At 29.7% G+C, this 57,671-nt stretch carries 46 protein-coding genes, 3 tRNA genes, 1 other RNA gene and 1 pseudogene (1 of these 51 running past the window's edge); 38 read left to right on the top strand and 13 right to left on the bottom strand.

Going from position 1 to position 57,671, the window contains the following annotated elements:
* Positions 1-510: 510 nt before the first annotated feature.
* The 3 genes from rsmI to GN161_RS01460 all read left to right on the top strand — a co-directional run bounded on the left by rsmI (position 511) and on the right by GN161_RS01460 (position 3,003).
* Complete coding sequence (rsmI, locus tag GN161_RS01470) at positions 511-1,413, top strand: 16S rRNA (cytidine(1402)-2'-O)-methyltransferase (protein WP_159715532.1); 903 nt, start codon at positions 511-513, stop codon at positions 1,411-1,413.
* Positions 1,414-1,434: 21 nt separating this feature from the next.
* An RNA gene (gene rnpB, locus GN161_RS01465) (RNase P RNA component class A) lies at positions 1,435-1,849 on the top strand.
* 596 nt (positions 1,850-2,445) lie between these two features.
* Positions 2,446-3,003 carry a DedA family protein gene (locus GN161_RS01460; protein WP_159714902.1) on the top strand — a complete coding sequence of 186 codons (558 nt, stop codon included), beginning with the start codon at positions 2,446-2,448 and terminating at the stop codon, positions 3,001-3,003.
* A 146-nt stretch (positions 3,004-3,149) separates the two neighbouring features.
* Here GN161_RS01460 and GN161_RS01455 read toward each other — a convergent pair.
* The 4 genes from GN161_RS01455 to rpsU all read right to left on the bottom strand — a co-directional run bounded on the left by GN161_RS01455 (position 3,150) and on the right by rpsU (position 7,652).
* A tRNA-Ile gene (locus GN161_RS01455) sits at positions 3,150-3,224 on the bottom strand.
* Between the two features lie 292 nt (positions 3,225-3,516).
* Positions 3,517-5,355, bottom strand: a complete 1,839-nt coding sequence (gene rpoD, locus GN161_RS01450) for an RNA polymerase sigma factor RpoD (protein ID WP_159714901.1) — start codon at positions 5,353-5,355, stop codon at positions 3,517-3,519.
* 174 nt (positions 5,356-5,529) lie between these two features.
* Entirely contained in the window at positions 5,530-7,275 is a 1,746-nt protein-coding gene (gene dnaG, locus GN161_RS01445) for a DNA primase (protein ID WP_159715531.1), read from the bottom strand.
* A 161-nt stretch (positions 7,276-7,436) separates the two neighbouring features.
* Positions 7,437-7,652: a 30S ribosomal protein S21 gene (gene rpsU, locus GN161_RS01440; protein ID WP_159714900.1), complete on the bottom strand. Its 216-nt coding sequence runs from the start codon at positions 7,650-7,652 to the stop codon at positions 7,437-7,439.
* A gap of 149 nt (positions 7,653-7,801) precedes the next feature.
* On the opposite strand from rpsU, the gene tsaD reads away from it, so the two are divergent.
* Positions 7,802-8,818, top strand: a complete 1,017-nt coding sequence (gene tsaD / locus GN161_RS01435) for a tRNA (adenosine(37)-N6)-threonylcarbamoyltransferase complex transferase subunit TsaD (RefSeq protein ID WP_159715530.1) — start codon at positions 7,802-7,804, stop codon at positions 8,816-8,818.
* A gap of 36 nt (positions 8,819-8,854) precedes the next feature.
* Here tsaD and plsY read toward each other — a convergent pair whose 3' ends face one another.
* Entirely contained in the window at positions 8,855-9,442 is a 588-nt protein-coding gene (gene plsY / locus GN161_RS01430) for a glycerol-3-phosphate 1-O-acyltransferase PlsY (protein WP_159714899.1), read from the bottom strand.
* Positions 9,443-9,559: 117 nt separating this feature from the next.
* Between plsY and GN161_RS01425 the strand changes: the two genes are divergently transcribed.
* Together GN161_RS01425 and GN161_RS01420 are read left to right on the top strand one after the other, a co-directional pair.
* A complete protein-coding gene (locus tag GN161_RS01425) occupies positions 9,560-9,946 on the top strand; it encodes a dihydroneopterin aldolase (RefSeq protein ID WP_236840119.1) in 387 nt (128 codons plus the stop codon).
* A 167-nt stretch (positions 9,947-10,113) separates the two neighbouring features.
* The gene (locus tag GN161_RS01420) at positions 10,114-10,947 is read left to right on the top strand and encodes an undecaprenyl-diphosphate phosphatase (protein ID WP_159714898.1); all 834 of its coding nucleotides are present in this window, start codon (positions 10,114-10,116) and stop codon (positions 10,945-10,947) included.
* 280 nt (positions 10,948-11,227) lie between these two features.
* Here the strand turns inward: GN161_RS01420 and GN161_RS01415 are convergent, their stop codons facing one another.
* On the bottom strand, positions 11,228-12,454 hold the full coding sequence (locus GN161_RS01415; RefSeq protein ID WP_159714897.1) for a tRNA CCA-pyrophosphorylase: 1,227 nt from the start codon (positions 12,452-12,454) through the stop codon (positions 11,228-11,230).
* A gap of 445 nt (positions 12,455-12,899) precedes the next feature.
* Between GN161_RS01415 and hldE the strand changes: the two genes are divergently transcribed.
* The 3 genes from hldE to GN161_RS01400 all read left to right on the top strand — a co-directional run bounded on the left by hldE (position 12,900) and on the right by GN161_RS01400 (position 16,968).
* A complete protein-coding gene (gene hldE, locus GN161_RS01410) occupies positions 12,900-14,333 on the top strand; it encodes a bifunctional D-glycero-beta-D-manno-heptose-7-phosphate kinase/D-glycero-beta-D-manno-heptose 1-phosphate adenylyltransferase HldE (RefSeq protein WP_159714896.1) in 1,434 nt (477 codons plus the stop codon).
* Positions 14,334-15,209: 876 nt separating this feature from the next.
* Complete coding sequence (ribB, locus tag GN161_RS01405; RefSeq protein ID WP_159714895.1) at positions 15,210-15,854, top strand: 3,4-dihydroxy-2-butanone-4-phosphate synthase; 645 nt, start codon at positions 15,210-15,212, stop codon at positions 15,852-15,854.
* 346 nt (positions 15,855-16,200) lie between these two features.
* Entirely contained in the window at positions 16,201-16,968 is a 768-nt protein-coding gene (locus tag GN161_RS01400; protein ID WP_159714894.1) for a 1-acylglycerol-3-phosphate O-acyltransferase, read from the top strand.
* A gap of 186 nt (positions 16,969-17,154) precedes the next feature.
* Here the strand turns inward: GN161_RS01400 and metC are convergent, their stop codons facing one another.
* The 3 genes from metC to cutA form a co-directional block, all read right to left on the bottom strand.
* Positions 17,155-18,357, bottom strand: coding sequence for a cystathionine beta-lyase (metC, locus tag GN161_RS01395; protein ID WP_159714892.1), 1,203 nt, complete (start codon positions 18,355-18,357; stop codon positions 17,155-17,157).
* 1,328 nt (positions 18,358-19,685) lie between these two features.
* Positions 19,686-19,758 (bottom strand) — tRNA-Phe (locus tag GN161_RS01390).
* Between the two features lie 387 nt (positions 19,759-20,145).
* Entirely contained in the window at positions 20,146-20,424 is a 279-nt protein-coding gene (cutA, locus tag GN161_RS01385) for a divalent-cation tolerance protein CutA (RefSeq protein ID WP_236840118.1), read from the bottom strand.
* 450 nt (positions 20,425-20,874) lie between these two features.
* Here cutA and GN161_RS01380 point away from each other — a divergent pair, with 450 nt between their 5' ends.
* The 3 genes from GN161_RS01380 (at position 20,875) to efp (ending at position 23,577) form a co-directional block, all read left to right on the top strand.
* On the top strand, positions 20,875-21,168 hold the full coding sequence (locus GN161_RS01380) for a co-chaperone GroES (RefSeq protein ID WP_011282622.1): 294 nt from the start codon (positions 20,875-20,877) through the stop codon (positions 21,166-21,168).
* Positions 21,169-21,216: 48 nt separating this feature from the next.
* Positions 21,217-22,854 carry a chaperonin GroEL gene (gene groL, locus GN161_RS01375; protein ID WP_159714888.1) on the top strand — a complete coding sequence of 546 codons (1,638 nt, stop codon included), beginning with the start codon at positions 21,217-21,219 and terminating at the stop codon, positions 22,852-22,854.
* Positions 22,855-23,007: 153 nt separating this feature from the next.
* Positions 23,008-23,577, top strand: coding sequence for an elongation factor P (gene efp, locus GN161_RS01370; protein WP_159714886.1), 570 nt, complete (start codon positions 23,008-23,010; stop codon positions 23,575-23,577).
* 13 nt (positions 23,578-23,590) lie between these two features.
* On the opposite strand, the gene mscM is transcribed toward efp, so the two are convergent.
* Positions 23,591-26,989: a miniconductance mechanosensitive channel MscM gene (mscM, locus tag GN161_RS01365; RefSeq protein WP_159714884.1), complete on the bottom strand. Its 3,399-nt coding sequence runs from the start codon at positions 26,987-26,989 to the stop codon at positions 23,591-23,593.
* A 55-nt stretch (positions 26,990-27,044) separates the two neighbouring features.
* Positions 27,045-27,947 carry an archaetidylserine decarboxylase gene (gene asd / locus GN161_RS01360; protein WP_159714882.1) on the bottom strand — a complete coding sequence of 301 codons (903 nt, stop codon included), beginning with the start codon at positions 27,945-27,947 and terminating at the stop codon, positions 27,045-27,047.
* 715 nt (positions 27,948-28,662) lie between these two features.
* Here asd and orn point away from each other — a divergent pair.
* From orn to tamB, 18 genes and pseudogenes are all read left to right on the top strand, one after another.
* Complete coding sequence (gene orn / locus GN161_RS01355) at positions 28,663-29,202, top strand: oligoribonuclease (RefSeq protein ID WP_159714880.1); 540 nt, start codon at positions 28,663-28,665, stop codon at positions 29,200-29,202.
* A 165-nt stretch (positions 29,203-29,367) separates the two neighbouring features.
* Positions 29,368-29,443: transfer RNA gene (locus GN161_RS01350), tRNA-Gly, on the top strand.
* Between the two features lie 599 nt (positions 29,444-30,042).
* The gene (gene tsaE, locus GN161_RS01345; protein ID WP_420021885.1) at positions 30,043-30,513 is read left to right on the top strand and encodes a tRNA (adenosine(37)-N6)-threonylcarbamoyltransferase complex ATPase subunit type 1 TsaE; all 471 of its coding nucleotides are present in this window, start codon (positions 30,043-30,045) and stop codon (positions 30,511-30,513) included.
* Between the two features lie 26 nt (positions 30,514-30,539).
* The gene (locus GN161_RS01340; protein ID WP_236840117.1) at positions 30,540-31,787 is read left to right on the top strand and encodes an N-acetylmuramoyl-L-alanine amidase; all 1,248 of its coding nucleotides are present in this window, start codon (positions 30,540-30,542) and stop codon (positions 31,785-31,787) included.
* A gap of 198 nt (positions 31,788-31,985) precedes the next feature.
* Positions 31,986-32,969 carry a tRNA (adenosine(37)-N6)-dimethylallyltransferase MiaA gene (gene miaA / locus GN161_RS01335; RefSeq protein WP_159714866.1) on the top strand — a complete coding sequence of 328 codons (984 nt, stop codon included), beginning with the start codon at positions 31,986-31,988 and terminating at the stop codon, positions 32,967-32,969.
* Positions 32,970-33,084: 115 nt separating this feature from the next.
* Positions 33,085-33,274, top strand: a pseudogene (locus tag GN161_RS01330) (RNA chaperone Hfq).
* Positions 33,275-33,420: 146 nt separating this feature from the next.
* Positions 33,421-34,707: a ribosome rescue GTPase HflX gene (gene hflX / locus GN161_RS01325; protein ID WP_159715528.1), complete on the top strand. Its 1,287-nt coding sequence runs from the start codon at positions 33,421-33,423 to the stop codon at positions 34,705-34,707.
* A 56-nt stretch (positions 34,708-34,763) separates the two neighbouring features.
* Positions 34,764-36,065: an FtsH protease activity modulator HflK gene (gene hflK / locus GN161_RS01320; protein ID WP_159714864.1), complete on the top strand. Its 1,302-nt coding sequence runs from the start codon at positions 34,764-34,766 to the stop codon at positions 36,063-36,065.
* On the top strand, positions 36,066-37,091 hold the full coding sequence (hflC, locus tag GN161_RS01315; RefSeq protein WP_159714862.1) for a protease modulator HflC: 1,026 nt from the start codon (positions 36,066-36,068) through the stop codon (positions 37,089-37,091).
* 147 nt (positions 37,092-37,238) lie between these two features.
* Complete coding sequence (locus GN161_RS01310; protein ID WP_159714860.1) at positions 37,239-38,537, top strand: adenylosuccinate synthase; 1,299 nt, start codon at positions 37,239-37,241, stop codon at positions 38,535-38,537.
* 196 nt (positions 38,538-38,733) lie between these two features.
* Positions 38,734-39,477 (top strand): 23S rRNA (guanosine(2251)-2'-O)-methyltransferase RlmB, encoded by a 744-nt coding sequence (gene rlmB / locus GN161_RS01305; protein WP_159714858.1) that lies wholly within the window; start codon positions 38,734-38,736, stop codon positions 39,475-39,477.
* Between the two features lie 183 nt (positions 39,478-39,660).
* Entirely contained in the window at positions 39,661-40,023 is a 363-nt protein-coding gene (gene rpsF / locus GN161_RS01300) for a 30S ribosomal protein S6 (RefSeq protein WP_159714856.1), read from the top strand.
* A gap of 227 nt (positions 40,024-40,250) precedes the next feature.
* Positions 40,251-40,478 carry a 30S ribosomal protein S18 gene (gene rpsR / locus GN161_RS01295; RefSeq protein ID WP_159714854.1) on the top strand — a complete coding sequence of 76 codons (228 nt, stop codon included), beginning with the start codon at positions 40,251-40,253 and terminating at the stop codon, positions 40,476-40,478.
* Between the two features lie 49 nt (positions 40,479-40,527).
* Positions 40,528-40,998: a 50S ribosomal protein L9 gene (rplI, locus tag GN161_RS01290; protein ID WP_159714852.1), complete on the top strand. Its 471-nt coding sequence runs from the start codon at positions 40,528-40,530 to the stop codon at positions 40,996-40,998.
* A 276-nt stretch (positions 40,999-41,274) separates the two neighbouring features.
* On the top strand, positions 41,275-42,033 hold the full coding sequence (cysQ, locus tag GN161_RS01285; protein WP_159715526.1) for a 3'(2'),5'-bisphosphate nucleotidase CysQ: 759 nt from the start codon (positions 41,275-41,277) through the stop codon (positions 42,031-42,033).
* Positions 42,034-42,478: 445 nt separating this feature from the next.
* Entirely contained in the window at positions 42,479-43,237 is a 759-nt protein-coding gene (locus GN161_RS03280) for an autotransporter assembly complex protein TamA (protein WP_236840115.1), read from the top strand.
* Complete coding sequence (locus tag GN161_RS03275) at positions 43,216-44,220, top strand: autotransporter assembly complex protein TamA (RefSeq protein WP_236840114.1); 1,005 nt, start codon at positions 43,216-43,218, stop codon at positions 44,218-44,220. The genes GN161_RS03280 and GN161_RS03275 overlap by 22 nt, the downstream gene beginning before the upstream one ends.
* A gap of 44 nt (positions 44,221-44,264) precedes the next feature.
* Complete coding sequence (gene tamB / locus GN161_RS01275) at positions 44,265-48,056, top strand: autotransporter assembly complex protein TamB (protein ID WP_236840113.1); 3,792 nt, start codon at positions 44,265-44,267, stop codon at positions 48,054-48,056.
* 70 nt (positions 48,057-48,126) lie between these two features.
* On the opposite strand, the gene ppa is transcribed toward tamB, so the two are convergent.
* Both ppa and ispB read right to left on the bottom strand, forming a co-directional pair.
* Positions 48,127-48,660, bottom strand: coding sequence for an inorganic diphosphatase (gene ppa / locus GN161_RS01270; protein WP_159714848.1), 534 nt, complete (start codon positions 48,658-48,660; stop codon positions 48,127-48,129).
* Positions 48,661-48,898: 238 nt separating this feature from the next.
* Positions 48,899-49,870 carry an octaprenyl diphosphate synthase gene (gene ispB, locus GN161_RS01265; protein ID WP_159714846.1) on the bottom strand — a complete coding sequence of 324 codons (972 nt, stop codon included), beginning with the start codon at positions 49,868-49,870 and terminating at the stop codon, positions 48,899-48,901.
* 197 nt (positions 49,871-50,067) lie between these two features.
* On the opposite strand from ispB, the gene rplU reads away from it, so the two are divergent.
* From rplU to glmM, 8 genes are all read left to right on the top strand, one after another.
* Entirely contained in the window at positions 50,068-50,394 is a 327-nt protein-coding gene (rplU, locus tag GN161_RS01260) for a 50S ribosomal protein L21 (protein ID WP_159714845.1), read from the top strand.
* 16 nt (positions 50,395-50,410) lie between these two features.
* Positions 50,411-50,671 (top strand): 50S ribosomal protein L27, encoded by a 261-nt coding sequence (gene rpmA / locus GN161_RS01255; RefSeq protein WP_159714843.1) that lies wholly within the window; start codon positions 50,411-50,413, stop codon positions 50,669-50,671.
* Positions 50,672-51,227: 556 nt separating this feature from the next.
* A complete protein-coding gene (gene obgE / locus GN161_RS01250; protein WP_159714841.1) occupies positions 51,228-52,277 on the top strand; it encodes a GTPase ObgE in 1,050 nt (349 codons plus the stop codon).
* Between the two features lie 306 nt (positions 52,278-52,583).
* Entirely contained in the window at positions 52,584-53,060 is a 477-nt protein-coding gene (gene greA, locus GN161_RS01245) for a transcription elongation factor GreA (RefSeq protein ID WP_159714839.1), read from the top strand.
* Positions 53,061-53,443: 383 nt separating this feature from the next.
* Positions 53,444-54,070, top strand: coding sequence for a 23S rRNA (uridine(2552)-2'-O)-methyltransferase RlmE (gene rlmE / locus GN161_RS01240; RefSeq protein ID WP_159714837.1), 627 nt, complete (start codon positions 53,444-53,446; stop codon positions 54,068-54,070).
* Positions 54,071-54,140: 70 nt separating this feature from the next.
* Positions 54,141-56,069 (top strand): ATP-dependent zinc metalloprotease FtsH, encoded by a 1,929-nt coding sequence (ftsH, locus tag GN161_RS01235; protein WP_159714835.1) that lies wholly within the window; start codon positions 54,141-54,143, stop codon positions 56,067-56,069.
* 131 nt (positions 56,070-56,200) lie between these two features.
* Complete coding sequence (gene folP / locus GN161_RS01230; RefSeq protein ID WP_159714833.1) at positions 56,201-57,052, top strand: dihydropteroate synthase; 852 nt, start codon at positions 56,201-56,203, stop codon at positions 57,050-57,052.
* A gap of 1 nt (position 57,053) precedes the next feature.
* A protein-coding gene (gene glmM, locus GN161_RS01225) for a phosphoglucosamine mutase (RefSeq protein WP_159714831.1) crosses the window boundary here: on the top strand, positions 57,054-57,671 show its 5' end (the start). Its footprint extends 741 nt past the window's final position; only the first 618 of its 1,359 coding nucleotides appear in the window; the start codon lies at positions 57,054-57,056; its stop codon lies off the right edge, out of view.

Genomic DNA, 57,671 nt, shown 5'->3' with positions numbered 1-57,671 from the left:
ATGAATGTATGTGTTCAGAAGCCATAAAGATACAACATTAGTATTAATTTTTTATTATGGTTTTAATAAATAAGTTATTTTAAATAATTTATTTGAATATTATAACTTAGTAACAGTAACTATGTTTTAATTATATTTTATGCATATAAATATATATAGTATAACGTAATTATCAGGATATGCTTGAAAAGAATAGTATATCTACGAGATTGTTTTGAATGTTTAATTATATTTACTATTTTTTGAAGTGTAATATTATTGGGAGATTGTTTTAAAATAGATTATGTGATAAATAATAGTGTTTTAATAATTTAATGTCGTTTAATTTTAAAAATATATTTTTCGAGATACTTGTGAATTTAATTGTGATGATGTTATGAGTTATCATTAATGTTGATATTAAAATAATAGGTTGTGGGTTGAAATCTTTTTTAGATAAAAAATATAAAAATTTTTGATGATTTTTATTAAAATGGTGTTTGTTGATTTGAATGATAGTATGTAAAAATGATGTTATCTTCAGTAATTGATTGCGTATCTGTACCTGCATTGTATATAGTTCCGACTCCTATAGGAAATCTGCAGGATATTACGTATCGCGCGTTATCAGTCTTACGTCAAGTAGATTGTGTTGCTGCAGAGGATACACGTCGTACTCATATATTGCTAAATTTTTTTTCTATTCGTGTATCTTTGTGTGTATTAAATCAGCATAATGAATTTAAAAAAATACCAATATTAATATCAAAATTACAAGCAGGATTAAGTGTTGCTTTAGTATCTGATGCGGGTACTCCATTGATTAATGATCCAGGATATTTGTTGGTGAAATCTTGTCAGAAAGCAAGAATTAGAATTATTCCGTTACCTGGTCCATGTGCAGCAATCACTGCATTATGTGGATCTGGATTACCAACACATCGTTTTTGTTTTGAAGGATTTTTACCACATAAACGTAATTTACGAATAGGTCGTTTACAAGTTTTATTAGAAGAATCGCGTACATTAATTTTTTATGATGTAAAACATCGAATAATAGAGACTTTACAAGATATAGCTAGTGTTTTTGGGTTAGAACGTTATGTTGTATTAGCACGAGAATTAACTAAAGTATGGGAGTCTATTGATGGAGCACCTATTGGTCAATTGTTATCTTGGGTGCAAGAGGATAATTCTCGGATTCAAGGAGAGATAGTTTTGGTGGTCGCAGGACATTCTCTTAAAAGGAAGAAATTATCACCAAAAGTATTTAGTGTGATGAAGTTATTAGCATCCGAGTTATCTGTAAAAAGAGCTGCTACTTTGGTTGGATATATATATGGTGTTCGAAAGAATGTACTTTATAAAAAGTATTTGAGAGAAAAATCAAATAAGATTAAAGATCAGAGCCATTTGATTGATGACATGGTATGAAAAACAGTTATAATATGCTCGGGAGTTGGCTAGACAATCGCTGCTTCTTTATATTTATAGTGATTATCATATAATTGGTATAATATAAATGGAGGAGAGGAAAGTCCGGGCTCCATAGGACAGAGTGCCAGGTAATACCTGGGAGATATGAATCTACGACAAGTGCAACAGAAAGAAAACCGCCCATACATACTGGCATAATAAATTTACTCTTATGCCAGTATGTATGGGTAAGGGTGAAAAGGTGTGGTAAGAGCACACCATCCGAATTGGTAACAGTTCGTGTTATGTAAACTCCACTCGGAGCAAGGCTAAATAGAAGTTCAATAGTATGGTCCGTACTGAACTTGGGTAAGCTGCTAAAACTAATATGCGAATGTTAGTTTAGATGAATGATTGTCCAAGACAGAACCCGGCTTAACGGCTGACTCCTTATTGACAATAAATAGTTATTATGTAGTAGTGAGTTACTGTTTTTATACGAAAAATATTAATGTTGTATCAAAATAATATTTTTAGGTAATTAGTGTTGAAAACATGATATTAATCATAGTAGTAAAGACTGTATTTTTATAAAATTATGAGTTGCTTGAAAGATAGATATTTTGTGATGAATAATTGTTATTTATTTAGACAGATAGATATATATATCTATTTAAGTTGATATTTATACGTATTATTAGTAGTTTTAGTATATAGGCAGTAGTTTTTATATTTTTTAAAATAATAGTTAATATTGTTAGTAGTGTGCTGTTTTATGAAAACATATGTAATAGTATATATATTATATATATAAAATTAGAAATTTGATATCCCTATAAAATATTTATAAAATATTATAATCGTAGTAATTAATCCAAATATTATCAATTATAAAAATTGTAGCTGGATTACTTTGTACAAAGTTCTTTTTAAGATTACGCATTTCATATAAGTTTTTATTGATAAGTGATTTCATTATGTTAAATGTATTCGATAAATATAATTATTTAATTTGATATGTATTTTATACACTATGGAATTAATTAAATAATGAATATGTTAAAAGAACTATTCAACGTAGTATGGCAAAATAATTTTACATTAGGAAATAATATAAAATTTTTGTTAGCTATTTATTTTTTAATATTTCTCATTCTTTTTTTGGAGAATGCTGTTCTTATAGCTGTTTTTTTGCCTGGAGATAGTTTGTTGGTCATATTGGGAATTTTAATTGCAAAAGGTACTTTGAATTTTGTTATCACTATAGGGATATTAACAATAGCTGCAGGTTTGGGTAGTTGGATGAGTTATTTACAAGGTAAATTTCTAAAAAATAGTAAAATTTTAAAACGTTGGTTATCTTTTTTACCAAATAAATCATATCAAAAGGCAATTTATATAATCAACAGACATGGATTACCTACGGCTTTTTTTATTGGTCGGTTTATAGTGTTTGTAAGAACAGTATTACCTATTATTGCAGGAGTATCTGGATTAAATTCCGTTCGCTTTCAATTATTTAATTGGATCAGTTCATTTGTATGGGTGTTTGTGCTTGTTTTTTTAGGTTTCCTTTTGGAAAGGTTAGAAGTGCCGTTTGTATTATAGTATATAACAATAAGAATTCACAATAATAATAATGAAATAATCGGAAAGATATCAATTTTTTATTTATTTTAGTAAAAATGATGTTTTAAATTAATTGGGTTTATATGTGATTTATAGATATCTAACATAACGTATATATCTGTATATGGCCCCTGCTGGATTTGAACCAGCGACCAAGCGATTATGAGTCGCCTGCTCTAACCAATCTGAGCTAAGGGGCCTGATTGTATTTGTAAATAGTTTACTATATTATTTCATGTTATATACAAAATTTGTATATTTTATTAAATAAAATAATATGTATTGTACCTAATATTCATTAGGTTTATTATTGATTTATTATATATTTGTATTCATTAATGCGTCAGATAATTTAGTGTATAATACATACATATAGTGTGCAAAAATTATTGTTTTTGATGTTATGTATTGCACTCATATATTATAATATTATATATAGTCTCTTATACCACAATAATACGGTTATATTGTGATTTTTTGAGTTACGTTCATTTAGTCATCTAAAAAGCTTCGTAATATTTCAGATCGGCTGGGATGACGTAGTTTTCTTAAAGCTTTTGCTTCTATTTGACGAATGCGTTCGCGAGTTACATCAAATTGTTTACCTACTTCTTCTAGAGTATGATCAGTATTCATATCAATACCAAATCTCATACGTAGTACTTTGGCTTCTCTTGGAGTTAATCCGGAGAGTACATCATGAGTGGCAGTACGTAAATTATCTGAAGTTGCTGAATCTAGAGGTAAATCAAGATTAGTATCTTCTATAAAATCTCCAAGATGAGAATCTTCATCATCTCCTATAGGGGTTTCCATGGAAATAGGTTCTTTAGCAATTTTTAACACTTTTCTAATTTTGTCTTCTGGTATGAGCATACGTTCTGCTAGTTCCTCTGGTGTTGGTTCGTGTCCTATTTCTTGTAACATTTGTCGAGAAATGCGGTTGAGTTTATTAATAGTTTCTATCATGTGAACCGGAATGCGGATGGTACGTGCTTGGTCTGCTATCGATCTAGTAATTGCTTGACGAATCCACCAAGTAGCATAAGTGGAAAATTTATAACCACGACGATATTCAAATTTGTCTACAGCTTTCATCAAACCAATATTACCCTCTTGTATTAAATCTAAAAATTGTAGTCCTCTATTTGTGTATTTTTTAGCAATAGATATAACTAAACGAAGATTAGCTTCAACCATTTCTTTTTTAGCTCTTCGAGCTTTAGCTTCTCCAATAGACATGCGACGATTGATATCTTTTACTTGTTCTATTGTGAGTCCTGTTTCTTTTTCAATTTGATGTAGTTTTGATAAACTATTCTGCACGTCTTCATTAACTTTATGTAATTTTTCCGCCCATGATGTACGCATAGATAAAGCTGTATCAAACCAAATTTTATTGGTTTCATTACCTGCAAATAATTCTATGAAGTTTTTTTTAGGCATTTTACTATTTTCAACACATAATTTCATAATTAATCGTTCTTGTGTACGCACGCGTTCTATCATAGAGCGCATATTATTAACTAAGTAATCAAATTGTTTTGGAACTAATCTAAATTGTTTAAATACTTCAGAAAGCTTTAAAATTTCTTGTGATGCTTGAATATGATTGCGTCCATTATATTTGATTGTATTCCGTGTTACTTCATATTGGTTGCGTAGTTCTATGAATTTTTTACGAGCTATTTCTGGATCAATATGATTGTCATCATTATTTTCTTCTTCATCGTCATCAGGTATTGGTTCAGTAATGACTTCAGAAGTTATATGGGTTATGTTTGTATGTATTGATATATTTTCGTCCACATCAGGATCAACAAAACCTGTAATTAAGTCTGAAAGTCTTGTTTCACCAGTTTCTACTCGTTGATATTGTTCTAAAAGATAAGTAATTGCTTCTGGATATTCAGCAACTGAACATTGCACTTGATTTATTCCATCTTCAATTCTTTTAGCGATATCTATCTCACCTTCTCGTGTTAATAATTCCACAGTACCCATTTCTCGCATATACATTCGTACTGGATCTGTTGTTTTACCTAATTCTGATACATTAACACTAGTTAATGCTTGTACAGTTGCTTCCGTCACTTCTTCTTCATCATTAGTAGAATGTGTGTGTTCGATTAATAAGAAATCGTCGGAATTGGGAGCTTCTTCCATGACTTGAATACCCATATCATTCATCATTTGAATTATATTTTCTATTTGACTAGGATCTACAATATCTTCTGGTAAATGATCATTAACTTCAGAAAATGTTAAATATCCTTGTTCCTTCCCGAGTGTAACGAGTAACTTAAGTCGTGATTGTGGGTTATGTTCCATAAAAAGACTTCCACATTTTGAAGTAATATTTGTATTTAAAAGTATAATAGTGGTGTAATACCCCATCTATCGATGATATGTAAATAAAATTATTAAAAAATAATTTATTCAGGAGGTATTTTCATGATTGTTTTCATTAGTAATATTGAATCCAAAGAGTTTATAATTTTTATGTTAGTATTTCGATAATTTTTGGTTTAACAACCACAATTCTTGACGTTCTTGTTTTGTTAGACCAAATATACGATCGCGAGCAATAAGTTTTTCTTGACGTTGCTCAAGAGTTAAATTATATAATTTAGTTAACGCATCAATAAAAGTAGTTTCTATCATATCATTGGTAATTAAGTGGTTCCAATATGCTAGTGTTTCAAGTTTTGAAAAAAATTTATTCTCACGATAATGTTCTAATAATTGCGCAGCAGTCAATGTTGGATATTTTTTACATGTTTGTACTAAATCAATAAAAATTACGATATTGTCTTGTTTGCATTGTTCTAATCCTTGTATATTTGGTATTAATTTTGAAAGTTTTGGATATTGTATCAATAATCCTATTAATACGTGTGTTATGCTGTAATTTATATAATTTTTTTGTATTTTGTTAGTAGTAGATGCAATAGTTTTTTTTTTAAGTAACTGGTTTAATTTGTTGTCATCTAGAATTCCTATTTTGTTACCTAATTGTTGTAATAAACATAATTTTAGTGTTGGTCCTGGAATTTTGTGAATCATAGGTAAAATTAAGCTGCTTAATTTAACTCGACCCGCTAATGTTTGTAAATTTATTTTTTTTGATAATGTTTCAAATAAAAAATTTGATAAATCTTGTTTTTTTGTTAATTTTTTTAAAAATCTATCTTTCCCTATTTTACGTATTAATGTATCTGGGTCTTCCCCAGAAGGTAAGAACACGAAATATATATGACGATTGTCAGTAAGATATGGTAGAGCAGTGTTTAATGTACGCCAAGCAGCTTGTTTCCCAGCATAATCGCCATCAAAACAACAGACAATTTGATCAGTGATATTATACATTAATCGAATATGATTATCAGTAATAGAAGTGCCTAAAGAAGCTACTGAATAGTTGATTCCAAATTGTGTTAATGAAATAACATCTATGTAACCTTCTACTAAAAGTATACAAGAGAGATTTTTGCACTGGGTACGAGCTTCGTATAAGCCGTATAAGTGCTGACTTTTTTTAAAAATTTCGGTATCTGGTGAATTTAAATATTTAGGTGTCTTGTTGTATTCAATAACACGACCTCCGAATGCTATAATTCTGCCTATTGTATCTCGTATAGGAAACATCAGTCGGTTACGAAATCGATCATGTTTATATTTTGTGTTACTACTAATTAACATACCTGATTGATCAAGTAGTGTTTGATCGTATGGTGTAAGATTAAATTTTTGTATTATATTATTCCATTTTGATGGAGCAAATCCAATATTGAAGTCAGAAATAGATTTTTCATTTAATCCACGGTTCTGTAAATATTTATAAACATATAAATATTTTTTTTGTTTTAAGATATCTTTATAGTATGTGCATAGTTTATTCATTAATTGGTATAAATTATTTTTATTGTAATTGTTATCTTTATAAATATTTGAATCTCTCTTTATTGAGAAATCATGCATCATTGATAGTTCTTTGATGGTTTCAATGAATGTAAGTCGATCATAATTCATCAAAAAATCTATTACGTTGCCGTGTGATCCACAACTGAAACAATAGTAGAATTGTTTTTCGGTATTAACAGTAAATGATGGGTTTTTTTCGGCATGAAATGGGCAACAAGCCAAAAAATTTTTTCCTTGTTTTTTTAAAGAGATGCGTTGACTAATTAAATCTACAATATTAGTACGCGATATCAATTCATTAATTATTGTGTTTGGAATACGGGTAATTAGATTTCCTTAGTTTGTGTTATTGAGAGCAAATAACACTCAAAACTATTATTATTTGTGATTAAATTTTGTGCACCTAAATATATACGATGAGTTTTATCGATTACTAGAAATAGGTTGTATTATGCATTTTTTTGAATATAAAAGTATGCAAATATTGTTTAATATAATCGGATTCGTCTCAAATTTTCTCGGGCTAGTTTTTTTGTATGACGTTTAATTGCTGATGCTTTGGCTCTTTTACGTTCTGTGGTTGGTTTTTCATAAAATTCTCTGCGACGTACTTCAGATAAAATTCCTGATTTTTCACAAGATCTTTTAAAACGTCGGAGCGCTACGTCAAATGATTCGTTATCACGTACTTTTATTATTGGCATGTATCTTTATCTCTATTATGATTGTTCTTCTTAATGTAGTAAAATAATTTATATTTTTACTATTTTATAGTATAACATTAAACATTATGGCATGAAATATAACACTAATGTGAAGTATTTTGCAATTATTGATCGAATATGGAGTATATATGCGTGTTTTAGGTATTGAAACTTCATGTGATGAAACTGGTGTGGCAATTTATGATCAATATCAAGGGTTATTGGTTAATAAAGTATATAGTCAAAATATGTTGCACGCTGATTATGGAGGAGTTGTGCCTGAATTGGCTGCTCGTGATCATACACGAAAAATAATTCCTTTGATTATATCTACATTAAAGCAAGTGCATTTAGAGTCTAAGGATATTGATGGGATAGCATATACGGCTGGACCTGGTTTGATAGGATCTTTATTGGTTGGAGCAACTATTGCGAGAACGCTGGCTTATGCTTGGAAAATACCTGCTATTGATATTCATCATATGGAAGCGCATTTGTTAGCACCAATGTTAGAAAAGAAGGCTCCTGAATTTCCGTTTGTAGCGTTACTAGTATCTGGTGGACATACTCAACTTGTTTCAGCAAGTCATATAGGGGAATATAAAATTTTGGGAGAATCTTTGGATGATGCTGTGGGGGAAGTATTTGATAAGATTGCTGTACTATTGGGATTAAAATATCCTGGAGGTGCTGTGTTGTCAAAAATGGCTCGGAAAGGTATTTCAGATCGTTATGTATTTCCTCGACCCATGACTGATCGTCCAGGTTTAAATTTTAGTTTTTCTGGATTAAAAACATGTGTTGTCAATACTATTATGTTCAGTGCTCATGATGTTCAGACTTACGCTGATATTGCACGTGCATTTGAAGATGCAATTATTGAAACATTAGGGATAAAATGTCGTCGTGCATTAGAACAAACTGGATTAAAATGTTTAGTAATATCGGGGGGTGTTAGCGCTAATCATGCGTTGAGAGCGTATCTTTTAAAAATGATGTATGCCTTAAAAGGAAGTTTGTTTTATCCTAGACAAGAATTTTGTACAGATAATGGAGCAATGGTGGCTTATACTGGATTAATGCGACTAAAAGCTGGATTATTTAGCGATTTATCCATCTTAGTAAGGCCACGTTGGTCCTTAGAAGTTCTTGCTCGAATAAAATAATCATCATCGTAATTATTTTTTTAGATATATTTTGTGTTAATTACGCCAAATATGTTTTTCTTGATGATGCCATAATCTTTGAATATTGGAAGAATGTCTTATTATAACTAAAGAGGATATTATGATTGTTAGAATAAAATATTGAGATTGAAAATACCAAGCGTAACAGGGTATAATGAGTGCAGTAACAATAGCTCCTACTGAGGAATATCCAGTAGATAACACAGTTATGATCCAGGTACTTATCATGACAATGGCAAGGTCAAAATTTATTGTTGTAAGCGCTCCAAATGCAGTAGCTACACCTTTTCCTCCATGAAAGCGAAAAAATATAGGATACATGTGTCCTAAGCAGGTAAAAATCGCTGTAGCTCCTAAAAAAACAGGTGGAATTTTTGAATAATATCCTAACCATATAGGGATCACACCTTTTAGTATGTCAAATACTATTACACTGATTGCAATTTTACGACCTGCTATACGAAAAATATTAGTAGCCCCAGGATTTTTGGAGCCAAAATCTCTTGGGTCTGGAAAATGTAATATTTTGCATATCAGAATGGCGCTAGATATTGATCCTAAAAAATAAGCAAATATTATGATGAAAATAGAATAAAGAGTCATGATTATTTTGTTTAGAATGAATAAAAATTATATGTGTATATATATTACACATGGCGTGTATATTTAACAGTAATATTATTTAAATAGATAATTTATTTATATAATTTAATGTAGTATATGATAATGGATATCTTATTTATTGAGCAACTGACAGTAATGACGTATATAGGCATACATGATTGGGAAAAAAAATGTTTGCAGAGGTTAATTTTTGATTTGCAATTGTCATATAATATTAAATATTTTTTAGATAAAAAAAGTATATCGTCTTATATTGATTATACTCATGTGAGTCAAACTGTACTTAGTTTAGTAAGTGGAAAACATTTTTGTTTAATAGAAGATGTGGCTAATTTAATAGCAAGTGTATTAATAGAAAAATATTTTATTTTTGGGGTTCGTGTAAAAGTGAGTAAACCTGGAGCAATTCATGATGCTTTTAACGTTGGTATATGTATTGAACGAAAAAATAAAACATTTTTTGAATTTTTAAAAGATAGTTAATTAATAAATAAAGATATGATGTACTTAGTAAATAAGAAAAATTTTTAACATTAATTAGTACAATTGTGTTCTATATTTTATGGATGATATGGTAATTTATATAGTAATTAATGTGTATTTGTTTAAATGTTTTAAAAAATAATAATGTTATTTATTTTGGATCATTAATGTTAGATATTGATGCACATAAATTAATTATTTCGTTTATTTTGGCAGTAGTAGAAGGTTTGACAGAATTTCTTCCTATTTCTTCAACAGGACACATGATATTGGTTCAAAGTATTTTAAATTGTACGGATGATTCAGTTAAGATTTTTACTGTGATTATTCAATTAGGTGCTATTTTGTCTATAACAAAAATTTTTTGGAATAGATTATATAGTATGGGTGTAATTTGTATAAGAAAAATATTTATTAAACAACATTATGCCAACAATCATTTATGCATTCGTCATATATTATTAGGAACGTTCCCGGGGATAATATTAGGTGTAGTTTTTTATGAAAATATTAGATTATTTTTTGAGTTAACATATATTATGTATGGACTAATTATTGGAGGGATATTTTTATTAGTTGGAGAATTATATTTACCTAAAGAACCACGTGTATCAAATATTGATAATATAACTTGTTTGCAAGCTTTTTTAATTGGATGTTTTCAATGTTTAGCGTTTTGGCCAGGATTTTCTCGTTCTGGAGCTACTATTGGAGGTGGATTGTTAGTGGGTTTGAATCGAAATATTTCATTAGAATTTTCATTTTTTTTAGCGATACCTATTATATTTGGTGCTACAGTATTGACTTTATATCGTTATGAATCTGTTATTGATACAATAGGTGCTTTTTTTTTGATTGGGGGTAGTATTATAGCTTTTACTATAGCATTATTCACTGTAAGATTATTTTTAAAAATAGTTCAAGGTTTTTCTTTAATTCCTTTTGCTATATATCGTTTTTTTTTAGCTGGAGTTATTTATTGGGGATTAATTGTTGATTAAAGTTAACTGTTTAATGAAATCTTATTATTATATATACAATATATATGTGTGTGCGTTGATTTTTTGATTAAATATGACATGAAATAATTAATATTACATGTATATAGCTAGCATAAATGTCAGCCGTGTAGTAATGTCTGTTGTTAGATAGATTTAATAATAATTAACGGTAAGCATGTGGTTTATTGTGCATAATTTTACGATTGAGTGTATTCAATTGAATTTATTTAATTATTTACAGTGTTTTTTAAAGTTTTGTGTGTAAATATTATTTATTGTTTTATGTATGTTTATTTTTCCATATGTTTAAGGCATCTAATCGTCTGGTATATAATTCTTTGCTTATATTTACTCCAGTAAATCCGTCTTTAATAATGTCTGCAATGGAAATTTTTTTTGTAACAGCGAAGGCTGTACTCAGAAAACCTTCTGTATTAGATGAATTTATTTTATAACTCATATGTCTTAATGTATCGGATTTACTGACTAAGACAATTTGTTCTATTCTTTTAGGGCGTCTCCAACAATCAAAAACACGGAATAAGGTCATTAACATTTCAGGGGTTAATGTTTCAATGTCATATAAATAGTCATGATACTCTGAAATAATTTTTGCGAAATTACGAATTTCATATGGTATTTTAAATCTATTGCATAGATCATCAATTAAAGCAGTACCTAATTTTCTGTAATCGTGATGTTTGGTGTATTTGTTTTTTTTGTTGGAATTTATTCCTTTCTTTAAGTTACGACATAAAACAGAAAAGCGTACATTAAGATCATTTGTTAAGCGAGCAGACTTGGAAAGTGTCAACATAGTATGGCAACCGGTATTAATTTTTGTACGGTATTGTATTGGATCAGGTATATTGAATAATGCATCTAATTCGGGAAATAAAATTTTTAAGGCTCCGCAGTGATGTAAAACTATGAAGTATACCTGTGGATTATCTGTAATTAAAGCTTTTTTTGTTTCTGTCCATATACGCTCTGGGGATAGTGATATTAATTCGTGAATCATTTGTTGCATTAATATTAGTGTTTCTGAAGCTATAGTAAAATTCATATGTGTAAATTGAGCAGCAAAGCGCGCGACTCTTAATACTCGCAAAGGATCTTCATTAAATGCTTGAGAAACGTGTCTTAATAGTCGTAATTGTATATCTCGTTGCCCGTGATATGGATCTATAAGATTTCCATGTGAGTCATAAGCCATAGCATTAATAGTTAAATCTCTTCGATACAGATCTTCTTCAATAGTAATCGAAGGAGTTGTATTACAAGTAAATCCAGTGTATCCTTGACCAGATTTATGTTCAGTACGCGCTAATGCGTATTCTTCATGACTTTCTGGATGCAGGAAAACAGGAAAATCTTTTCCGACTTGTTCATAACCTATATTTAACATTTCTTGCGGACTAGATCCTATTACTACCCAATCTTTTTCTTGCACTGGTAGTTTTAATAATGTGTCTCGTACAGCGCCACCTACTAAATATTTTTCCATTTTTTAATTCTCAAATACATGATTGTAATATTAAAAACGATGCTGATTGATTAAAAATAAAACTATTTTATATGGATTGTGATGATCCGAAATAAAATGTAGTGGTTTTTTATTTTTCTTAATCATATTAAATAAAAATTGTTAGATAATTGTTTCGATAGTTGTGAAAAAAATCAATTCATCAGAATATATAGGGTTATGTATGGTATAAACAATCTGTGTATGACAACATAAATACAGATTTTTAAATCTAATATAAAATGTTATTTATTTTTTTTAAGGAATGTAAGTTTAACAGTGTTTCAGCGCGGTGTTATAAATATACCAAGATTTATTGGTATTATTGATTTTCATTGCTTACCGAATAATTTAATATGTTATTATTATTAATTTTATATAGAATCAACTATTTTTTATTTATTTAGGAATGTTTATTAAGTGAATTATGGCTGCTATTTTTCCAAATTTTTTTAGGTCTAGCGTATTAATTGTAGGGGATGTTATGTTAGACCGATATTGGTATGGGTCTACTGATAAGATTTCTCCAGAAGCACCGGTTCCAATCGTTAAGATTGATAAAATTATAGATAGACCAGGTGGAGCTGCTAATGTCGCAATGAATATTGCTGCTTTAGGTGCGCAATCAAGATTATTAGGGATAACTGGAGTTGATGAAGCGGCTAGAATTTTAAAAAAACAGCTTGATGAATCAAAGATAAAATGGAATTTTATCTCAATTGATACGTGTCCTACCATAATTAAATTGCGTATAATGTCCCGTAATCAACAACTTATCAGATTAGATTTTGAAAAATGTTTTAACAGTGTTGATACTACCAAATTATTGAAACAAGTTGAATTGTATTTACCAAAATATAAGGTATTAGTTTTATCTGATTATGCTAAAGGTTCGTTAAATCGCATAGAAGAAATTATTAAATTGGCGCGTTATGTTAATATGCCAATCATAATAGATCCTAAAGGTGTACAATTCGCTCGTTATAAAGGAGCTACTTTATTGACCCCTAATATATCAGAATTTGAATCGGTAGTAGGATTTTGTCGTGATGAAAAAATTTTAATAAATCGCGCTCAAGAAATTATAATTGATTACAATTTATCAGCTTTATTAATTACGCGTGCTGAAAAAGGTATGATTTTATGTATGAGGGATACATCTCCATTGTATTTTCCCACTCAGACAAAGGAAGTATATGATGTAACTGGAGCTGGTGACACAGTAGTTGCTATGTTATCAGTAGCGTTATCTTCTGGTAAAAGTTTAGAGGAATCGTGTTTTTTAGCAAATTTAGCCGCTGGTGCTGTAGTAAGAAAATTTGGGACTTCTACGATTAATTCAATTGAGATGGAAAATGTCATGAGTAGCTCTGCATATGTTAATATACCCTATGGTATTTTAGATGAGGAAACGTTAAAACAGACAATATCTTTCGTACGTAATAGAGGAGAAAAAATAGTCATGACTAATGGTGTATTTGATATATTGCATCCTGGTCATATAAGTTATTTAACTAATGCCAAAAAGCTTGGGGATAGATTAGTTGTGGCCGTCAATAGTGATGATTCAACGAGGCGTTTAAAAGGTAAAACAAGACCCATAAACACTCTAGAAAAGCGCATGCTTATATTAGCTGCTTTAACAGTAGTAGATTGGGTTGTACCTTTTAATGAGGATACACCTGCAAGATTAATTGCAAATTTGTCCCCAGATTTCTTAGTGAAAGGTGGTGATTATCATATTTGTGATATTGAAGGTAGTCGAGAAGTATTAAATAGTGGAGGAACAGTGCATGTTTTAAATTTTGAAACTGGTTATTCTAGCAGTAATATTATTAATGTTATGAAACATAAAAATTAAAGATAATGTGAATATATTATGGATATGTATTTATGATACGATGCTAATGAAAGTATAATAACTATTTCAAAAGTAAGGAATTTTGTGTGTAATCATACTACTCAGATACAAATAGGGTATCAATATATTGATATATTAATGATATGATTATATGTGTTGATAATAATGTGATTATATAAGATTTTTTAATTTAGTTCACTATTAGAATAATGAATGTTCCATTTACTGTGAAGTTGATGTTTATGTTTGGTGTATGATATTTTAAATTTTTTGATTATTTTTTGTTGAGCTTTAAATAAGATTTGATATTTGTAATTAGTTATTTTGACTGTAATAATTTATATTATATCGTTTCATCTACTAAATAGTTTTAAGGTGTTTTCATATAAATTATATGTAAAATATTGAATAATTGTAGGAAATGGATCATGTAATAATGGTCTTGTTTTTTTTAATTTGTAAGATTAATGTAATTGATCCTATTAGTTATTTTAATCACTCACTGTGATATTAAGTACAATAAATATTGTTGTAATACATGTTTCTAGTTTCTTTATATGGCACATATGCCATGAAATATCTAATGTGTTAATTTATTTTTAAAGTCAGATGGAATGGTTGGTTTGAGAATAGTTTATGATATCTATGAATTGTATTTTTTACGATAAAAATATGTAATAAGTAGAGTATTGTTATGGAGATTTTATGTATGTTGGTGTTGTATAATTTAAATATTTGTGGAGATAGTTTGAATAAAGAGGACAATGTATAGAAATTTTAGTTAATATGTATTTGGGTTTTAAATTATATTTGTACTTATAGTGAGTTTGTTTTGATGTTGATAAATTATGGTATTTGAGAAGGATTGAAATAATCATGCATCGGCGGAAATTTTTATCTAAATTTGGTACACCTATACAGCGCGTTCAAAATGCGTTAGAAGCGTTACGTCGTGGTCGTGGTATTTTGGTAATGGATGATGAAAATCGTGAGAATGAAGGTGATATGATATTTGCTGCAGAAAATATGACTGTTGAACAAATGGCATTAGCCATTCGTTATGGTAGTGGAATTGTTTGTTTATGTTTAACGGAGGATCGGTGTAAGCAGTTAAATTTGGCAATGATGGTAGAAGATAATAGTAATCGTTATAACACTGCTTTTACTGTCACTATAGAAGCAGCAAAAGGAGTCACTACTGGAGTGTCAGCCTCAGATAGATTAACTACTATTAGAGCTTCTATAGAAGATAATGCAAGACCTTCCGATTTGAATCGGCCCGGTCATGTTTTTCCTTTGCGCGCTCGAAATGGTGGGGTTTTGGCTCGATTTGGTCATACGGAAGCAGCAATTGATTTAACTGTGTTAGCAGGGCTTAGACCGTTTGGGGTATTATGTGAGGTTACCAACGAGGATGGAAGTATGGCACGTATATTAGATATAATTGCATTTGCACATAGATACACAATGCCAGTTTTAACTATTTCAGACTTGATAGCTTATCGTATCCGTGCAACTTAATATAAGCTATTGGTAATTTAGTAGCGAACTCTATAACTGAAGAATATTGTAAATTTTTGTTATATAGCGAATTTATATCATTGCATTATTATAGATGATAGTATGTTTGATTCAAGGAAGTTTTGTATATGTATAAAAAATATTATTTGTATTATTATAGTATTGCTATATATATATAACAAAGTTATATATTCAAAATAAGGATGGTCTTTATAATTGGAGTGATTAATCATAAGAACTGTTGTTAATAATATACACTAAAAATGGTGCGGTTTGATCGCTTAAATATATACGATGAATATAATTTTTATTAAAAAATTTTTGACGATACATTTAAGGAGAAGAAATGCTTGCAGTTATGCGTATTATTTTAGTTTTGATGGCTTCAATTATTATTTGTATATTTGGTATTATTTATTGTTTATTTAGACCGCGTCAGCGATTATATCATACTGCTTTATTTGGTCGTTTGTTTGGGAGCATGGCTCCTATTTTTGGTATTCAAGTTAAAATACGAAATTTATCAAGCGATCAATTACCGAAGCATTGTATATATATAGCTAATCATCAAAATAATTATGATATGATCACAGCAGCGTGTGTTGTGAGGCCACGTACAATAATAGTGGGTAAAAAAAATTTATTGTGGATTCCGTTTTTTGGACAACTGTATTGGTTATGTGGCAATATATTAATAAATCGTAGTCAAAGTATTAGATCTCATACTACTTTACTACAAATAGCTAAAGTTATAAAAGCGCGTGATATTTCTATTTGGGTATTTCCGGAAGGTACACGCAGTGCTGGTCGAGGATTATTACCATTTAAAATTGGTGCTTTTCATGCTGCAATTTCGGCTAGAGTCCCAGTTGTGCCTGTATGTGTGTCTAATATTTCTAATAAAAAAATAAAACTAAATCGGTGGTCTAATGGTTTAGTGATTATTGAAATTATGGATCCTATATATACTCAGAAATATGAACCTAACAAAGTGAGAGATATGACTCAATATTGTTATGAAGTTATGAAGTTAAAAATTGATTCTTTAAATAAAGAAGTGGTTGAATACGAAATGCAAATAACTAGATCGTTAAACACACATGTTATGAAATAATTTTTTAATGTATTAGTATGTATAGTTTTAGTATGTGTTGTGTTAACCTGTGTACAGGTTTTTGAAAAATACGGGAATAGTTACGTGGTTACAATAATAGTACTTGTGTCTGTGATAATGAAAGTTACATGATTATTATCGTATCCGTGAATTTGAAAGTTTAGAATATTTCAATATAAATAATATTTATATTGATTGTTGTATATTTATACGGTTAAGACCATCTGATAAATCATTAATTAAGTCATTAGGATGTTCTAATCCTATATGGACTCGAACTAACGTTCCTTTAAAATCTAGGGTACCGGCGGGACGTATGGGATGCAGTTCTTCGACTTGATTGACTAAAATTAACGATTCAAATCCACCCCAGGAATATGCAATTTTAAAGTATCTAAAATGATCAACAAAATTAGATAATTGCCAATTATTTAAACGTTGTTTCAGAATAAATGAGAATAAACCGCTAGATCCACTGAAATCTCTTATAAAGTATTCATGTCCTTTACATGAAGCTAAAGCAGGATGATTGACTCGTTCTACTGCGGGGTGTTGAGCTAACCAATGAGCAACGTGTAATCCATTTTCTTCATGTTGTTTTAATCTAATATATAAAGTACGTAGTCCACGTGATGCCATGTAAGCGGTGTCAGAATCGACCATTTGACCCATCAAAAAAGATTGTTCTTGTAATTGATCCCAACAACGTGCATTGGACACTGCAGTTCCTATCATTCCATCAGAATGACCTATAATATACTTAGTCCCTGATTGCAGAGAAATATCTACTCCCATATCTAATGCTTTAAAAAAAATTCCTGCCGACCAAGTATTATCTAATAATACAATTATATCTGATTTTTTTTTACGTATTGTTTTGACGATATCAGGAATATTTTGTACTTCCATAGTTATTGATCCTGGTGATTCTAATATAACTAAACGAGTGTTATGTTGAATTAAATTAGAAAGATCATGCCCAATAATTAATGGATCGAACCAAGTAGTGTCTATATTCATTTTTTTTAAAAAATATCGACAGAATTTTTGAGTGGGTTCATATGCTGATCCTGTCATTAATATATGGTCTCCTGGGCGTATAAAAGAAAGGATAGTATGAGTAATTGCTGCTGTACCACATGGATATAGTACGCAACCCACGCCATTTTCTAACTCGATCATTGATTGACGTAAGGAAAAATGAGTAATAGTTCCATAGCGCCCGTAAAATAATTTATCGGTTATATTATGATTTTTAATAGCTTGTTGTTGTTGTGTAATTGAATTAAATACTACCGAAGATGTCCGTTGGATGATAGGATTAATCGCTCCGTATGTATATTTTATATCTCTTCCAGATGTAATTAGTTTTGTTTCAAATTTTTTCATGATTATTATATTGAATAGATGAATGATAAAAATAAAAAATTAGTTTTAATTTTAAGAATGCATAAGAAATACGTATTTTTCATATATTATAAACGTATGTTAGAATATATGCTAATTTTTATTTTTTAATTTTTATAATAATACTGTGAAAGTAAGAATTTATTTAACAGATGTTTTGATATTTGATTTTAATTGGAGTAAAAATAACAGAGCTCAAGATTGTATGGGTAAAATATAATATAAATTTATGACGATAGAAAATTTATTGTTAGTGTAGTTATATATGTGATATATCGGCTGGGGTTGGTATAATGATTAATATGTATATACATGGTTGTAATTGATCAAGATAGTTATTAAAATAAATTATTGCCTAGTTCTGTAGTATAATAATGGTATAATCCCTTATTATGGTGGGATTATAATAATTACCATGAGTTTATAAGTGTATATTTGAATTGCGTTGTTGTATTATTTATGTGATATGTAGAATTTAATTTAGTCATTGATAATAAAGTATTATTTTGATAATAATTATGGTGTCTTCTAAATGTTTAGAAGATCAGTATAATTTGTTGTTGTGATGATATAAGTAGTTAAAGTTTTTGATAGAAAAACGCATGTTTTTTACAGTATTAGAAAGAGCAGATTTTTATAGAAAATAACATTTCAAAAATTATTATAGTGATTGTTGGTACCTGCATTCTATTAGTTGCATGTAATAAAATTTAGTAATCAACTTTAATTTTATTACTTTATACTCGTTGAGTATAGTTAAAAAATTAATTTTTTATTTATTATCTTTTAATCCGAAAGTCAGTCGTGAGTTTTTATATATTCTTATAGTTAACTAATAATTATTAACAGTGTTAGCATTTTTCATGATGACAGTGAAATTATATATGTATAATAAACTTTTCATTTATCAATGGATATTGATGATTATTTGCTATTTAGTTAGTCTAAAATTGTTTCTTAAGTACTGTTGATTTGTTGGTTTTTAACGGTTATCAACGATAATACGAAAATATAGTTTTCTGTTTATAGATATAATGTGGATTGTACAGGTTATAGATAACCTAAAATTATCTGGGTTTTCGTATGTATACCTATAATAGTTACACGCAATCATCTGTTTTGCGTATTATCATAAAGTGAAAATTTTTATATCACGTACAGTTTTTTATTTATTTTTTTATAAATATGTTACTAAGAGCAATCTGCTTGTTGATGGGTAACTCCATGTAAAATTGATATAAATGTAAATGTGTCATTAAAATGTTTTCAGTTGAATTGGACATCGTCTTGAGTTGTATCTTTGTAACATATGCCCGGACTTGGAATTGAACCAAGGACACGAGGATCTTCAGTCCTCTGCTCTACCAACTGAGCTATCCGGGCTTTTAATTGTTTTTTTTAATATGAGCAGTGTAAAAGAACTTAATTGTATTATCTTGATTCTTTTGGTTTCGTCAATATATTTTGTTTATTAATGATGAGATTTGTATCTTAAATATTTTAAAATAGTAAATAATTGTTAGACAAGTTATTCATTCTCAGTGACATGTTTATGTTATTATTTATCTGTACTAGATTGTGTTCTTCCTTTAAAGAGAATAGTATTCTCCTCTGTTGTTAGTTTTAATATGTCATGATCGCAATAAAAGTTACAAATATACAATGTTGTACCTAATAAAAGGGTATTATAAGCCAATTCAATTGGCTTATAATACTACTATAATTATTCATTAATCATTATGTATTCAACGAATATTTAGAATACTAGCATCATTTTAACATTGATCGCATCCATGATAAATAATTTGATTCTCCGTCTATTATAGGGAGGACTAATAATTCTGGAACTTTATAGGGATGCAATTTTTTGATTGTATTAAAAACTGGTTCTTTTAAGAGACTTTTTGTTTTTATTAACAATTGTAATTCAATGCTTTCTTTTAGAGTATTGTCCCAATAATAAAATGAACGTACTTCTTTAAATAAAGTTATACATGCTGCCAGTTTATGATGTAATAGAGTTTTTGTTAAATTGCAAACAATAGACATATCGTTAGGTATGGTACACAAGATTATTATCATTTTTTTATTTTTGAATGTTTAATTGATATATTTATAAACTATACATTTATAGTGTGTATTAATATTTTGTTTTTCAATATTTTATTGATTATTTTAGTATGTATGTATTAATATTTAATGAAATTAAACTTGTATTTTGGATTTATATCCATCGTATTAGATGATAATTATGTAGGAAGTATTAAACAATAATGAGTGTTAATTTTTTATTAATTATGAGCAGGTATTTTTATGGAGATTCAAATATGTATATATGTAAAAAATTTTTTATCGCCCCTTGAAGCGGTCTTGAATGCCCCCATTTTAAGTATTGTCCTGAGGTAGTGAATATTAATAAAATTTGCATCTACTCTCTAACTTAAGAGATCTTTAACATAGGGATGCAAATAATTAGATAATATAATTAGGGAGCATTAAATGAAAATTCGTCCATTACATGATCGTGTAATTGTTAAACGTAAAGAGGTTGAATCAAAATCTGCAGGCGGTATTGTGTTGACTGGGTCTGCGGCAGGGAAATCTACACGCGGAGAGGTATTGGCTGTTGGTCATGGCCGTGTTTTGGAAAACGGGGGGGTAAAGGCTTTAGATGTACGTATTGGTGATACCGTGATTTTCAATGACGGGTATGGTGTAAAAGTGGAGAAAATTGATAATGAAGAAGTATTAATTATGTCAGAAAGCGATATCCTTGCTATCGTTGAGAAATAATTCGCTACTAACTTATTAATTGAACTAAAAATTTTTAAGGAAAATGAAATGGCAGCTAAAGATGTGAAATTTGGTAACGATGCTCGCGTAAAGATGCTGCGCGGCGTTAATGTATTGGCCGATGCAGTTAAAGTTACTCTTGGTCCTAAGGGTAGAAACGTAGTATTAGATAAATCTTTTGGAGCTCCAGTTATAACTAAAGATGGGGTATCTGTAGCGCGAGAAATTGAATTGGAAGATAAATTTGAAAATATGGGCGCTCAAATGGTGAAAGAAGTTGCTTCCAAAGCAAATGATTCTGCGGGTGATGGGACTACTACTGCTACTGTGTTAGCTCAATCTATAGTTAATGAAGGATTGAAAGCGGTAGCAGCTGGAATGAATCCCATGGATTTGAAACGTGGGATTGATAAGGCGGTGGTTGCGGCAGTAGAAGAATTGAAAAAATTATCTGTGCCTTGTTCGGATCCTAAGGCTATTGCTCAAGTGGGTACTATTTCTGCAAATTCTGATGAAACTGTTGGTAAACTTATTGCGCAAGCTATGGATAAGGTAGGAAAAGAAGGAGTAATTACCGTAGAAGAAGGATCTGGTTTACAGGATGAATTGGATGTAGTAGAAGGGATGCAATTTGATCGTGGTTATCTTTCGCCTTATTTTGTCAATAAACCTGAGAGTGGTACAGTGGAGTTAGAACATCCGTTTATTTTGTTAGCAGATAAAAAGATTTCTAATATTAGAGAAATGTTGCCTATATTGGAATCTGTTGCAAAGGCAGGAAAACCATTACTCATTATTGCTGAAGATGTTGAAGGAGAAGCTTTAGCTACTTTGGTAGTAAATAATATGCGTGGTATAGTGAAAGTAACTGCTGTAAAGGCCCCAGGTTTTGGTGATAGACGTAAGGCTATGTTGCAAGATATAGCGATATTGACGGCTGGAACTGTAATTTCTGAAGAAATTGGATTGGAATTAGAAAAAGCAACGTTAGAGGATATGGGACAAGCTAAACGTGTAGTTATCACTAAGGATGCTACCACTATTATTGATGGAGTTGGTAATAAGTCTTCGATAAATAGCCGTGTAGCGCAAATTAATCAACAGCGTGATGAGGCTACTTCTGATTATGATCGTGAAAAGCTGCAAGAACGTGTTGCTAAATTAGCTGGTGGAGTGGCAGTAATTAAAGTTGGAGCGGCTACTGAAGTAGAAATGAAAGAAAAGAAGGCACGTGTAGAAGACGCGTTGCATGCAACTCGCGCTGCTGTAGAAGAAGGTGTAGTTGCGGGTGGTGGTGTGGCTTTAATTCGTGTGGCGAATGCTATTAGAAACCTGTGTGGTGATAATGAAGATCAGAACGTTGGTATTAAGGTAGCTCGGAGAGCAATGGAAGCTCCGTTGCGTCAGATTATGGCAAATGCTGGAGAAGAGCCATCAGTAATAGCTAACAACGTTAGATCAGGAGAAGGTAATACTGGTTATAATGCTGCTACTGAAAAATATGGCAATATGATTGAATTAGGTATCTTAGATCCTACGAAAGTGACTCGTTCAGCGTTGCAATATGCAGCATCTATCGCAGGTTTAATGATTACTACTGAATGTATGGTGACTGAATTACCTAAAGAAGATAAACCAGATTTAGGAAATGCAGGAGCGGGTGGTAATATGGGTGGTATGATGTAGTTTGTGTCTTGCAATTATTATAATTTAAATAAACAACCCTAATCTATTAATCTGTATAATCCTAATTTCTTAAAAATTAGGGTTGTTTATTTAAAAAGGTGTTTTGTAATGGTTATTAGTGAGATTGTATGGTTTTTTTAAGAAGTAATTCGCATGGTATTATATAATATTAATGAATTTAAATCGGGATTAAAGATTATTCAAAATGGAGAGCCGTGTGTTATTATTAGTAGTGAGTCTATAAAACCTGGAAAATGTCAAGCTTTTAGTCGTTTAAAGTTTAGACAAATAATTTCTGGAAAAATTTTAGAAAAGACTTTTAAGTCTGGAGATTATTTAGAATCAGCTAATGTAACAGAGGTCAATGTAGTTTATATGTATCATGATAGTAAAGTTTGGTATTTTATGAATGAAAAAAATTTTGAAGAGATCGCTGTTTCTGAAAAAATAATGGGATCGAATTTTAAATGGATTATTAATCAACTACATTATGTAATCACTTTGTGGGATAACTTTCCGATTCTTATTACTCCTCCTGATTGTATAGAATTAAAAATAGTGAAGACTACTCCGGTGGTAAAAAAGAACAGTGCTGGATCGTCTGGAACTAAGTTAGCTACTGTAAGCACTGGTGCTACAGTTAAAGTACCATTTTTTATTCAATTAGGAGAATCAATTAAAATTAATACTCGTTTGGGAACATATATATCGCGAGCTAAGTAAGTCATAGTAATTTTTATTTTTTTGTGTAATGATTGGTGTTAGGATAGTTAGAATCAAAAGTATCAATGGAGGACAGTTGATTGTTATGCATAAATATAGGGAAATATGGTAGTTTTAGTCCGTTGTTTTGATAATATTCTATGATTAACATATGTATTTGATGACATAAAGGCATACGAAGTTTTATATCTGATATATGTATTCGTATTTCGAATACAGGTAATCCTTGCTGTAGATCTACTAAATATACCTCTGGAGAGGGAGTACTTAAGGCAAAGGAAGAATTTTTTGCTATTTGTAACAAGACTTTTACTATATTTTTCATATCTGTTTGTAATGGAGCAGGAACACGTAGTACTACGCGTGTTAATGTATCTGATAAAGACCAATTGATGAATTTTTTTGTGATAAATTCTTTGTTTGGAATAATAATTTCTTTATGATTCCAATCAGTAATAATAGTTGCACGGGTATTAATGCGAGTAATATTACCAGTGAGATTGTTGATGGTTACGGTGTCGCCAATACGAATTGGTTTTTCAAAAAGTATCATTAATCCAGAAATGAAATTAGCAAAAATTTCTTGTAAGCCGAATCCTAATCCTACTCCTAATGCTGCTACTAACCATTGTATTTTAGTCCATTCTATGCCTATTAAAGAACATCCTATCATTCCTCCGATCAACATCAGTATGTATTTAGTTAATGTAGTAATGGCGTATCCTGTTCCTGGCGTAAGATCTAAGTGTTGTAGAAAGGTAAGCTCTAGCAGTGCTGGTAAATTTTTCACTGTTTTTTTAGTTATTATTATTACTAAAATAGCAATAAGAAATGAATTTAATGTTATGGGTTGAATATTGTCTGCTCCCTTTATAGTAGATGTTACATCCCATAGTGTAATATTTTCTAAAAAAGAAAATGCTGAATATAAATCAGACCATAAAAAAGTCATCAATAATAGAGCTATAATAGTAAGAATAGATCGTATTAATTGTAAGGATTGTGTGCTAATAGTATCTAAATCTAAAATCTTTTTGTTTTTTTCGTTATCGAATATTAGTGTACTAGTGTTTAATTGACAATAATTTGATTCATTATATCTTGTTCTGTGAGCTAATTGTATTACTCGTTTTTGTTTGGCGCGTTCAAAAGCAATACGACGTCGTTGAATAGACATCCATCTACGAATTGTATGATATATAATTAATAACATAATCCAAATGAATAATGATGTTTCTAGTCGTGCCAATAATTCCTGTGAAGCAATCAAATGACCTACAGTACAAGAAATTACTGCTATTATTGGAGCGCATATCATTATATTCCACAAAGAACGATTGATAATATTGTCAGAGGAGTCATATTTATTTAAATATAAAGGTAATCCGGAGCACTTTAGATTATTAGTAATAAAAGTTAAATAAACACATAATAAAATGAAACATAAACGCCCTAAAGTATTATTAAATTCTTTATCGTTGTAACTGTTGAATGCAATTAATGTCATTATTAAAAAAACAATTGTTCCAACAGACCAGATATAGTGATGTGAGAAAACTTGTTGAACTCTTTTTTTTGGCCAACCAAAATGAGTAATAAATAATCCTTTTGAGGATGCAAAATAAGCGCTTACTATACACATCCATAATATAAAAGTTGTAGCATAGATTCCATCACTAATTGCAACAGAAATGGGATATAACCAAGCATGATTTAAACTATATCCTATGACCATCCATAATATTGGAGCTGGTAAAGCGATCAACATTGAGTACCATATATTATGAAAAGTAAGTAAAAAATTATCTTGATTTACCTTGCCTATTTTTTTGCTAGATCGTTCTAAAAATTTTTGATAATGATGATATGCACCAAAATGAAATCCAATTGATATTATTATACATAATATTATTGGTATCCATGTGTTACGATTAGTGAAAATCATTTTTAATGAAGATATTATTTGGTAGTTAAATTTGTCGATAATTAATAATTTGTATAAATCTTGATAAATGTCTATTGGATAGGATACAGTGATTGGATGGACATCAGTGGTCCAAAATAAATAGCGATGTATAGCTTTTCGTATGTTTTTTAATGCTTCTTTAAGTTCCGTATGTGCAACTTTTAACTGTGTTAATTCGAGTATTTGTTTTTCTATATTATTCAATAATAGAGTAATAATATTGCGTTGTGTGGCAAGCTGTGTTTCAAGAATATGTTGTTGTGACAATGTTAATGGGGTGCCGTCATCTTGTTTTATTTGATGTAACATAGGTGAATTTAGTTTATTTAATTGATTTTCGTATCGTAGGCGTTTAGCTCTTAGTTGCGCCATATCGTGATCTAATTGTTGAGATTTAGGCATTTCTGGTAACTTGGAAACTTGAGAGCGAAGTATTTCTCTAAGAGCTGGGGATTTATCTAACCATTGGGCTTGTTCTAGTAAGTTATGAAAGGTCTGGTGTACTTGTGAAATATGTGATGCAATTTCTTGTTTCTTTAATGCAATATTATTTATGTAATGTGCTTGTTGATTAAGAATAATTGCAAGATCCCGATTAGTTTTTAGTTGTTTTTCTATGGATTTTGGTAATGCATTGTTCTCTTGTATTAATACTTTTTTTGTATATTCAACTGTTTTTTTAGTTTCTTCTTGATGTATATAGTTTAATTGATGTTTTAATACCTCTAATTTATTATCTGTATGATTGTAATTGTTATTAAGTAATGTTATGTGTATTGGGGATAATTCTTTGTAATTATTGACTTTTAATTGATTAAATTTAAGTTCGTCCATATTTAATGATTTATTTTTTTGTTCTATGTGTGATGTAGTAAATTTTTTTGGTTCTATGGGGGTATTGATACTTGTATTAACATATAATATTTTTTGTTGATCTAAATTATTTAATTTGTTTTGAGTAGTAACTTGTTGTTTCGGTAAAAACATTAGTGATTCATTGAGAGAATATTCAATATAATGTTTTTGTTGTAATTGTTTTGGTGAATTTGTTAATTGATTATTAATTTGAAATAATTTTTGTTTTAGTTCAGGATCACAAAGATTTTTATAAATATTAATATTTTTATTGGATGTTTTTTCGTATTCCTTAATTAATTGAAAAGTTATATGTGAGAAGTCATTTATAACTTTTTGATTTTTATTAATTTTAATTTTGGAATATTTTCTTTCAGAAATAAAATGCAAGGTAGATTGTGGACTATTAATCATGGTTTTATTCTGAATATTAATATTTTCTTTTTTTTGTGCATTTTGTAAATATTTTTTTATTTCTTGTGTATATGAAAAATTACATGATATGGTTGTTAATGGAAACAAATATCCTAATATATATATTAAGAAAAAAAAATATTTACAAAATATTGCTCTTTTTTGAACAGTGTCCATTGATATAAAATGTTATTCATGGGTTTAAAATATGCATGTGAGTATATGTATATAGTTATTTTTTTTGATTGCATCCTCGTGCTAAAGGCATACCAATACGAGCAATACTGTGTGGTTGTAGTAGATTATTAAAAATAACTTGTTTGTCATCGAATAAATTAATAACAGTAGATCCTAATTTAAATAGCCCCATTTCATCTCCTTTTTGCAATATAATGGTATTATCAGCATTTTTATTATTATTTGTGGTATTGGTATTATTTGTGGGGTAATGCCAATGTTTAACAACGCCTTCTCGTGGTGGGGTAATCTTTCCTAACCATGTAGTTTCTATGCTCCCTACTATCATAGCTCCAACTAAAATTTGAGCCATATATCCAAAATCTGTTTCGAATAAACAGATGACTCTTTCATTACGAGAAAATATATTAGGTATATTTTTAGTAATTTTTGGGTGTACTGAAAACAAATCACCGGGTATATATAACATTTCTCGGAGTGTACCTGTGCAAGGCATATATATACGATGGCAGTTTTGAGGAGGTATATAAAAAATAACAAAACTGCCATCGCTAAAGTAGTCAATGATGTTATCATGGCCTGCTAGCAATCCGTCTAAAGGATAGGAGATATTTTTTACTTGGAATATGTTTGTTTGGTTTATTTTTCCTATTTGGGTGATGATCCCATCAGCTGGAATAATTAAAGTAGATGGATTAGTATCAATAGGTCGAGCGTTTTTATGTAATTTCCGAGTAAAAAATTCATTAAATGTTGCATAATTGGTGACATTTGGTTTATCAGATTCATTCATGTCTATCTTATAGACATGAATGAATAGTAGGATAGCATAACGTGTTATCCATCCGCCTTTCCATGAGGATACTAGTCCTGCTAAGTAGGTAATCCAATATTTTGGTAATAAGTATTGTAATAAAATTTGTATTTTTTCTAACATAATATATACCTAATTTAGATTATTAATTTTTACTTGTCGATTTATAGTGTTTAGATTATGTATGTTTTTTATTTTGTTTTAGATATTCGTTTTACTTTTAAATATTAATATAACATATAATGTGTTTTTAATCGTATAAAAGTATGTAAAAGTTATTTAGTTGTATTTTGATAGTAAAGTTCAGGTTATTGTTAAAAAGAAATTATGAGCTGATAGAGATTATTAATTATATAGTTTTTATTAATTTTAAGGATGTGTGGAGTTTTATTTTTATGACAGTGATTGTGTAATGAACTTTTATAATAAAGGTCATTACTTCATTTTAGTTGTAAGATAAGCAGTGATTATTAATTTTGATAGTATTATAAAAAATGTAACTTGAAAAGTTTTGTGATGCATTAAGTGATTAGTTATTTTATTTTATAAAATTAACATAAACAAAATTTATAAGTAATAGTAATTTTATAATTTTTTAAAATAATTTAGTGGCTTTTTGTTTAATACTTGATATGTCTTTACAAGAGTATGTTAATATCAATCATTTAATGTTAAAAAATTTGAATGACTGATATTTGGTGATGTTGTATATAAGTTTTTTATAAGTTTCATTAACATTTAATATGTAAACATGATATTAATAAAAAATGAGGGTACTACGATAATACCACTTTTTTACTGGAGTAAACATTCAGTGAAACAAATTAAATGAGGTTATATGGGTGATAATCATTTGATATGGATTGATTTAGAGATGACTGGATTGAATCCAGAACAGGATCGTATTTTGGAAATAGCTACTTTAATAACCGATGATAAATTGAACGTTTTGTCGGAAGGGCCTGTTATAGCAATACATCAATCTGAATCACAGTTATTATTGATGGATGATTGGAATGTATGTGTTCATAATGCTACTGGGTTACTAAAAAAGGTAAGAGCTAGTAGATTAGATGAAATTAGCGCATCGAATTTGACAATAAAATTTTTAAGAAATTGGGTTGATTGTAAAAAATCTCCGATATGTGGAAATAGTGTAGCCCAGGATCGTCGATTTTTATTTCGGTATATGCCAGAATTAGAATCATATTTTAATTATCATTATTTAGATGTTAGTACAATTAAAGAATTGATGATTCGCTGGAGACCAGATTTGATATCTGGGTTGCAGTTGTGTAAAACTCATAGCGCATTGGAAGATATTCGTGCATCTGTTTCAGAATTAATGTATTATCGCAAGTATTTCATACAGTTATAAGATAACATAAGGTGGATGCACGGCAAATATTATTATTTGGAATAATAATAAGAGGAGATTGAGTTTATATTAACAATTATGTTTGTATGTAATGTTGGTGTTGTTTATAACGAGTACGTAAGTTAATTAAGTAATATTTATATTGTATTTTTTGTTTTTGATTAAGCGGGAATAGCTCAGTGGGAAGAGTACAACCTTGCCAAGGTTGGGGTCGCGAGTTCGAACCTCGTTTCCCGCTCCATTTTGATTATTTAAGTGTTATATTATTTATTATGTATTAATATGAATAAAGTTTAAAATAGATATTGCAATATAATTTAAGTATGTCACATTGAATATAAATTATGAATTTTATGTAGTTTTTACATAATTAAAATATGTGTATTCATTACTATGAATGATGAGATTCGTCATTGATACATGTCATATTGACATGTGATTATGTGTTAATTTTGTGAGAATATTAGCAATGTATACTGTATTTTATTAATACATACGATTTTAAATATCTATTATTTTATTTTTTATATAAAATATATTTTGATCCGAAAGATCAATGTCTTAATATAACAAGTTTATTATAACATAAATTGATTTTTTTAGGTGTGTATATATTACATATTATATATTTTATATATACTGTTAATTTTTATTTTAGTTTAGGTAAATATATTAATATATTTTATGATTTTAATATTTTTCGAAAAATTTTATGTATATTTTTATATTTTTTAAAAATGTATAAAAGCAAGTGTTTATGTTAGGATTTGATATCTTTTGTCTATAAGGTATTTTGTTTGCGTAAGATTTTGAATTATATTAACAATGAATAAATGTGTATTGATATTATTTGATGAATCGGAAACCCTGTTGTTAGGTGCTACATTAGCTACAGTTTGTGCTCCAGGTTGTGTGATTTATTTAAATGGCTATGTAGGGTCAGGAAAATCTGTTTTTTGTAAAGGTTTTTTAAATGAATTAGGGCATATTGGACATGTAAATAGTCCAACTTATACTTTGATTGAATCTTATACTTTAGCGCGTTGGTATGTATTTCATTGTGATTTTTATCGGTTAAATTCTTCAGAAGATCTTGAGTGCATGGGAATAAGAGATTATTTTGATGGTCGTGCCATATGTTTAATAGAATGGCCAAAAAAAGGGATGGGAATGTTACCGACAGAAGATATTTCAGTGACGATAAATTATCATGAACATAAAGAATCTAGGCAAGTGATTATAGAATCTTTCAGTAATTTAGGTCACAGCATGCTAGATGCTTTGTTAGTATATTGGAAATTGGATACATGAAGTGGAAGTACGACATAATTTTTGTCATGATGATATTTTCGAAATATTTATATTTCGAATTAGTTATAGCATCTACTCTTAGTGCGATTTCTGTGACAAATAATGTAAATCAAGCCACGGTAATATTAGATTGCAATGCTTTCCCTGTATATATGGTGTTCTCTTTGCATAATCCAGAAAGGATTGTAATAGACCTTTTAAAAGAATCTAAAGCGAAAAATAATATATTTCCAATACATTTTAATGGTATTAATTTAGTTAAATGTATTCGAACAAATACATCTGTTAATCATCAAAGTATACGTATTGTATTGGATTTAAGTTCTCCCGCGAATATAGGAACGATTACACAAAAACAAATACAAGATAATTATCATATTATATTGACAATTTTAAAAAAAAAAGTATTTACTAGATCTGATACAAATATTCATAAGATATCATCTGTTACAGATCGGAAAACTTCCGTTTATTCAAATCATGCGATAAATCATCCAAAAAGAATAATAGACACACAATTCATAAAAAAACAGAATCATAATAGGCAAGTAACATTCGCCCCTATTATTGTGGCTATTGATGCAGGACATGGTGGACAAGATCCAGGAGCCACAGGATATCATGGAATATATGAGAAAAATGTTACAATTAATATAGCTAAGAAATTAAAAATATTATTGGATTTGGATCCGAGCTTCAGAGCTGTTATGATCCGAGACGGAGACTATTTTTTATCGGTTATGGAGCGTTCTGATTTGGCCCGAAAGAGAGGAGCAAATATATTAATTTCTATTCATGCGGATTCTACTTTAAATGCTAATGTTAGAGGAGCATCAGTTTGGGTGTTATCTAATAGGCGTGCTAAAAGTGAAATGATGCATTGGTTGCAGTGTAGCGAAAAACATGCAGAGTTATTGGGAGGATTGGGAGATATACTAACTAGTTACCGCAGTGATCCGTATTTTAATCATTTAGTTTTAGATTTACAATTTGGTTACGCTCAACGGGTAGGATATGATATTGCGGCTCATGTGTTACTCCAATTAAAGAATGTCGCTCATTTACATAAGAATATACCTGAGTATTCTAGTTTTGGTGTATTAAGATCTCCTGATATTCCATCTATTTTAGTAGAAACTGGATTTATTAGTAACGTGAAAGAGGAGTGTTTGCTTGCGAATAATGGTTATCAAGAGAAAATAGCTAATGCTTTATATAAGGGTTTATGTTCTTATTTCGTTATGCCACAGAAAAAACTATTGGGTCATTCATGAGATAAACACACTTATTACTGCAGATTAATGCATGATAAATAGCACTTTTATATAAATCAGTGATTATGTGATTTGATTTTTTTAATAAATTATTGTTAATATCTATCATATACGCTTAATGTAAAGATCAAAATATTTTTTGAAATGATTGAAGTTGATTAGTAAATTATGGCAATGATTTAAGGTAATAACATTTTTATGTTGCATAGGTTAAGGAATAATAGTATTAAAAATCAGCCATCAATTATATTTTTAATGGGTCCTACGGCTTCTGGAAAAACAAGTTTAGCTATAGCTTTGAAAAAAAGAGAAGTAAAAATAGATATTATCAGTGTTGATTCGGCTTTGGTGTATCGTGGTATGAATATTGGTACAGCTAAGCCTGTTCCTGAAGAGTTAAAACTAGCTCCACATAAATTGATAGATATTCGTGATCCCGTCGAATGTTATTCAGCAGCAGATTTTTTTTGTGATGCAAATAGTGAAATAGAAAAAATTATAAAATCCGGACGTATACCTTTGCTAGTTGGTGGAACAATGTTATATTTTAAAATTTTGATGGAAGGATTGTTTTTTTTACCACCAACTAATCAAAAAATTCGTGATGATTTAGAATGTGAAGCACAGAGAATAGGATGGGTAAATATGTATGCTCTATTGAAACGTATTGATCCTATTTCGGCTAATAAAATCCATTTAAATGATCATAAAAGAATAATTCGAGCATTAGAAATTTTTTTTATTTCTGGTAGAACGTGTACTGAATTAAAATCAATTAATAATCAAAAACTGAAATATCAATTATATCAGTTCGCTGTTGTTCCTTCAAGTCGTGATATTTTAAATAAACGAATTGAGCAACGTTTTTATAGAATGTTAGATGTTGGGTTTGAGAATGAAGTTAGTATATTATTTGATAGGCCCGATTTGCACACAAAAGGAATAAAGTCATCTATTTGTTGTGTCGGTTATCGTCAGATGTGGGAATATTTATCTGGTGATATTGGCTATGATCAGATGATAATTAAAGGAATTTGTGCTACTCGGCGATTTGCAAAACATCAGTTAACTTGGTTGCGCAAGTGGCCAGATTTGCGGTGGTTAGATAGTAATAACTTGTGTGAGTCGGTTGATATTATATCAAAGATATTAACTAAAAATTTATCTGATATACTAAATTGATATGACTGATTTGGATATTTAAAATGATAAAAAACTAGTTTTTAAGGAAATTAAAAAATGAATAAAGTTTAATTATTATAAATTTCATTTTTTAAATATATTACGTTGAGAGTGCATCTCGGATTTTACTTATTTAATAAATGGTATTAAATTATAAGGGAGAGATTTTATTTTTGATATATTTATGATATTGTATAAAAAATACAGTTAATCAAATGATTTATACGCATGCTGTATCTACTATTGTACCTTTTCGTGTTATCTCGGATTATGTTAGTCGTGTTTGTAACAAAACCGTAGTTTGATTATTTATTTCAAATATTTTTATGTATTTTTCGTGTGTAGTTTGTCAATGTTAGTATTATTAAATTTTGTTAATATATAGTGTGTTAAAAAATAATGAATAGTTGCTATATGTGGTTATGTATAATTTATTGTGGAGTGGTTTTGGTTGGTTGATTTAAGTGATTTTAATGTGCAAGCTATATTAGTGCATACTTTTTCTTATAAAAAAAAAGAAGATGAAAATTTCAATTTACAAGAATTTTTGTCTTTGGCGTCTACAGCAGGTATGAAAATATTAGATGTTATTACTAATAATTACAAAACTTGTAATGCTAAATATTTTATCGGAATTGGAAAGGTATTAGAACTGGAACAAATAATTAAAAATAATTTTGTATCTGTTGTATTGTTCAATTGTATTTTATCTCCTCATCAAGAACGAAATCTTACAAGTTTATTACAATGTAGTATAATTGATAGGAATCAATTAATTCTTAATATTTTTGCACGACGTGCGCGTACATATGAAGGCAAATTGCAAGTGAAGTTAGCTCAATTGCGGCATTTAAATTCTCGTTTAGTGCATGAATGGAGTCATCTTGAGCGTCAAAAGGGAGGTATTGGTTTGAGAGGGGGTTCGGGAGAGATGCAATTAGAAAGCGATCGTCGTTTATTACGTAAAGAGATTCTCCAGGTGTTATTACGTTTAAAAAAAATAGAGAATCAAAGAGAGCAGAGTAGACGTCATCGTTTTAGAATTGGAATTCCTACTGTTTCTTTAGTAGGGTACACAAATGCTGGAAAATCTACTTTATTTAATGCAATGACAGCATCACATGTGTACGTAGAAGAAAAACTGTTCTCGACTCTCGATCCTACATGCAGACGTATTATGTATAAGGGAGCACATAATATTATATTAGTGGATACAGTAGGTTTTATCCAAAATTTACCGAGAGGTTTAATATCTTCTTTTAAAGCAACTTTACAGGAAACGATACAATCGACTTTACTATTACATGTTGTAGACGTTGCTAATGAAAGATTTGAAAAAAACATTAACACGGTGCATTATGTATTAAATAGTATGAATATCCGTAATATTCCAATGCTTTTGGTAATGAATAAGATAGATCAGTTAAAAAAGATGGTACCACGTATTGATCGAGATAATGATGGTTATCCAGTGCGAGTGTGGATATCAGCTCAAAATGATTTAGGTATTTTTTTGTTAACACAAGTTATTAATGAATTACTATCAAATGATATGATTTCTTATGAGTTACGAATGCCTATAAATAGTGATTTATGTCAGCAGTTATATAGGTCTCAAATTGTTAAAGAATATTGGGTCGAAGATCATAATTATATTAGATTAAAAATATATGTATCTTCAGTAGATTGGAATCGTTTATTAAAAAATAATAAATTATTGACAGATTATATTGTTTGATGTTGTTAAAATAAAGAAGAATAGTGTATTTCGTTCATGTAATATGTGAGGAAAATATGGTTTGTAATTATTTCAATAACTATAAGTATATTCATGATCCATGGGGGCATCATGATAAGAACGATGTGGATCGTTCTTCTTCTCAGGATAAGAAGAAATCTAAATTTAGTATATTAAATTCAGATAAATATTTAGATAAAATAACTGATAAATTCAGTATATTTAGTAATCAAAATAAAGATTTGGAGAAATTTTCTAAAAATAAAAAATTTTTTATAATTTTAATGTTGATGATTATTATGTTTGTCTGGGTTGTTAGTGGTTTGTACACGATTAAAGAGGCGGAGCGTGGAGTAGTTTTAAGATTTGGGAAATATCATCATTTAGTACAACCAGGGTTAAATTGGAAACCTACTTTTTTTGATGTAGTAATACCGGTAAATGTAGAGTCGGTACGTGAATTGGCGGCTTCTGGTATGATGTTAACTTCAGATGAAAACGTAGTTCGAGTAGAGATGAATGTGCAATATCGTATAACTGAGCCAAAAAATTATTTATTTAATGTTATTGATGCTGATGATAGCTTGCGTCAAGCTACTGATAGTGCTTTGCGTGGGGTTATTGGAAAATATAATATGGATCGTATTTTAACAGAAGGACGTACGGTGGTACGTAGTGATACTCGAAGAGTTTTAGAGAAAACTATACTTCCTTATAATATGGGTATTACTTTGTTAGACGTAAATTTTCAAACAGCTCGTCCCCCAGAAGAGGTAAAAGCAGCGTTTGATGATGCTATTGCTGCTCGGGAAAATGAACAACAATATATTCGTGAAGCTGAAGCGTATGCTAATGAAGTGCAACCACGTGCTAATGGGCACGCGCAGCGTATTTTAGAGGAAGGTCGTGCGTATAAAGCACGTACTATTTTAGAAGCGCAAGGAGAAGTACAAAGATTTTCTAAAATTTTGCCAGAATATAAAGCGGCTCCTGAAATTACTCGTGAAAGATTATACATAAATTCCATGGAACGTGTATTAAGTAATACTAGAAAAATATTTATAAATTCAAAAAATACTCAAAATGTATTATTATTGCCTTCAGGTCGAGTGAAACAAATAAAAGATAATAGCAATACGGTATCATATTCTGATAGTGTTGATAACATCGATGATACTTTTAACTTACATCAAACATGTGCTACTAGTGATTCTAATATTGATCATTCACAGTTAATATCAAAAAATAATCGTCAACTATCTCGTCATATTAATACTATACCTGAAGAAAAAATATTAGGTCAAAGACAGGATAATATACAACGTGTTGATATTGTGCGTAAAGGGAGAGAGTCATAAATGTTCCGAAATGTTTTTTCATTTATTATATGTGTAATAGTAGTTTTGTTTTTTTCTTTATTTTCGATAGAAGAGGGGCATAAAGGTATTATATTACGTTTTGATAAGGTGTTACGTGATACAGATAATAATCCATTAATTTATAATCCTGGACTACATATAAAAATTCCATTTATTGAGACGATTAAAATTTTAGATTCACGTATTCAAACTATGGATAATCAAGCGGATCGTTTTGTTACTATGGAAAAAAAGGATTTGATTATTGATTCTTATGTTAAATGGCGTATTAGTGATTTAAGTCGATATTATTTGGCAACAGGAGGGGGTGATATTGCTCAAGCAGAAGTATTAATAAAACGAAAATTTTATGATCGTTTACGTTCAGAATTAGGAAGATTAAATGTTCAAGGTATTGTAACCGATTCACGCAATCAATTGATGACTGATGTTTGTGTATCATTAAATAATGGTACTTCAGGGGAAGAAATACCGGCATTTCATTCCAAAGAGATAAAAAGATTTAATTTTTTTTTAAAAGATAGTGATATTTCAACGAAAGAACAATATCGTGTTTCTGATGTAATTAATCCAAATAGTATGGCTGCATTGGGTATTGAGATAGTAGATGTGCGGATTAAGCAAATTAATTTGCCGACAGAAGTGTCTGATGCAATTTATCAGCGTATGCGCGCAGAGCGTGATGCTGTTGCTAGACGTCATAGGTCACAGGGACGGGAAGAAGCAGAGAAATTACGTGCTACAGCAGATTATGAAGTAACACGTACTTTAGCTGAAGCTAAACGTCAATCTTTAATTATTAGAGGTGAAGCTGATGCAGAAACTGCTAAATTATATGCTACTGCTTTTAATGAAGATCCATCATTTTATGCTTTAGTACGTACTTTACGTGCATATGAAAATAGTTTCAAGAAAAACAACAACGATCTTATGGTATTAAGTGCAGAAACTGATTTTTTACGTTTTATGAAATCACCAAAAGGATTGTCAAATATTAATAATTAGTTGTGTAGTGAAAGTGGTGTATATGTGCTGAGTAGTTATGATTTTTTGTTTGATAAATAATATATGATTATATGATATGGAAAATAGAATATATGTATCTAGTATTTATTAGTAATAATTTTTACATTGGAAAGGTGATTTTAGGGTATGGTTAGAACCGTTGCTGTGTTAGGAGCTCAATGGGGTGATGAGGGTAAAGGGAAGATAGTGGATTGGTTAACTTCTCAAGCTCGGTATGTGGTCCGTTATCAAGGAGGGCATAATGCTGGTCATACTATTACGGTGGGCCGTAAGAAAATTACTTTACATTTAATTCCTTCTGGAATTTTGCATGATCATGTCACTACCATTATTGCTAGCGGTGTTGTGTTATCACCAGTTTCTTTAATAAAAGAAATTCAAATGTTACAAGAAGTAGGCGTGGTCACGTGTAAACGCATATTTGTCGCTACATCTTGTCCTTTAGTATTGCCGTATCATGTTGCAATGGATTTAGCTAGAGAAAAGCATCAAGTATCTAAAGCCATTGGTACTACAGGGTGTGGTATTGGACCAGCTTATGAAGATAAAGTTGCACGGCGTGCGTTGCGAGTAGGTGATTTATATAACTTAAATAATTTTAAAAATAAACTAAAAGATGTGGTTAGTTATTATAATTTTCAATTAGTTCATTATTATAAGACGCAACCTGTCAATTACCAGATGGTTTTAGATGAAGTTATTGCAGTATATGATTTCTTGATGGATATGATTGTGGATGTGCCGGAGTTATTGGATAATGCTTTAAAACGAGGCGATGCGGTTATATTTGAAGGAGCTCAGGGTAGTTTATTGGATGTTGACCATGGGACATATCCTTATGTCACTGCCACTCATACTGTTTCTGGAGGTGTTAGTGTGGGTGTGGGAATGGGACCTAATTGTATTGATTATATTTTAGGTGTTATAAAAGCATATTCTACCCGTGTTGGTTTTGGTCCTTTTCCTACAGAATTATCGAATGATATAGGGAATTGGTTGTGCATTAACGGTAATGAATTTGGTTCTACTACTGGACGTCGTCGTCGTATTGGTTGGTTTGATGCGGTGGCGGTACGGTATTCTATAAGGATTAATGCTTTTTTTTCGTGTTGTTTAACAAAACTTGATATTTTAGATGGTTTAGAAGAGATAAAAATTTGTGTCGCTTATCGTAGGAAAAATGGACAAGTAATATATAATTTTCCCTCTTCTGCGGAAGAATTAGAACATTTAGAACCTGTGTATGAAGTGTTACCTGGATGGATGAAAAATACCGTAGGTATTACGGTGTTTCATAAACTTCCTGAGAAGTCACAGTATTATGTTAGGCGTATAGAAGAAATCATAGGGATTCCTATAAATATTATTTCTACTGGATCAGAGCGTTCTGAAATGATAGTGTTACGTAATCCGTTCGATTCTTAATTAATATAAGGAACTGATACTTACTACTAAGTAGTAGATGATTTTTTTATTGATAAATAAAATTTTTTAAATCTGAAATATTTATATGTTATTTATGATAATTTATAATTGACAATTTTAGTAATAGAGTATGGATATGTAAATATTTTAGGATATTTGAAAATTGTGTGCTGAAACAATTGTTTTAATATATAAAATGTGCGAATTAGTGTATGGTATACATGCTGTAAAATCTGTTTTAGATAATCATTCAAAGCGAATTTTATCTGTGTATGTTTCTTTAAAATCTAAGGATTTGCGTTTACGGGTATTAATTGATCAAATAAAACAATATAAAATTAGCATTCAAAAATGTGATCGTCGACGGTTAGATATTCAAGTGCAAGGTGCGTTGCATCAAGGTATTGTTGCTAAAATAGCTAAAAAATATTGTATACAAGAAAGTGATTTACCTAATTTTTTAATGAAATGTAAAACTATACCATTGTTGGTTATATTAGATGGCATCACTGATCCACATAATTTAGGAGCATGTTTGCGATCTGCAGATGCAGCTGGAGCACATATGGTTATTGTACCACGTGATCGTTCAGCATCTGTAAATGGTACGGTTAGAAAAGTAGCCAGTGGATCTGTAGATCATATACCTTTTATGCAAGTAACTAATTTAGTGAGGACATTACGATTACTTCAAAAAAATAATATTTGGATTATTGGTACTGTTGTGCAATCTAAACGTTTCATTTTTGAAAGTAAATTAATTAGACCGTTGGCTTTTGTAATGGGTTCCGAAGGGAATGGTATTCGTTATTTGACTCAGAAAAATTGTGATGAACTAATTACTATTCCTATGTTAGGGGCTGCAGAATCACTTAATGTTTCAGTGGCTACAGGAATATGTTTGTTTGAAGCATTAAGACAACGTGAGAAATTTAAATAGTATAATCGATTAATATTATATGGTATTGCGATGAATCATGGAAATTTGATGTTGTGCAAATTTATATTAAACAAAGTTGTTTACGGGTAGAATACATAAATAAAGTGAATATTTTATAATTTGTTATAAGAATATTATTAATTTAAATAAGGTGAAAAATTTTAGAATGAAAGGAATACAGTAATGCGTCATTACGAAATAGTTCTTATGGTACATCCTGATTGCAACGAACAAATCTCCAGTATAATTAATAACTATATAGAAATAGTTGTTAATGCTCGAGGAAAAATTCATCGTACAGAAAATTGGGGGAGTCGTCAATTAGCATATCCAGTTAAAAAGTTGAATAAAGCTTATTATGTGTTATTGAATATAGAAGTGTCTCAGGATACTCTTACAGAATTGAATGATGCTTTTCGGTTTAATGATGCTATTTTGCGTACTATGATCATTAGGACTAAGTATGCGATAATTGATCCATCTCCTATGATGCAGAAGAAGGAAGAGAACCGAGAGTGTCATGTGATTGGTACACAGAACAACTAATATATATAATGTGTGTATTTTAATCATGAAGTAAATTGCATGTTTTCATAAAGAAATATTTAGATATTATATTTATTTAATTAATTTTTGTGAATTTTTAGAATAAATAGTATTGCAGGTGTATAAATTTGTTGTGTTACGTATGTTGATTATAAAAGTAACATAACTGATTATAACACAATAATTAAATGTATACAAACATTTACATTGGACATATGGAGTTAGTTATGGGACGCTTTTTACGTCATCGTAAATTTTGTAGATTTACGGCAGAAAAATGTATTAATATTGATTATAAAGATCTCGTTACAATACAGTATTCTATTATAGAGAGCGGAAAGATTATTCCAAGTAGAATTACTGGAACACGGGCAAAATACCAAAGACAATTAGCTCGTGCTATTAAGAGGGCACGTTATTTATCTTTGTTGCCGTATACTGATCATCATCAGTAATTTGGATTGTTGGATTAATATAATTTTATATGTTATAATGGGAGTGATAATGAAAGTTATATTACTAAATAATATTGACAAACTTGGAAGTATAGGTTCAGAAATTACAGTACGGGCGGGTTATGCGCGAAATTTTTTAATACCAAAATCTCAAGCAATGCAAGCTACAAAAAAAAATCTCGAAATATATAAAGCAAAACAGCTTGAATTGCAAACTAAAGCTGTGGAAGCACAGAATAAAGCTGAATTTTATGCAGAAACAATTAATAAATTAGGTAGTGTTATTATTAGAGTTAAATCAGGCGTGGAAGGGAAATTATTTGGTTCTATTGGTGCTCGTGATATAGCTACTGCTATCACAAAAGCTTCTGGTCTTAATATTTATAAATCTCAGATTAGGTTACCTAATCATGATGTATTAAGAACTATTGGCACATACAATGTATATATTCACATTTATAATGAAATTTTTGCTAAAATAAACGTTGTTGTTCTTAGCCAAGATTCTAATAGTAAATAACTACGAATAATGTAATAATTTTTTATTATGTGTTATAAAAAAAGATTTTTTTCATTTATTACTTTTGTACAATAATAAAATATAGTGTGAATTTGTTTACTTATAGCTATATAAAAAATTTTAGAATATCTAATTAACGGACAATTGTAGTGTATATGGTGGCTTAAAAACAAGCGTAGATTTTGTAAATTTATTATTGATATATGTTGTGAATATATATTTAGGAGTATACTAAAAATTAGTAGGATATATATTATTATGATATTCCATTATGGAATGGTTGAAAAAATAAGTTGTATTGCTCGCGTAGCTGGAGCAGAAGTTATGAAAATTTACAATAGGAGTATAAAGTTATATAGATATAAAAAATTAGATACATCTCCTGTAACTAATGCTGATTTATTTTCTCATAAAATTATCATGTGTTTGTTGAAACATTTGACACCTGATATTCCAATTTTATCTGAAGAAGATATCACTAAATGGAAAGAATGTAGAGATAAAAATTGTTTTTGGTTAATAGATCCTTTAGATGGAACTAAGGATTTTTTATTACATAATGGTGAATTTACTGTTAATATTGCTCTTATAGAATATGGGCAACCTATTATGGGAGTGGTATATGTTCCTGTGTATAATATATTATATGCAGCAGATAATGGGCAAGTATGGAAAATTAATTCTCAAGGAAAACGTTTAAATATTTCAGTACGTACATCTCATAATCCAATTGTAGTGATGAGCCGTAGTAATAATATATGTTACGATCAATATAAATTGCATAATTATTTAAAAACATTAAAAAATTATAAAATTATTAATATTGGATCATCATTTAAGTTTTGTTTGATAGCAGAAGGCAGTGTACAATTTTACCCGAGATTTTCTTATACTAAAATTTGGGATACAGCTGCTGGACATGCAATAGCAATGACAGCTGGTGCTGTAGTTAATGATTGGTATGGTAATCCTTTACATTATAAAAATATTAATCGATCTTTTTTAAATCCAGGTTTTCAAGTTTCATTAAATTAATCTGATTATATGCTGATATTTTTATATCCATATTATTGTGATATTAATAATTATCATCAGTACTTAAAAATTTTAATTTATAAGTTTTGTTTATCAGGATTATTACTTAGATTTACATGTGAGATGTGACATATTGAGTTTTTATATTAATTAAAGAATGGTGATTTGAGAATCAATAGAAATATTCATGTTTGTATATGTTATTATGAGAAAATTGTTGTTTTTTGATTGATAAAAATTAATTTTTTTAATTAAAACTGTATGTTTTAAAAAATTAGTAATTGTATATTTATTATATTGAATAGTTTACAAATAATATAAGATGTTTGTGATAAGGTTTATTTTTAATAAATATGTTATATTTATAATTGGTTTATTAATACTGTTTGCATTTAAAATTTTATATACTTAGTATTTAATATACGTGCAAGGACAATAAAAATATATGATGGTACGATTATATTTGATAGTTTATCTATTTATACCGTTGATGTGTAATAGTGATATTAGTTTAAGAGTAGAAGGATTAGATAGTGAATTAGAGTATAATGTACGTAAAAGATTATCGGATATTAATACTAATGTAAATTATGTAGATTCGGGTTTGAAAAAAAAAATAGATACTGCAATTAGATCTGGATTACGTCCATTAGGTTATTATGCGCCTACGTTGTTTTTTTTTTCATTTCAGTCTTTAAATACAGCAGATCCTGATCTGTTAGTTATTAAAGTTGAACCTGGAATGCCAGTTATAGTTACCGAAGTGAATGTTATCCTCAGTGGAGATGGCATAAAAGATGTTGATTATCAGAAAATAGTAAAAGACAGTAGGTCTTTTATTGGAAAAAAATTAAATCACAACGATTATGAACAGTTTAAAAACAAACTGTATAATTTGGCATTATTTAAAGGGTATTTTGACGCTAAATTTCAAAATAGTCAACTTGTTGTTATACCGTCTCGTCATCAGAGTATTTGGAATATAGATTTTTTTAGTGGCCAACGTTATGTTTTTGAAAGAATTAAATTTCATGGTAGTCACATTAAAGAAAATTATTTAAAAAATATATCTAATATACACCCAGGAGAATATTATAGTGCTGAATCTGTTATGGCATTGAATCGTCGGCTTTCTTCTACTAATTGGTTCGAGTCAGTATCGATTTCTTCAGATTATGTGCATTGTCATCAAAAAAAAAATTAATATTAGATGTTTTACTGTATCCTTGCAGTAAAAATAATTTTGCAACTGGGTTTGGTTATGCTGTTGATACAGGTCTACGCACTAAAATTATTTGGAAAAAACCGTGGGTTAATGCGTATGGACATAGTTTAGAAAGTAATTTTAGTTTATCTACTTCAGAGCAATTTATCGATTTAAGCTATAAAATTCCACTTTTTAGTAATCCATTAGAGCAATGTTATTTATTGCAAGGAGGGTTAATACATGAAGATACACATAAGATTCAGTCTAGTATTGTAACTATGAATGTAGCTCGTTATTGGAATTGTTCTCATCAATGGAAACGTGCAATTAATGTCTACTGGTACTGTAATCAGTGCTCTAAGAATTGTGTTACTAAAAATGTAAGATTGATTTATCCGGGGATAAGTATATATCGCATTCGGAAACGTGATGAAGTCGCGTTATATTGGGGGGATAGTCAGCGTTACTCAATTCATGTATCTAATAATTGTTGGAAGTCAGATATTAATTTTATTGCTGTGCAAGCGCAAAATACTTGGATTCGTACGTTGTTAGAAAAACATCGTTTTTTAATTCGTGGAAATTTAAGTTGGATAGACACTAACAATTTTTCATCTATTAATTTACCATTACGATTTTTTTCCAGAGTAGACAGTGGTATTCGTGGATACAAATATAAATGTTTATATCTGTGTGATAATTCTGAGTGTTTTATAGATGTCGCTACTAAATTGATTACTACTACATTTGAATATCAATATAATATAATTAGTAAATGGTGGGGAGCTATTTTTATAGATGCAGGAGAGATTACTAATGATGTTAAATGGAATAATTTTAAATCTGGAATAGGTATTGGGGTGCGATGGCAATTACCAATAGGCCCTATAAAATTAGACATAGCAACTCCATTGGTGCATAGAGGAAAAATAAATCATAGATTTTTATATTTGTACGTCAATTTAGGACCAGATTTATGAGCTTTATAAATAAAATCTGTGTGATTTTTTTATTATGGACTGTAATGATGTGTGGAGTTTTTATATTTTTATTAGGCACTAATGTAGGAACATATTTAACTCTCACAGGTATTACATATTGTATTCCTGGATTGAAATTTGATTCTGTTTCTGGCGGGTGGGGTGATTTCAATATAAATAATATGGTATACAATACATCAATGGGTACAATTGCCGTTGATAAATGTAATATTTTTTTAAATCTAAAATGTATATGGAATAAACAGATATATATTGATCATCTTTTTTTAGAAAATGTTCATATAAAAATAAATAAAACTGATATGATACATAAAGAACATAAAAGATATGAAAAAATAAAAAAAGATAATATTTTTTCTGTTCCCTTTCCTATAATATTAAAAAATGTGACATTGCATAATACTCGTATTAAAGTAAATAATGTTATATTTGAGTTAATAAAATTAGATGCTGGATTGATATTTCAAAATAATTTATTGACAGTGTTGCCTGTAAATATCAAAGGAGCGGTTGTAAATATTACTGATATAAATATGTCAAATGTTAAAACTAACGCGATAAATATATATAGGTATAGTAGTAATTGGAATATAAAGTTTTTATTAAGATCATTATCTAATCAATTATTAACAACATTGTCTTATTGCAATATTCCTTTAAATATCATTGTAGAGGATATAAAAGGAGAGAATTGTTATATTTTTGATAAATATAACCATCGTTATGTAGTTAATTATTTTTTTTTACAAACATATTTATGTAATCAGGTTGCAAATATTAAATTGAACATTAAATTACCATACGGTTATTTTAACATAACAGGTAATGTAATATTTCAAGAGTATTACCCAATAAACATCATAGCTAATTATATTTTATGTGATGCTATTAATACTAGCAGCAGTTCTGATAATATTGAGAATAGAGATGTAAGTCAGATAAAATTAGTTATTACGGGGGAGTTGTATAATGAGTTATGCCTTAAATGTGATTTTTTAGGTGCTATTGCTACAGTGCATGTATTATTAAAAACTAGGATAATGCAATTTGGTGTGCCTATAAGTATATCTGTGGTGGGCAGAAAAATACCACTTTATTTTTTGGGAAAGAATGATGCTTTGGTAGAAGAGTTTGATTTTTATTTAGATGGTGGAGTACGAAATTATTGTATTCAAGTAACTTCGAAATTAAGTGGTGCCACATTTTCATCAGCACGTATAGTTATGGATGTTCAAGGAGATGTTAATGGTTGTATTATTTCTAAATTGAGAGCAACCGTTTTGGATGGATATATTGAGATGAAAGGAGTGGTGAATTGGAACGATATGATTAGTTGGAATAGTGTATTTGTATTAAATAAAATCAATATTTTTCAAAAATGGTTGAAATATCCTATCAAATTATCAGGCAATATTACTAATCAGGGGCGTTTGTGTTCTAATATTTGGGATGTAGTGGTGTCCAACGTAAATCTCCATGGGAGTATAGAAAATAATCGTATCTCATGTATAGGCGCATTATATATCAATTCAATTGGGAAATGGAAAATTCCTGCATTATCAATCAAGTGGGGCTCTAACATGTTAGAAATAAAAGGAGACTTAAAGGAAGAAGCGTCTGTTTGTAATATAATGCTTGTAGCTCCAGATCTCAGTACAATTGTACCTGAATTAAGTGGAAGTGTATATGGAAAATTTAAATTATATGGTCCTTTTAGATGTGCTAGATTGTTATTGAGCATGGATGTATGTTCTTTATGTTGGAGAGATAAGGATCTTAATATCGATAAAATAACAGTGAATAGCGACGTTTGTTGTGATGTTGGTCAACCAAGCAAATTTTTTTTTCAAGCAGATAAGATAAGATACGGAATGTTTTCTTTACGTAAGTTAATTGTACAAGGAAAAGGTAATATTAAGCAACATTTTGTACGTTTAATAACTGATGGTGATATGTTGTCTGGAGAAATAAAATTGTGTGGTCATGTAGATTTTGTTCATAAACATTGGAATAGTAGAATTTATAAAACAAGTATTATTACTGCAATAGGAACGTGGAAATTAATGCAGGATGTTGTTCTTACTTATCAATATTTAACTCGGAAAATGATTGTTGATTCGCATTTTTGGGAAGGTATTGATTGCGTAATTCCTGTGTCTAATGTTTTAAAAATTAACATATTAAATAAAGTGAATGATTTATTGAAAAATTTTAATTTAGTTTCTTTAAAAATTTTATTGCCAGAATTAATAAGTGTAAACGCTGTTCGTATATATTGTACCAATTGTTATTGGACATGGGGCGCTTTGTTACCTAGGGGTACAATTTCATTGTCAGGAAAACGATTTTATATAAAGTCTTCTATCAAAGAAGCAAAGACTACTGTGATTAAAATTAATAACATAAAGGTAAAGGCTGTATTAACTCAAAAGGATGTATATTGTAAGTGGGGTATGAATATTGGAGATGATGATGAAAGTTCTGGAACGTTAAGAATAGATACTACATTATCCAATACATCTAAAATAGAGGGTAATGTGCAGATTAAAAATATTTTGTTGGTTCCTTTTTGTAATTTATTGGTTTGCTTGAAAAAACCTGTAAGTGGATTATTAAATTTAAATATTCATTTTTATGGATATATACATCAATTACGCATTCATGGTTCAGCTCGGTTACAAAATTTTAGTATTAATCAACCTAAGACTCCATTTTTTTTTAAAAACGGAGTCTTATTCATAAATTTTTTTGGGGATCATGCTGTATTAAATGGAATAATAGATACAGATTATGGATGTAGGTTGTATTTAGATGGTGATATTATTAATTTTAATTCTATTAGTAATATACGTGTATTTTTTAAAATACGAGGCAATCAAGTTAATTTTTGTGCATCTCCCGATATAATGGTAAAAATGTCTCCTGATATTATTTGTACTATTACTTCAAAAAAAATTCATATACAAGGGAATATAGAAATTCCTTGGGCTTATATTAAGGCGAAGGAATATTCAAAAAATATAATAAGCATTTCTTCAGAGGAAATTTTGTTAGATGATAATTTCATACCTATTTCAGATGATTCTAAAAATTTGTTTATTTCTGTATCTTCCGATATCAATGTGCGTCTTGGTAATGATGTGCATTTCAATGGATTCGGTTTGCGTATGAAATTAAGGGGTAATTTAGGAATTCGATATAATAACAATCATATAGCATTAACGGGGAATGTTGATATACCTTCTGGTCATTTTCAAGCATATGGACAAAATTTAATAATAAAAAAGGGACAATTACTATTTTCTGGGGCAATAAATCAACCATATCTTGATGTTGAAGCAGTTTGTGATTCGTCTAATATTAAAAATGGGAGTGTAATTGGTATACGAGTTACTGGTATTTTTAGTCAACTCAAAATAGAAACTTTCTCTAATTCATTGTCTTTTTCTCCGCAGGAAGTAATTTCTTATTTATTCGATAGGAACAACAATGTAGTAACTTCTAATACAGATGCTAATCTAGCGACGTCTTTATTAATTGGAGCAAGTATTAAGAGTAGTGAAAAGTTGATTAATAAAATAGGAAAGGTATTTGGTGTGCAAGAGTTGACATTAAATACTCAAGATTTTGGTATTGCTTCGTGGGTTGCGTTAAGCGGATATATCGCTCCCGGTTTACAAATTAAATATGGAGTTAGTATTTTTGATTTATTGACAATAATAACTGCACGTTATTGCTTGTGTTCACAACTCTATTTAGAAGTTACATCTGGAAGCAATCAAGCAATTGATGTATTATATAAATTTGCTTTTTAATTATTTTGTATTTAGCAATAGTATAAAGCATTACCTATTATGTGTGATATAAACATATATACGTATAAAATTATATGTTGTTTTTAAAACGTTCAAAAGAGTTTAAAATTTCTGTTTTAGCAGCATTAATGTTGCCCCAACTTTTTATTTTTACCCATTTTCCAGAATCTAAATCTTTGTAATTTTTAAAAAAATGATTGATTTGTTTGCGTAATAAATCTGGAATATCATTTATATCTTTTATTAAAGAATATTGTTCTGATATTTTATCATGAGGAACTGCAATGATTTTAGCATCTTCTCCAGATTCGTCTATCATATTGAGTATACCGATAGGTCGACAACGTATTACACAACCTGATCGTAAAGGATATGGAGTAGGTACTAAAATATCTACTGGATCTCCGTCTAAGGATAGGGTATTATTAATATAGCCATAATTACAAGGGTAAAACATAGGTGTTAATAAAAAACGATCAACGAATACTATTCCTGTTTTTTTGTTAATTTCATATTTAATTGGATCAGAATGAGCTGGAATCTCAATAATAACATATATGTCTTCTGGAATATTTTTTCCTGCCGGAATTTGGTGAAAGGACATCTATATTGCCTATATATAAGTAATAAGTTATTAAAAAGTAATCATATGTCATTTATATTTTATAATCAATATATTATGTATACAATGCTGATTGTATGCTTATAAGCATAAGAAAGATTTTTTCATATTTTTATGAAAAAAAGCATATTATAGCTGATAGCTATTCCAATTATAGTTTTCTGAGTTCTGTGTATATGATTGTTGGTCTCAATATATTTGTAGCTTTTGAAATATAAAACTAATGGATTCTTTGAATTACATAAGTAGCTAAACTTGCCAATGCTTGTCTATAAGGAGAAGGAGGTAAAATTTTAAGACAAGAAATAGCTTTGTTAATTTCTGTTTCAGCGCGTTGTCGAGTATATTCTAATGATCCATGTTGATTCATTGTATCTAGAATGATATTTAACGAATGGCGATTGTTACCTTGTTTTATGGCTTGACGTATAAGTAATGCCTGTTTTGGAGTACTATGATGAATAGCATGTAGTAAAGGGAGAGTGGGTTTTCCTTCATTTAAATCATTTCCAATATTTTTTCCAAATATTGTTTCTGATGCATTATAGTCTAATAAATCATCAATTAATTGAAAAGCAATTCCTACGTATCGTCCATAATTACGTAATGCTTTTTCTTGATAAGCATTGGCATCGGCTAGAATAGCGGATGATTGAGAAGCTACTTCAAATAAACGAGCAGTTTTGCTGTAAATAATTTTCATGTAATTATCTATAGTAATAGATGGATTATTGCGATTTGTTAATTGTAACATTTCTCCTTCTGCTATGATATTAACAGCATCTGCCATTAAAGACAATATTCGTAAGGATTCTAATTCAGTCATCATTTGAAAGGCTCGTGTATATATAAAATCTCCTACTAATATACTAGCAGTATTACCAAAGATCATATTAGTAGTTATTTTACCGCGCCTCATATGTGATTTATCCACTACATCATCATGTAATAAAGTAGCAGTATGAATAAATTCTATTAACGTGGCGATGGTAACATGTTGTACTTTTTTATAGTGTAATGCTCTCGCAATTAATAACGTAATCATTGGTCGAATTCGTTTTCCGCCGCTATTAACAATATATTGAACAAGTTTATTAATTAAAGTAATGTCAGATGTTAATCGTGTGCGGATTTCTGAATTTACATCCGCCATATCTTGTTTAGTTAGTTCAGAGATTTGGTTAATATTCATTGATGTTATTATAGTTATCAAATGTCAGGTGTAATGTATTATACTTACATATGCAAAAAATGACTTATGTTAAATTAAACTATACTATGAGTAATGTATGTAAATTTTATTATTGTGTTGTGAAACAGTTTTTTTTAATGTATAAGAACGTATATAGAAATAATATCAGATTATGTACAAGAGATGGATGATTATTTATGTATGCAGTTTTTCAAATTGGTAGTAAACAGTATCGTGTTAATGAAGGTCAGGTAATTCATGTAGAAAGGCTTGATATTGACGTTGGTGATCAAGTTATGTTTAGTCAAATATTACTTATTAAAGATGAAGAATACCTGCTTATAGGGGATCCTTTTATAAAAAAAGGGCAAATTATAGCAAAAATTACCGCTCAAAGTTTGGATCGAAAAATAGAGATTATTAAATTTAGACGTCGTAAACATTTTCGTAAATTTCAAGGACATCGTCAATGTTTTACAACTATACAAATAATAAGTATAAATGGTTACAATCTGAATAATTAAAAAATAGGGAATAAAAATGGCACATAAAAAAGCCGGTGGCTCTACTCGTAATGGTCGGGATTCACATAGTAAACGTTTAGGAGTGAAACGTTTTGGAGGTGAGTTTGTATCTTCAGGTTCTATTATTGTGCGTCAACGTGGCAATACGTTTCATCCAGGAAAGGATGTAGGCTGTGGAAGAGATTATACTCTTTTTGCTTTAAAATCTGGAAAAGTTTTATTTGAAAAAAAGGGAGCATGGCGTCGTAGGTTTATTAGTATTGTTTCTGACGAATAAAAACTTAAAATTGTTAATATTGTTATGTAATAATTAATTTTATTATTTTATATAAAGTAAATAAATGGGTTTAATCAGAACTATTTTAGTTTTGGTTATAGAATTATAGTAATGATAGTGTTGGTATTTTACCAGTGATATATTATTTTTTATGGAGTAAAAAGGAGTGATTAAGACAATGAGATTAAGTGTTCATTTGGATTTTAGGATATAGTTTTTGTTACAAAATATGGTAGGGATATAGGAAATCTAAGTATTATTTAGACGCGTAATTTTTATAACTTATATATTTACACTTATGTTATAATTTTGTGTATAACATATATAGATTGGGTATGTTTTATTGAAATTATAGTAATTTTGTTATTTTTAGATTATTCATAATTGAGTTTTTGTTAAGAATAAAAATGATGCGTTTTATTCGTTGCGTATAGTAAATAAAATATTAAAAAGATGATTTAATAGGATGCACACACTTCATTATATATGCAGATATTAAGTTATTAAACGATGGTTTTATATATTATAAAATGTAGATATGTGTTAGAGATATATTATGAAATTCGTCGATATGGTCAACATTATGGTTGTTTCTGGTAATGGAGGGAATGGTTGTGTTAGTTTTCAAAGAACAGGAAGGAGAACATCTTTTTTAAAAAAACCTAATGGTAGCAATGGAGGAGATGGTGGTGATGTTTGGTTATTAGCAGATCCTAATATGAATACTTTACATTACTTTTATTCTAACCGTGTTTTTAGGGCTGGTCATGGTCAATGTGGTCGTGGTCGTGGTTGTACTGGTAAAAAAGGAAAAGATGTTATTGTGAAAGTTCCGTGGGGAACTAGAGTGAGTTATCAAAAAACAGATAAGTTATTGGGAGATATGGGTAGTCACCAAAAGTGTTTAAAGGTAGCTACAGGAGGAAGGCATGGTTTAGGTAATGGACATTTTAAGTATTCTTTACGTTGTCGTAAAGAACTTTGTAATACACATGGGGCTGTGGGAGTAACCCAACATTTGCTATTAGAATCTCTTCTTATAGCAAATGTTGGGTTACTTGGATTACCCAATTCTGGAAAATCTAGTTTTATTCGTATAGTATCATCAGCTAAACCAAAAGTAGCAGATTATCCATTTACTACATTGGTGCCGCATTTAGGTGTAGTACAGATTAATAGTTATGATAGGTTTGTTATTGCAGATATTCCTGGTATTATTAAAGGTGCCTCTAATGGAGCAGGATTAGGGATACGGTTTTTAAAACATCTAGAACATTGTCAAATTTTGCTACATTTTATTGATATTGCTCCTGTAGATAACTCTGATCCATTAGAAAATATTGTGACTATTAAACACGAGTTAAGTAACTATAATGAACATTTGATTTGTAAACCTTGTTGGTTAGTTTTTAATAAAATAGATTTACTAGAGAAATATGTAGCTGAAAAAAGGATTGAATATATTATTAGTGCCTTAAAATGGAAAGGGCGATATTATTCTATATCTTCTAAACACAACATTAATGTATTGTTCTTATGTAATAGTATCATGCAGTTTATTAATCATCAGACTAGCAATCAAGAATATATTTCTTCATATGCGTAAGATAATACAACAGTATGGTGAAATTAGTTTTGTTATGTGTATTATGAATAATACACATAATAGTTGTTAATTTTAGATTTTTAATATTGTGGTATTAGAATTTTACATGTTTTCTGTAGAAAAGGGTTATTTATAAGATAGTGTATATGTATTAAAGCAATATGTTTGTAATCAGATTATTAGAAATTAGATATAGTAGTGTTGTTGAAAGACCGAAATGTGTAATATTTTGTTAATCATGTAAAGTATTACATAGATGGGTTTATTTTTTCAAAACGTATGTAATATATATGATGAAGGTAAAACATGCAGTATATACCTATGACTTTACGTGGAGCTGAAAAATTAAAAGAAGAACTAGATTATTTAAAAAATATTCGTCGTCCGGAAATTATAAAAAATATTTCTGAAGCGCGTGGGCACGGTGATTTAAAAGAAAACGCTGAATATCATGCTGCTCGTGAACAACAAGGATTTTGTGAGGGTCGTATTCAAGAAATAGAATCTAAACTTTTTCATGCATATATTATAGATGTTACTAAGTTAATTACTGATGATAGAGTAGTGTTTGGTGCTACGGTTGGTATTGAAAACTTGGATACAGCATATAGACATACATATAGTATTGTGGGGGATGATGAGGCCAATCTCAAGGAGCATATGATTTCTATTCATTCCCCTATTGCCAGGGGTTTGATTGGTCATAAAGAAGGGGATATTGTTCATATTAATACTCCAAAAGGGGAGATAAGATATAAAATTATTCAGGTTAAATATTGTTAAGAATATGTTTGTAGATTTTATTAGTTTTTGAAAAATTTAATAGAATAGTTATGGAAATTAAGGAATTTACATTTTGTTTGTAACATAATTCGTGTTAATTGGTGTTTTAAAATAAAAATGATACAAATGAGTATTATTTATTAGTAAATTTATATTTTTATTGTTGTGTAGTTTTAAATATTTGATGTTTGAAGATTAGATATGTTTTTTATAAGTGTTATTTGTAATTTTTAGGAGAATATATACACTAGGTATGTACAAAAATTGAATCTATTTTATATTAAATTTTTTATTTTTTTATTTAAGAAGGATTGAAGGAAATATAAATGACTGCTATTTCATTAATATTGTATTTCTTAAAAATATTTAAGAAGTAGTTTGCTATGGTGAATAGGAAATGTTCTATACGTTCTTCAGTATGGTTACAAAAGCATTTCAAAGATCAGTATACAAAAGAAGCACGAAGGCAGAAATTGAGGTCACGGTCTTGGTTTAAACTTGAGGCAATAGACCAAGTGGAATCGTTATTTTCCACTGGTATGACAGTAGTAGATTTAGGATCAGCGCCTGGTGGTTGGGCATTGTATGTAAAAAATAAAATAGGAATTACAGGACGTATTATAGCGTGTGATATGTTATCTATGCGTAGTATAGATGGAGTTGATTTTTTAAGAGGAGATTGCTCTGATCCTAATTTTTTTAAAGAATTGTGTATGTGGATAGATCAGAGAAAGGTTCATATTGTGTTATCTGATATGGCTCCTAATGTAACTGGTATATCGATAATTGATGTTAGTCAGTCTATGCATCTTGGAAATGTGGCATTAGATATATGTCGTAATATATTGATGTGTGGCGGGGCTTTTTTAGTGAAAGTTTTTCAAGGTAAAGGTTTGGATAAATACTTGTGTGATGTGCATTCTTTATTTAACATAGTAAAGATCCGTAAACCAGATGCTTCTAGGGCTCAGTCTAGCGAGGTTTATATTGTAGCGAAAGAACGTAAGTAAACATAATTAAATGCAGATGTTTTAAAGTTTTCAAATTTTGTTGTAATGCGAGGTTAATCTTTTGAGTGATATGGCAAAAAATTTGGGTCTTTGGTTAGTTATTGCAGTAGTTTTGATGTCTTTATTTCAAAGTTTTGGACCTAGTGACTCAGGTAGTCGCAAATTGGACTATTCTACTTTTATGTATGATTTAAACCAAGATCAAGTTAAAGAAGCTCGTATTAATGGTCGTGAGATTGTAGTTATCAAGAAAGATAGTAATCGTTATATTACTTATATTCCAGTAAATGATCCGAAGTTGCTTGATATTCTTTTAACTAAAAAAGTTAAAGTAGTTGGGGAGCCTCCAGAAGAGCCTAGTTTAATTACATCTATTTTTATTTCTTGGTTTCCAATGTTATTATTGATTGGAGTGTGGGTGTTCTTTATGCGTCAAATGCAAGGAGGTGGTAAAGGAGCGATGTCTTTTGGTAAAAGTAAAGCACGTATGCTTACTGAAGATCAAATAAAAACCACTTTTGCAGATGTGGCAGGATGTGATGAAGCAAAAGAAGAAGTAAAAGAATTAGTAGATTATTTGCGTGAACCTAGTAGATTTCAGAAATTAGGAGGGAAAATTCCAAAAGGAGTATTAATGGTAGGGCCTCCTGGTACTGGTAAAACACTATTAGCAAAAGCAATTGCTGGAGAAGCAAAAGTTCCATTTTTTACTATTTCAGGTTCTGATTTTGTAGAAATGTTTGTTGGAGTTGGAGCATCTCGTGTGAGGGATATGTTTGAACAAGCTAAGAAAGCAGCACCATGTATTATTTTTATCGATGAAATTGATGCAGTTGGTCGCCAAAGGGGAGCAGGTTTAGGAGGAGGGCATGATGAACGTGAACAAACTTTGAATCAGATGTTGGTAGAGATGGATGGATTTGAAGGAAATGAAGGTATTATTGTTATAGCTGCCACTAATCGCCCAGATGTGTTAGACCCAGCTTTATTGAGACCAGGAAGATTTGATCGTCAAGTAGTTGTAGGATTACCAGATATTAGGGGACGAGAACAAATTTTACAAGTACATATTAGTCGTGTTCCGCTGTCATCAGATGTAGATATATTAGTGATTGCGCGAGGTACACCGGGATTTTCAGGAGCGGATTTAGCCAATCTTATAAATGAGGCAGCATTGTTCGCCGCCCGCGATAGTAAAAACATGGTGTCTATGCTAGAATTTGAAAAAGCTAAAGATAAGATTGTAATGGGTGCAGAACGTCGTTCTATGGTGATGACGGATGCTCAAAAAGAATCTACAGCTTATCATGAAGCGGGGCATGCTATTATTGGTAGATTAGTACCGGAGCATGATCCAGTACATAAAGTAACTATAATCCCTAGAGGACGTGCTTTAGGTGTAACATTTTTTTTGCCAGAAGGTGATGCAATTAGTACGAGTCGTCAAAAATTAGAAAGCCAAATTTCTACATTATATGGAGGTAGGCTGGCTGAAGAAATAATTTATGGAGCGAATAAAGTATCAACCGGCGCATCTAATGATATTAAAGTAGCTACTTCCATTGCTCGAAATATGGTAACGCAATGGGGATTTTCAGAAAAACTTGGGCCGTTATTGTATGCGGAAGAAGAAGGAGAAATTTTTCTTGGACGTTCAGTAGCGAAAGCAAAACATATGTCTGATGACACTGCTCGTATTATCGATCAGGAAATTAAATTTTTAATTGAAAGAAATTATATTCGTGCTCATAAGCTTTTAATAGAAAATGTCGATATTCTTCATGCTATGAAAGATGCATTAATAAAATACGAAACAATCAATGCGTCCCAGATAAATGATTTAATGAATAGAAAATCAGTGCAGCCTCCAGATGGGTGGGCAAACAATACATCTGATGCTGATGATAATAAGGAGGATGTTTGTGTGTCTTCTGAAAAGGAGCCTAAATCAGTAGATAGAGAATCTTATAATGATAATCCTGACGCTGCATCACAATAATATATAATGATTTTAATACGGAAATAGAAAATTAATATTGTTGTAAATATTAAATAATATTTTGTATTCTTATATAAACTAAATGATATAAATGAATTTTAAATAGTACTTGGAGATTTTTTGATATTGTTATGTTGTTAGTTACAAATAAACGTACTTTAGATCTTTCCGAAGTTCAAATTATGGGTATTTTGAACGTTTCTCCTGATTCTTTTTTTGATGGAGGGAGATATTGTACTCTTTCTAAAGCAATTGATCATGCATTTGCTATGATTACTTATGGTGCTACTTTCATTGATGTTGGAGGAGAATCAACACGACCTGGAGCTGATATTATTACTGATGAAGAAGAAGCAGAACGTGTTATACCTGTAGTACGCGCTATAGCACAACGTTTCGATATTTTTATTTCAATAAATACGTCATCAGCATTAATAATACGTGAAAGTGCAGTTATTGGTGCTCATTTGATCAATGATGTACGTTCTCTTACCAATGAAGGGGCTATGCAAGCCGCATTATATTGTCGATTACCAGTGTGTTTAATGCATATGCAAGGCCAACCTAAAACTATGCAAAATTTTCCTACATACTCTAATATTATAATTGAGGTAAATGAGTATTTTAAGCAACAAATTGTGCGTTTTGAATCAGCGGGTATTAGCAAAGATAGATTATTACTTGATCCTGGTTTTGGTTTTGGGAAAAATTTAACACATAATTATCAATTATTGGCTAATTTGAAATATTTTCATCATTTTGGTGTACCTTTATTAGTAGGTATATCACGTAAATCTATGCTTAATATTAGTTGTAATCATGATAATCCTCAACAGAGATTGATAGGTAGTATTGCTTGCGCAGTGATTGCAGCTATGCAAGGTGTGCAAATTATTCGTGTGCATGATGTCAAGGAAACAGCAGAAGCATTAAATGTTGTTCAAACTATGTTGAAACAGCAAAAAAATAAGGAAAAGGACTAATATGAATCGCCACAAATACTTTGGTACTGATGGTATTAGAGGTAGAGTTGGGAGAATTCCAATTACTCCAGATTTTATTTTAAAACTTGGTTGGGCCGCTGGAAAGGTATTAAGTCGTTTTAGTAGCGGGAGATCTGATCATATTATTATTGGCAAAGATACTCGTATTTCTGGATATATGTTAGAATCAGCATTGGAGTCAGGATTAGCTGCTGCTGGTTTATCTGCGGCATTAACTGGTCCCATGCCTACTCCAGCTATTGCATATTTAACTCGTGCTTTTAGAGCTGAAGCTGGTATTGTAATTTCTGCTTCGCATAATCCTTTTTATGATAATGGTATTAAGTTTTTTTCTATTAAAGGTACTAAATTAGATAGTGAAGTAGAACATTCTATAGAAATAGAATTAGATAAATGTTTGACATGTGTTGAGCCAAAGGAATTAGGAAAAGCTAGTCGTATTGGTGATGCTGCTGGTCGTTATATAGAATTTTGTAAAGGGACTTTTCCTTCTCATCTTAGTTTAATGAAATTAAAAATAATTGTAGATTGTGCTAATGGAGCTACTTATCATGTTGCTCCGAGTGTATTTCGTGAGTTAGGGGCTGATGTAACTACG

Origin of the sequence: Blochmannia endosymbiont of Camponotus nipponensis, assembly GCF_009827135.1 — a bacterium.
Lineage (GTDB): Bacteria > Pseudomonadota > Gammaproteobacteria > Enterobacterales > Enterobacteriaceae > Blochmanniella.
The sequence above is the reverse complement of the archived record's forward strand: the minus strand, read 5'-3'. Positions and strand labels throughout refer to the sequence as shown.

What these genes read in the sequence shown, in the direction of transcription:
- GN161_RS01415 (WP_159714897.1), bottom strand. Translation starts at nt 12,454, where the DNA reads ATGGAAAAATATTTAGTAGGTGGCGCTGTACGAGACACATTATTAAAA.
- ppa (WP_159714848.1), bottom strand. Translation starts at nt 48,660, where the DNA reads ATGTCCTTTCACCAAATTCCGGCAGGAAAAAATATTCCAGAAGACATA.
- ftsH (WP_159714835.1), top strand. Translation starts at nt 54,141, where the DNA reads ATGGCAAAAAATTTGGGTCTTTGGTTAGTTATTGCAGTAGTTTTGATG.
- rpsU (WP_159714900.1), bottom strand. Translation starts at nt 7,652, where the DNA reads ATGCCAATAATAAAAGTACGTGATAACGAATCATTTGACGTAGCGCTC.
- cysQ (WP_159715526.1), top strand. Translation starts at nt 41,275, where the DNA reads ATGGTTGAAAAAATAAGTTGTATTGCTCGCGTAGCTGGAGCAGAAGTT.
- GN161_RS01310 (WP_159714860.1), top strand. Translation starts at nt 37,239, where the DNA reads ATGGTTAGAACCGTTGCTGTGTTAGGAGCTCAATGGGGTGATGAGGGT.
- miaA (WP_159714866.1), top strand. Translation starts at nt 31,986, where the DNA reads ATGTTGCATAGGTTAAGGAATAATAGTATTAAAAATCAGCCATCAATT.
- ispB (WP_159714846.1), bottom strand. Translation starts at nt 49,870, where the DNA reads ATGAATATTAACCAAATCTCTGAACTAACTAAACAAGATATGGCGGAT.
- ribB (WP_159714895.1), top strand. Translation starts at nt 15,210, where the DNA reads ATGCATCGGCGGAAATTTTTATCTAAATTTGGTACACCTATACAGCGC.
- rlmE (WP_159714837.1), top strand. Translation starts at nt 53,444, where the DNA reads ATGGTGAATAGGAAATGTTCTATACGTTCTTCAGTATGGTTACAAAAG.
- rlmB (WP_159714858.1), top strand. Translation starts at nt 38,734, where the DNA reads ATGTGCGAATTAGTGTATGGTATACATGCTGTAAAATCTGTTTTAGAT.
- GN161_RS01425 (WP_236840119.1), top strand. Translation starts at nt 9,560, where the DNA reads ATGATAATGGATATCTTATTTATTGAGCAACTGACAGTAATGACGTAT.
- hflK (WP_159714864.1), top strand. Translation starts at nt 34,764, where the DNA reads ATGGTTTGTAATTATTTCAATAACTATAAGTATATTCATGATCCATGG.
- rpsR (WP_159714854.1), top strand. Translation starts at nt 40,251, where the DNA reads ATGGGACGCTTTTTACGTCATCGTAAATTTTGTAGATTTACGGCAGAA.
- groL (WP_159714888.1), top strand. Translation starts at nt 21,217, where the DNA reads ATGGCAGCTAAAGATGTGAAATTTGGTAACGATGCTCGCGTAAAGATG.
- GN161_RS01380 (WP_011282622.1), top strand. Translation starts at nt 20,875, where the DNA reads ATGAAAATTCGTCCATTACATGATCGTGTAATTGTTAAACGTAAAGAG.
- GN161_RS01420 (WP_159714898.1), top strand. Translation starts at nt 10,114, where the DNA reads ATGTTAGATATTGATGCACATAAATTAATTATTTCGTTTATTTTGGCA.
- rpoD (WP_159714901.1), bottom strand. Translation starts at nt 5,355, where the DNA reads ATGGAACATAACCCACAATCACGACTTAAGTTACTCGTTACACTCGGG.
- folP (WP_159714833.1), top strand. Translation starts at nt 56,201, where the DNA reads ATGTTGTTAGTTACAAATAAACGTACTTTAGATCTTTCCGAAGTTCAA.
- efp (WP_159714886.1), top strand. Translation starts at nt 23,008, where the DNA reads ATGGTATTATATAATATTAATGAATTTAAATCGGGATTAAAGATTATT.
- asd (WP_159714882.1), bottom strand. Translation starts at nt 27,947, where the DNA reads ATGTTAGAAAAAATACAAATTTTATTACAATACTTATTACCAAAATAT.
- rsmI (WP_159715532.1), top strand. Translation starts at nt 511, where the DNA reads ATGTTATCTTCAGTAATTGATTGCGTATCTGTACCTGCATTGTATATA.
- orn (WP_159714880.1), top strand. Translation starts at nt 28,663, where the DNA reads ATGGGTGATAATCATTTGATATGGATTGATTTAGAGATGACTGGATTG.
- greA (WP_159714839.1), top strand. Translation starts at nt 52,584, where the DNA reads ATGCAGTATATACCTATGACTTTACGTGGAGCTGAAAAATTAAAAGAA.
- rpmA (WP_159714843.1), top strand. Translation starts at nt 50,411, where the DNA reads ATGGCACATAAAAAAGCCGGTGGCTCTACTCGTAATGGTCGGGATTCA.
- hflC (WP_159714862.1), top strand. Translation starts at nt 36,066, where the DNA reads ATGTTCCGAAATGTTTTTTCATTTATTATATGTGTAATAGTAGTTTTG.
- rpsF (WP_159714856.1), top strand. Translation starts at nt 39,661, where the DNA reads ATGCGTCATTACGAAATAGTTCTTATGGTACATCCTGATTGCAACGAA.
- hldE (WP_159714896.1), top strand. Translation starts at nt 12,900, where the DNA reads ATGGCTGCTATTTTTCCAAATTTTTTTAGGTCTAGCGTATTAATTGTA.
- tsaD (WP_159715530.1), top strand. Translation starts at nt 7,802, where the DNA reads ATGCGTGTTTTAGGTATTGAAACTTCATGTGATGAAACTGGTGTGGCA.
- plsY (WP_159714899.1), bottom strand. Translation starts at nt 9,442, where the DNA reads ATGACTCTTTATTCTATTTTCATCATAATATTTGCTTATTTTTTAGGA.
- cutA (WP_236840118.1), bottom strand. Translation starts at nt 20,424, where the DNA reads ATGTCTATTGTTTGCAATTTAACAAAAACTCTATTACATCATAAACTG.
- rplU (WP_159714845.1), top strand. Translation starts at nt 50,068, where the DNA reads ATGTATGCAGTTTTTCAAATTGGTAGTAAACAGTATCGTGTTAATGAA.
- rplI (WP_159714852.1), top strand. Translation starts at nt 40,528, where the DNA reads ATGAAAGTTATATTACTAAATAATATTGACAAACTTGGAAGTATAGGT.
- metC (WP_159714892.1), bottom strand. Translation starts at nt 18,357, where the DNA reads ATGAAAAAATTTGAAACAAAACTAATTACATCTGGAAGAGATATAAAA.
- mscM (WP_159714884.1), bottom strand. Translation starts at nt 26,989, where the DNA reads ATGGACACTGTTCAAAAAAGAGCAATATTTTGTAAATATTTTTTTTTC.
- GN161_RS01400 (WP_159714894.1), top strand. Translation starts at nt 16,201, where the DNA reads ATGCTTGCAGTTATGCGTATTATTTTAGTTTTGATGGCTTCAATTATT.
- GN161_RS01340 (WP_236840117.1), top strand. Translation starts at nt 30,540, where the DNA reads ATGATGATATTTTCGAAATATTTATATTTCGAATTAGTTATAGCATCT.
- tamB (WP_236840113.1), top strand. Translation starts at nt 44,265, where the DNA reads ATGATGTGTGGAGTTTTTATATTTTTATTAGGCACTAATGTAGGAACA.
- GN161_RS03280 (WP_236840115.1), top strand. Translation starts at nt 42,479, where the DNA reads ATGATGGTACGATTATATTTGATAGTTTATCTATTTATACCGTTGATG.
- obgE (WP_159714841.1), top strand. Translation starts at nt 51,228, where the DNA reads ATGAAATTCGTCGATATGGTCAACATTATGGTTGTTTCTGGTAATGGA.
- GN161_RS01460 (WP_159714902.1), top strand. Translation starts at nt 2,446, where the DNA reads ATGAATATGTTAAAAGAACTATTCAACGTAGTATGGCAAAATAATTTT.